40 protein-coding genes and 1 rRNA gene (1 of these 41 only partly in view) are annotated in these 42,444 nt (G+C 31.4%); 24 read left to right on the top strand and 17 right to left on the bottom strand.

The window, feature by feature from the left end:
* The first annotated feature begins 188 nt into the window (after positions 1–188).
* The 4 genes from rrf to BUC03_RS02705 all read left to right on the top strand — a co-directional run bounded on the left by rrf (position 189) and on the right by BUC03_RS02705 (position 2,884).
* A 5S ribosomal RNA gene (rrf, locus tag BUC03_RS02725) occupies positions 189–297 on the top strand.
* Between the two features lie 308 nt (positions 298–605).
* Entirely contained in the window at positions 606–1,175 is a 570-nt protein-coding gene (locus tag BUC03_RS02715) for a sugar transferase (RefSeq protein WP_073147963.1), read from the top strand.
* Between the two features lie 5 nt (positions 1,176–1,180).
* Positions 1,181–2,326, top strand: coding sequence for a DegT/DnrJ/EryC1/StrS family aminotransferase (locus tag BUC03_RS02710; protein WP_073147961.1), 1,146 nt, complete (start codon positions 1,181–1,183; stop codon positions 2,324–2,326).
* Between the two features lie 6 nt (positions 2,327–2,332).
* Complete coding sequence (locus BUC03_RS02705) at positions 2,333–2,884, top strand: nitroreductase family protein (protein ID WP_073147959.1); 552 nt, start codon at positions 2,333–2,335, stop codon at positions 2,882–2,884.
* On the opposite strand, the gene BUC03_RS02700 is transcribed toward BUC03_RS02705, so the two are convergent.
* Positions 2,881–3,381, bottom strand: coding sequence for a DUF456 domain-containing protein (locus BUC03_RS02700; protein WP_073148022.1), 501 nt, complete (start codon positions 3,379–3,381; stop codon positions 2,881–2,883). The genes BUC03_RS02705 and BUC03_RS02700 overlap by 4 nt on opposite strands.
* A gap of 111 nt (positions 3,382–3,492) precedes the next feature.
* Here BUC03_RS02700 and BUC03_RS02695 point away from each other — a divergent pair, with 111 nt between their 5' ends.
* From BUC03_RS02695 to BUC03_RS02680, 4 genes are all read left to right on the top strand, one after another.
* Positions 3,493–3,855, top strand: a complete 363-nt coding sequence (locus BUC03_RS02695) for a BlaI/MecI/CopY family transcriptional regulator (RefSeq protein ID WP_073147957.1) — start codon at positions 3,493–3,495, stop codon at positions 3,853–3,855.
* Positions 3,855–5,477 (top strand): M56 family metallopeptidase, encoded by a 1,623-nt coding sequence (locus tag BUC03_RS02690; protein WP_073147955.1) that lies wholly within the window; start codon positions 3,855–3,857, stop codon positions 5,475–5,477. Before BUC03_RS02695 ends, BUC03_RS02690 begins: the two co-directional genes overlap by 1 nt.
* Positions 5,458–6,606 (top strand): tetratricopeptide repeat protein, encoded by a 1,149-nt coding sequence (locus BUC03_RS02685; protein ID WP_073147953.1) that lies wholly within the window; start codon positions 5,458–5,460, stop codon positions 6,604–6,606. Before BUC03_RS02690 ends, BUC03_RS02685 begins: the two co-directional genes overlap by 20 nt.
* A 75-nt stretch (positions 6,607–6,681) precedes the next feature.
* Complete coding sequence (locus BUC03_RS02680) at positions 6,682–7,158, top strand: hypothetical protein (RefSeq protein ID WP_073147951.1); 477 nt, start codon at positions 6,682–6,684, stop codon at positions 7,156–7,158.
* On the opposite strand, the gene BUC03_RS02675 is transcribed toward BUC03_RS02680, so the two are convergent.
* From BUC03_RS02675 to BUC03_RS02665, 3 genes are all read right to left on the bottom strand, one after another.
* Positions 7,155–8,042, bottom strand: a complete 888-nt coding sequence (locus tag BUC03_RS02675) for a hypothetical protein (protein ID WP_073147949.1) — start codon at positions 8,040–8,042, stop codon at positions 7,155–7,157. The two genes, BUC03_RS02680 and BUC03_RS02675, sit on opposite strands and share 4 nt — an antisense overlap.
* Before the next feature lie 77 nt (positions 8,043–8,119).
* Positions 8,120–9,250: a glycosyltransferase gene (locus tag BUC03_RS02670; RefSeq protein WP_073147947.1), complete on the bottom strand. Its 1,131-nt coding sequence runs from the start codon at positions 9,248–9,250 to the stop codon at positions 8,120–8,122.
* A complete protein-coding gene (locus BUC03_RS02665) occupies positions 9,238–10,179 on the bottom strand; it encodes a lysylphosphatidylglycerol synthase transmembrane domain-containing protein (protein WP_159432691.1) in 942 nt (313 codons plus the stop codon). Before BUC03_RS02665 ends, BUC03_RS02670 begins: the two co-directional genes overlap by 13 nt.
* A 47-nt stretch (positions 10,180–10,226) precedes the next feature.
* Here BUC03_RS02665 and ruvC point away from each other — a divergent pair, with 47 nt between their 5' ends.
* Positions 10,227–10,778, top strand: coding sequence for a crossover junction endodeoxyribonuclease RuvC (gene ruvC / locus BUC03_RS02660; protein ID WP_073147943.1), 552 nt, complete (start codon positions 10,227–10,229; stop codon positions 10,776–10,778).
* Between the two features lie 48 nt (positions 10,779–10,826).
* Here ruvC and BUC03_RS02655 read toward each other — a convergent pair whose 3' ends face one another.
* The 5 genes from BUC03_RS02655 to BUC03_RS02635 all read right to left on the bottom strand — a co-directional run bounded on the left by BUC03_RS02655 (position 10,827) and on the right by BUC03_RS02635 (position 18,032).
* The gene (locus BUC03_RS02655; protein ID WP_073147941.1) at positions 10,827–12,851 is read right to left on the bottom strand and encodes a M3 family metallopeptidase; all 2,025 of its coding nucleotides are present in this window, start codon (positions 12,849–12,851) and stop codon (positions 10,827–10,829) included.
* A 288-nt stretch (positions 12,852–13,139) separates the two neighbouring features.
* The gene (locus BUC03_RS02650; protein ID WP_073147939.1) at positions 13,140–14,399 is read right to left on the bottom strand and encodes a hypothetical protein; all 1,260 of its coding nucleotides are present in this window, start codon (positions 14,397–14,399) and stop codon (positions 13,140–13,142) included.
* A 75-nt stretch (positions 14,400–14,474) separates the two neighbouring features.
* On the bottom strand, positions 14,475–15,962 hold the full coding sequence (locus BUC03_RS02645) for a carboxypeptidase-like regulatory domain-containing protein (RefSeq protein WP_073147937.1): 1,488 nt from the start codon (positions 15,960–15,962) through the stop codon (positions 14,475–14,477).
* Positions 15,963–16,189: 227 nt separating this feature from the next.
* Positions 16,190–16,678: a 5-(carboxyamino)imidazole ribonucleotide mutase gene (purE, locus tag BUC03_RS02640; protein WP_073147935.1), complete on the bottom strand. Its 489-nt coding sequence runs from the start codon at positions 16,676–16,678 to the stop codon at positions 16,190–16,192.
* Between the two features lie 193 nt (positions 16,679–16,871).
* The gene (locus tag BUC03_RS02635) at positions 16,872–18,032 is read right to left on the bottom strand and encodes a 5-(carboxyamino)imidazole ribonucleotide synthase (protein ID WP_073147933.1); all 1,161 of its coding nucleotides are present in this window, start codon (positions 18,030–18,032) and stop codon (positions 16,872–16,874) included.
* A gap of 245 nt (positions 18,033–18,277) precedes the next feature.
* Between BUC03_RS02635 and hpt the strand changes: the two genes are divergently transcribed.
* The 11 genes from hpt (at position 18,278) to BUC03_RS02580 (ending at position 27,584) form a co-directional block, all read left to right on the top strand.
* On the top strand, positions 18,278–18,802 hold the full coding sequence (gene hpt, locus BUC03_RS02630; RefSeq protein ID WP_073147931.1) for a hypoxanthine phosphoribosyltransferase: 525 nt from the start codon (positions 18,278–18,280) through the stop codon (positions 18,800–18,802).
* 7 nt (positions 18,803–18,809) lie between these two features.
* Complete coding sequence (locus BUC03_RS02625) at positions 18,810–19,382, top strand: adenylate kinase (RefSeq protein ID WP_073147929.1); 573 nt, start codon at positions 18,810–18,812, stop codon at positions 19,380–19,382.
* A gap of 101 nt (positions 19,383–19,483) precedes the next feature.
* Positions 19,484–20,497, top strand: a complete 1,014-nt coding sequence (gene obgE / locus BUC03_RS02620; protein WP_073147927.1) for a GTPase ObgE — start codon at positions 19,484–19,486, stop codon at positions 20,495–20,497.
* 158 nt (positions 20,498–20,655) lie between these two features.
* Entirely contained in the window at positions 20,656–21,186 is a 531-nt protein-coding gene (locus BUC03_RS02615; protein WP_073147925.1) for a DUF4136 domain-containing protein, read from the top strand.
* A gap of 108 nt (positions 21,187–21,294) precedes the next feature.
* Positions 21,295–22,014, top strand: coding sequence for a tetratricopeptide repeat protein (locus BUC03_RS02610; protein ID WP_073147923.1), 720 nt, complete (start codon positions 21,295–21,297; stop codon positions 22,012–22,014).
* A 64-nt stretch (positions 22,015–22,078) separates the two neighbouring features.
* Complete coding sequence (locus tag BUC03_RS02605) at positions 22,079–23,431, top strand: UDP-N-acetylmuramate--L-alanine ligase (RefSeq protein WP_073147921.1); 1,353 nt, start codon at positions 22,079–22,081, stop codon at positions 23,429–23,431.
* Positions 23,432–23,489: 58 nt separating this feature from the next.
* On the top strand, positions 23,490–23,957 hold the full coding sequence (locus tag BUC03_RS02600; protein ID WP_084112751.1) for a hypothetical protein: 468 nt from the start codon (positions 23,490–23,492) through the stop codon (positions 23,955–23,957).
* A 155-nt stretch (positions 23,958–24,112) separates the two neighbouring features.
* Complete coding sequence (gene radC / locus BUC03_RS02595) at positions 24,113–24,808, top strand: RadC family protein (RefSeq protein WP_073147917.1); 696 nt, start codon at positions 24,113–24,115, stop codon at positions 24,806–24,808.
* Positions 24,805–26,106: a DUF7033 domain-containing protein gene (locus BUC03_RS02590; RefSeq protein ID WP_073147915.1), complete on the top strand. Its 1,302-nt coding sequence runs from the start codon at positions 24,805–24,807 to the stop codon at positions 26,104–26,106. The genes radC and BUC03_RS02590 overlap by 4 nt, the downstream gene beginning before the upstream one ends.
* Entirely contained in the window at positions 26,099–26,782 is a 684-nt protein-coding gene (locus BUC03_RS02585; RefSeq protein ID WP_073147913.1) for a YjjG family noncanonical pyrimidine nucleotidase, read from the top strand. The genes BUC03_RS02590 and BUC03_RS02585 overlap by 8 nt, the downstream gene beginning before the upstream one ends.
* A 1-nt stretch (position 26,783) precedes the next feature.
* Positions 26,784–27,584 carry a hypothetical protein gene (locus BUC03_RS02580; protein WP_073147911.1) on the top strand — a complete coding sequence of 267 codons (801 nt, stop codon included), beginning with the start codon at positions 26,784–26,786 and terminating at the stop codon, positions 27,582–27,584.
* Here the strand turns inward: BUC03_RS02580 and BUC03_RS02575 are convergent, their stop codons facing one another.
* Complete coding sequence (locus BUC03_RS02575; protein WP_073147909.1) at positions 27,585–28,862, bottom strand: replication-associated recombination protein A; 1,278 nt, start codon at positions 28,860–28,862, stop codon at positions 27,585–27,587.
* 75 nt (positions 28,863–28,937) lie between these two features.
* Between BUC03_RS02575 and BUC03_RS02570 the strand changes: the two genes are divergently transcribed.
* Positions 28,938–29,708 carry a rhomboid family intramembrane serine protease gene (locus BUC03_RS02570; RefSeq protein ID WP_073147907.1) on the top strand — a complete coding sequence of 257 codons (771 nt, stop codon included), beginning with the start codon at positions 28,938–28,940 and terminating at the stop codon, positions 29,706–29,708.
* On the opposite strand, the gene rlmB is transcribed toward BUC03_RS02570, so the two are convergent.
* The 7 genes from rlmB to BUC03_RS15055 all read right to left on the bottom strand — a co-directional run bounded on the left by rlmB (position 29,705) and on the right by BUC03_RS15055 (position 39,675).
* The gene (rlmB, locus tag BUC03_RS02565; RefSeq protein ID WP_073147905.1) at positions 29,705–30,442 is read right to left on the bottom strand and encodes a 23S rRNA (guanosine(2251)-2'-O)-methyltransferase RlmB; all 738 of its coding nucleotides are present in this window, start codon (positions 30,440–30,442) and stop codon (positions 29,705–29,707) included. The two genes, BUC03_RS02570 and rlmB, sit on opposite strands and share 4 nt — an antisense overlap.
* A 66-nt stretch (positions 30,443–30,508) precedes the next feature.
* Positions 30,509–32,251, bottom strand: a complete 1,743-nt coding sequence (locus tag BUC03_RS02560) for a S8 family serine peptidase (protein ID WP_159432690.1) — start codon at positions 32,249–32,251, stop codon at positions 30,509–30,511.
* 247 nt (positions 32,252–32,498) lie between these two features.
* Positions 32,499–33,320: a hypothetical protein gene (locus BUC03_RS02555; RefSeq protein ID WP_073147901.1), complete on the bottom strand. Its 822-nt coding sequence runs from the start codon at positions 33,318–33,320 to the stop codon at positions 32,499–32,501.
* Between the two features lie 10 nt (positions 33,321–33,330).
* Entirely contained in the window at positions 33,331–34,197 is an 867-nt protein-coding gene (locus BUC03_RS02550) for a DUF4843 domain-containing protein (protein WP_143159123.1), read from the bottom strand.
* A gap of 19 nt (positions 34,198–34,216) precedes the next feature.
* Entirely contained in the window at positions 34,217–35,647 is a 1,431-nt protein-coding gene (locus tag BUC03_RS02545) for a RagB/SusD family nutrient uptake outer membrane protein (RefSeq protein WP_159432689.1), read from the bottom strand.
* 10 nt (positions 35,648–35,657) lie between these two features.
* Positions 35,658–38,729 (bottom strand): SusC/RagA family TonB-linked outer membrane protein, encoded by a 3,072-nt coding sequence (locus tag BUC03_RS02540; protein ID WP_073147895.1) that lies wholly within the window; start codon positions 38,727–38,729, stop codon positions 35,658–35,660.
* A 118-nt stretch (positions 38,730–38,847) separates the two neighbouring features.
* Positions 38,848–39,675, bottom strand: coding sequence for a BamA/TamA family outer membrane protein (locus BUC03_RS15055; RefSeq protein ID WP_084112749.1), 828 nt, complete (start codon positions 39,673–39,675; stop codon positions 38,848–38,850).
* A 1,026-nt stretch (positions 39,676–40,701) separates the two neighbouring features.
* Between BUC03_RS15055 and rpsL the strand changes: the two genes are divergently transcribed.
* The 3 genes in view from rpsL to fusA are tightly spaced (at most 25 nt apart) and all read left to right on the top strand, a layout consistent with a single transcriptional unit that may run on beyond the window.
* Positions 40,702–41,076, top strand: a complete 375-nt coding sequence (gene rpsL / locus BUC03_RS02530; RefSeq protein WP_010230128.1) for a 30S ribosomal protein S12 — start codon at positions 40,702–40,704, stop codon at positions 41,074–41,076.
* Positions 41,077–41,101: 25 nt separating this feature from the next.
* Positions 41,102–41,578: a 30S ribosomal protein S7 gene (gene rpsG, locus BUC03_RS02525; protein WP_073147891.1), complete on the top strand. Its 477-nt coding sequence runs from the start codon at positions 41,102–41,104 to the stop codon at positions 41,576–41,578.
* A gap of 5 nt (positions 41,579–41,583) precedes the next feature.
* Positions 41,584–42,444 carry the 5' end (the start) of an elongation factor G gene (fusA, locus tag BUC03_RS02520; protein WP_073147889.1) on the top strand. It continues 1,251 nt past the right edge of the window, so only the first 861 of its 2,112 coding nucleotides appear in the window; its start codon is at positions 41,584–41,586; the stop codon falls past the right edge of the window.

Here is a 42,444-nt window from a genome sequence, read left to right as displayed (position 1 = left end):
TAGGTGTAAAGGCAGTAATGTCATAGCCAAGTAGTACTAATAACCCGTATAGCTTATGCAGCCCCTAGCTTGTCTAGGGGCGCAAGATTGCCTAATTGATTTTCTTCTTATGTTAGAATTTTTGAATACTTTATTATTGTTATAGTATGTTAAGATATTAGTTCTTGTATAATAACAAGACCAAGAGCCAAGGTGGTTATAGCAACGGGGCTCACCTCTTCCCATTCCGAACAGAGAAGTTAAGCCCGTTAGCGCAGATGGTACTGCTTTTTGTGGGAGAGTATGTCGCCGCCTTCTTTTAAGACCCTTCATTTTTAATGAAGGGTCTTTTTTTTGTTTATAGTGTTACTATTGCGTTAGGGATAGCAACGGCATCCTTTTATTTTTTTGTGAAAAAGAATAAAAGATATAGTGGATTAGCCCGACCCAAAGGGAACGCCATTACTATCTTAAAAATTAATTTGTTTGGCACAGGAATTGAACTCTTTGATAGGTGCTAAATAATATAAGTATTTATACTAATCATTTAAAAAAAGCCTTCAGAATATTTTATATATTCTTAATTTTCTTACTTTCACACTTACACAATAGTAATAATACGAGCCTTGTATTTATCTACCTTTAAACCATTATTTGATTTTTTTTCAGCATTGTTTTTTTTGTTGATTGTAATGCCTATAGTTCTATTTATTACTATTTATCTTTCTATTTATTATTTTGGTAATCCTTTTTTTTTACAAAAGCGTATTGGGAAAAATGGAAATATATTTACTATTTATAAGTTTAAAACTATAGATTCTAAAAATGAGATTTCTTCTTTTTCTGCTTTTCTTAGAAAATATAAGTTTGATGAGTTGCCTCAATTATTTAACGTTTTGAAAGGGGAAATGTCTGTGGTAGGTCCAAGGCCAGATTTACCTGGTTATTATGATTTATTAAAGGGTAAAAACAGAAAAATTTTAAAACTTAAGCCTGGTTTAACTGGATATGCTTCGATAGTTTTTTTTAATGAAGAATATCTTTTGAATCAAGTGACTGATCCTGTAAAATATAATGATGAAATTATCTTTCCGAAGAAAATAAAATTGAACTTATGGTATTTTAATCATATTTCATTTATGCTTGATTTAAAAATTATTTTTAAAACATTAATTTTACCTTTCAAGAAGAACTAATAACTATGTCTAAAAATAAAATTTGGTTGTCTTCTCCACATATGGGAGGGAACGAATTGAAATATATTGAATCTGCTTTTGAAAATAATTGGATAGCTCCTTTAGGTCCGAATGTAGAAGGTTTTGAAGAAGATTTAAGAAAATATTTGGGTCACGACACAAAACAAGTAGCTTCTTTAAGTAGTGGTACAGCAGCCCTTCATTTAAGTTTAATTCTTTTGGGAATTAAACCTAACGATACTGTTATTTGTCAAAGTATGACTTTTTCTGCTTCAGCCAATCCTATTAAATATTTAGGTGCTAAACCTATTTTTATTGATAGTGAAATGGAAACATGGAATATGTGTCCAGATGCATTGCGTACTTGTATAGAATCTGAAATATGCGCAGATAATAAACCAAAAGCTGTTATATGTGTTCATTTATATGGTATGCCTGCTAAAATTTCAGAAATTAAAACTATTTGTGAAGAGTTTGATATTCCATTAATAGAAGACGCAGCAGAAGCATTAGGCTCTACTTATAAAAATGAAATGTGTGGTACTTTTGGCGAATTTGGAATACTATCTTTTAATGGTAATAAAATTATTACTACAAGTGGTGGTGGTGCATTAATTTGTGACTCTAAAGCAAGTAAAGAAAAAGCAGTTTTTCTTGCAACTCAAGCAAGAGATAAAGCTCCCCATTACCAACATTCTGAAGTAGGTTACAATTATAGGTTAAGTAATGTATGTGCTGGGATAGGTAGAGGGCAAATGGAGGTTTTAAATTCTCATATCTCTTTAAGAAGAAAGATGAATGATTTTTACCAAGATCTTTTTAAAGAAATTGAAGGAATTACAGTTTTTAAAGAACCAAATTCAGATTATTTCTCTAACCATTGGTTAAGTGCCATTATAGTAGATGCTACAAAAACCAAAAATAATTTTACTAGAGAAGATATAAGATTGGCTTTTGAAAAAGAAAATATAGAATCTAGACCATTATGGAAACCTATGCATTTACAACCAGTATTTAAAGATGCTTTGTATTTTGGAGGAACTGTTGCAGAAGATTTATTTAGAGACGGACTATGTTTACCTTCAGGTTCTAATCTAACCAATGATGATAGAGATAGAATTACAAAAGCGATTAAAAAATTATTTAAATAGAATTGTATGATTGAAGATATTATAAGAAATAGAAGATCTATTTTTCCTGCTCAGTATAATTCAATAGAAATTGAAAAAGAAACTATTGCAAAAATTTTAGAAGCTGCAAATTGGGCTCCTAGTCATAAAAAGACAGAACCTTGGAGGTTTAAAGTAATGCTAGGTGATAAACTTGTGCAGTTAGGCCAATTTTTAGCAGATAAATACAAAGAAACTACAGAAGATTTTTCAGAATTTAAATATAAAAAACTACAGAAAAACCCAACCAAGGCAAGTTGTGTAATTGCAATTTGTATGCAACGTGATCCAAAAGAAAGCGTACCAGAATGGGAAGAGGTTGCAGCTGTGGCAATGGCTGTACAAAATATGTGGTTAACAGCTGCTCATTATAACATTGGCGCATATTGGTCTTCACCTGGATTAATTAAAAATATGGATGAATTTTTCAGTTTCAAAGAAGGTGAAAAATGCTTAGGCTTTTTTTATATGGGTAACCATGATGAAACCAACTTTAAAAGTGAGCGTAAAGCATTAGAGAGTAAAGTAGAGTGGCTTTAAAACAAAATTTCTTGGTGCTCAATACATAAATAGATAAAAAGTCCAAGGTAAATAATAGCCACAAAGAGTTTCATAAAAGTTGAAGCTAAAAAGCCCATAAAAGAACCAAAAGCAGCTCTTAAAGCAATTTTAGAGCTGCTTTTGTTAAATATAAACTCTCCGATAAAAGCACCTACAAACGGACCAATTAAAAAGCCTAGCGGAATTGGAATAAAAATACCTACAATTAAGCCTACTGTGGTACCAATGGCTCCGGCTTTACTACCCCCATATTTTTTGGTTCCGGCCGCCGGAATAATATAATCTAAAATAAAAATGAGTATAGCTATAAAAAACGTAGCGCCCAGTAACCAGTAATTCCACTTCATTCCATCCACAAAATAGAGTAGTAATAACCCTAACCAACTAATTGGCGGTCCTGGTAAAATGGGCAATACACTTCCAACTATTCCTACAATACATAGTATAAACCCTAAAACTATTAATATAATATCCATCTGAAATTTTCTTCTAAAATAAGCATTTTTAAATTTTAACAACTAAAATCTTAGTTTAAACTAAAGTTTTAGTTATATTAGTTTTATTAAACTAAATAATTAGTTGAAAAAATGAAAGAACTTACCAAAGCAGAAGAAGAAATTATGCAACTCTTATGGCGATTAGAAGAGGCCAATGTTGCAACTTTAATAGAAGAAATGCCAGAACCTAAACCTGCTTATAATACAGTTTCTACCATTGTTAGAATATTAGAAAGTAAGAATTTTGTAGGATTTCGAAAAAAGGGGAGAGGTCATATTTATTATCCGTTAATAGAAAAAGACAGTTACAGTAAATTCTCGATGACGAAACTGCTGAATAATTATTTCGATGGTTCTGTAAAAAGTATGCTTTCTTTTTTTGTGAAGAAAAACGATTTAAGTATTCGAGAGTTAGAAGAAGTTCTTTCAGAAATTAATAAAAACAAAAAGTAATGGTTACCTATATCGTTCAGTTAAGTGTTTTTTTACTTCTATTTTGGGGAGTTTACGAGCTGTTTTTAAAAAAAGAAACTTTTTTTACTTACAATCGTTGGTATTTGTTGCTTACGCCTATCATTTCAGCATTATTACCATTTTTAAGTTTTAATATATTAGAGAGTTATGCAGTAGAAGCACAACAAATGGTTCAGTTGCCTGCAGTGTTTATTGGTGATCCTGTGGTTCAAGAAACCCCAAATGAGACAGTCAGTAACGTAACTACTTCTATAAGTTTTTTAGAGAAATATGCTTGGTGGTTAGCTTACGGTTTAGGAGTATTGTTTAGTCTTTTGGTATTTATTAAAAAGGTTATTCAGTTTCAACAATTCAGAAAGCAAGGTAAAGTCTCTTATTTAAACGATTTAAAACTTATTGAAGTTGAAAATAGCTCGAAGGCTTGCACCTTTTTCAAAACTATTTATTTAGGAAGTGATCTAGCGGAAACCGAAAAGGTCCAAATTTTAAAACACGAGCAAGTTCATGCGCAACAATACCATAGTTTAGACTTGTTGTTTTTCGAAATTTTAAAAATCGCTATTTGGTTTAATCCGGTGGTGTATTTATACCAAAGGCAAATCACCAATTTACATGAATACATTGCCGATGCAGAAGCTACTAAAAATTCAGATAAAAAATCGTATTACGAAAGTTTACTTAAGGTAGCTTTTGGGAGCGAACAAATATCATTCATTCATCAATTTTTTAATCATTCATTAATCAAAAAACGAATACTTATGTTACAAAAATCAAAATCGGCAAGAGCCGCCAAATTTAAATTTTTAATTCTGATTCCATTAATCTTTGCGATGCTTACGTATGTGTCTTGTTCAGATAGTAATAGTCTAACTCAAGATAGTGGAATAGAAACATCAACAATTTCAGATTTATCTGAAAAAGACGCCTTGTTAGTACATCAGTTAGTAGACGAATTAGAAATAATGGTAGAAAATGGAAGTTCTCTTATTGATATTGCTAAAACTTTTGTGATAGTAAAAGAGGGGAATATAAAATCTGAAGAGGAATACTATAGGTTTCTTATTTTTATGAATTTGACAAAAAACAATAGAGATATAGAAAATAGAGGTTTTGATAAAGAGGAATTCATAGAAGATTTTGATGCAAAATGGAAAGAGAGATATATATCTTATCAAGATTATGTAGCTTACCGAAAAACCCAAGAAAAAGAAGAACCAAAAACTTCTTTAGAAACTGTACCATTCACAGCTATTGAAACTGTACCTGTTTTTCCTGGTTGCGAAGGTCTAGATAAAGATGCTGCCAAAAAATGCTTGAGTACTAATATAAGTCTTGTTTTAAACGAAAATTTTAATAGCAATAATTTAAAACCTTATGCTCAAAAAGGAGTAAATAGAATTTATGTAAGGTTTGCCATTAGTAAAGAAGGTACAATTGAAGATATTGAAGCAAGAGCATCTTCGCCAGAATTAGCAGACGAGGCAAAAAGAGTCGTTGCTTTACTACCTAAAATGGAACCTGGGAAACAAGATGGAGAAGCTGTAAATGTTCTGTATTATTTACCTATATCTTTTCAAGTAGATGAAGATACTTCTAATTAATATTATTTGTTTTTTATGCCTAAAAGCCGAAGCACAAACTTCGGCTTTAAAACTTGCCGATAGTTTATATCAACTAGGTAACTATCAAAAAGCGATAGAGCTTTATCAAAATTCTTCATCAACTTCTGCGGTAACCTATCAAAAAATTGCCCAAGCTTACCAAGCCACAGGAAATATTGGTTTAGCGATTAAAAATTATGAAAAGGCAATTCAGCTAGATCAAAAATTAATCATTGCGAAAAGCAATTTGGGAAAGTTATATTACCAAACAAGTAAATTTCAACTTGCCGATAGTTTGTTTAAAGAACTTACCTATCAATTTCCAGAAAATCCAGATTTTTATTACAGATTAGCTTTAGCAAAAGATCAATTAAATGATAGTACTGCTGTTTTAAATTTTCAAAAAGTCTTACAGATAGATAAAAACCATCAGCAAGCTTTATATGCCATAGCTAAACATAAATATTCGGATAAAGAGTATGAAGAAGTAGAAAAAATAGGAGAGCAGGCTCTATCTTCTTACCCAGAAAATACTAAAATGATTAGCTTATTAGGGAAAAATGCAATAGCTCAAAAAAATATTTTGTTAGCTAAAAGTAGGTTTGAACAATTATTAAAGCTGAATAAAAAAACTGTTTTTACTCATTTTAATTTAGGGACTTGTTATTTTATTTTAAAAGAGTACAAAAAAGCTTATCAGCAATTTGTAGAAGTAATTCAGTTAGAAAAAAATAATCAGCAAGCATTATTATATGCAGGAAAAAGTTTAAATGAATTAAAACGTTACTCAGAGGCAGAAGAGTTTTTAAAATTGGCAGTTTTATTAGCAGATCAGCCAGTAGATGATTATTACACCAATTACGCAATAAGCTTACAAAACCAAAAGAAATTTAAATTAGCCATAGATAATTTTAAAATAGCTTTAGAAGAATACTCTCAAAATTACCGAGCACAATATGAATTGGCAATTTGTGTAGATAATTATTATAAAGATTTACAAACTAAAATAAATTATTATGAGCTTTTTCTTCGGAAATTTGAAAATGAGAAGAAAGCAAAGTATTATGTATATCTAGCAAAAAATAGATTAAGTGATTTGCACGTTAGTAATCATCTTACAAAAAACTAAATGTTTATAAAGTTGTTATTAAAATAAAAGTAAAATAGTAAGTATGCTTTGTAAAGAATACTTAATTTTACTTCTATGAAGTATAGTTACCTTTTGCTGTTACTTTTTTGTTTAGGTTGCCAAAACTTTGAAACCAAGAAAATTTCTTCTGATGAAATTGTAGAAGAAGAGTTAAAAGAATTTAATTGGACAGAGGTAGAGGTATATCCTTCTTTTAAAATATGTGAGCCTATAGATAATAAACAAGAGAAAAAATCTTGTTTTGAAAAATTATTTACGCAAAAAATTTATACTTCTCTTTCACAAAAAAAGGTAATTCTTTCAGATTCTATAGAAGAAAAAATGATGTTGTTTATTTCTATTTCTTCTAACGGAAAACCTAATTTAGATTCTGTAGAGGTTTCTACATTTATACAAGAAAAAATACCAGAACTTCATAAGTGGTTAGAGGTTTCTGTAAATGAACTTCCAAAAATATACCCCGCTAGAAAGCGAGGTATACCTGTAAAAACATCATTTAAATTACCATTGGTAATCTCTTCTCAAGATTAAAGATCAAATTTTAGTCCTGCTGTAAAATCTATAGGAAACTCTCCATTATCATCTATACCAAGTGCAACAAAATCATTATAGCTTAAGGTTAAATAACTACCTTCTGCAATTTTTATAGCCATACCTACTCCAAAACTAATAGGTAAATCCATACCAAAGTCATTTATACTTTCTTCTTCTGTAGCAACTCCAGTTTCTAAATTATTAATATATCTAGGCTCTTCGTAATAATAAACCTCTACTAATTCTGCTTCTGCATAAAAATGAAACCATTCTGAATTTATAATTTTAAAACGGTAATTTATACTTAAACCTGTATGAGTAAATTGATATGAATCTTTTTCAAAAACATGTCTTAATTGCGTAAATATAGAATGACGGTTAAGTTTTTTACTACTGAAAAATTCTAATTCTAATCCAGCAACAGAAGTTGTTTCATTATCTGGATTTGGAGAATATATAGCATTAGTAACTCCACCAAAAAGGCCTAATCTTACTTGTGCATTTACAGTATCTACTTTAGGCTCATAAGTTCTATCTAAACTTGCATTGTGGCTGTTTACATATTTTTTTAAGCTACCAAGAGTAAGTTTTACATTATCGGTAGGAAAACCAGTTTCTGGGGTTATATTATTTAAAATTTCTTTGTATTCAGATTGAAATTTGTTTTTTTCTCCTCCTCTTGTGTTGGTAAGCTCGTAAGTTTTATCTTTTTTTACCACAAAATACCTGTATTTCCCATCAATAGTATTCCATAATAAAGTGATATCTCCTTCAACAGCAGTAAATAGCTCTAAATTTTCATTATCAATAGTAAATTGTTTTTGAGCGTACATACTAACGCTTACTACGGCAAAGCAAATAATTGCTATAAATTTTTTCATGAAAGGAGTTTTTATTTAGAGGTAAAAATAATCAATTTTTAATGAGAGAGTGTATTTAAAGCTTCAAATTCAAGTAGTTATTGCTTAAAAGATCTTCCCTTCCATTCATAGCTTTTAAAAAATGATAAAATACAACACATTAGTATAAATAAAGGATGAAAAAAAGCTACGGTTACATAACTTTTCATAAGTTCTTCTTGGTGATAAAACCTAGCAGTTTGGTGTAAAACAAAGAAATCTATATTTAATTTAATAGCAAATAGTACCAAAAATGCTTGCCAAGAAGTAATATTAGCCAAAGCAAGTACCAACATAAGTAATATTAATAAATTCATTAAAAACACTAAAATAGCAGTTAACCTGCTGTGTTTATTTTGGTAAGCAGAGGTTTTTGAAGCCCAACGTATTCTTTGTTGGATTAATGCTCTCCAAGATTGGGGAGGTAATGTTTTTACACTCGCTTTATAATTTGCTACGTATTGCATTTTAGCTTTTACTTTCACCATTTTTTCTAATAGAAAAATATCATCTCCGCTGGCTATTTGTGTATTCTCTTGGTAACCGTTTACGTTTAAAAATGCTTTTTTCTGAAAACATAAATTAGCACCGTTACACAAAAAGGGATGGTTATTTCCAAATCCTGCTAAAGTAGCAGCTTGTAAACTTAAAAAATCTAAAGACTGAAATCTATTTAAAAAAGTAGAAGAAGCTTTGTAAATTACAGGTCCCGCAATAAATTCAGATTTTTCTTTTACTATACAAGTATTAAAATATTGTAACCAGTTTTTAGGCAATTTACAATCTGCATCTGTAGTAATTAAATAAGCGTAGTTTGCATGCAAAATAGCTTTAAGTAATGCTTCTTTCTTGGGAGAAGTTGCTTTTTCATTATTTTGAAGCAAACTTATAGATAATGAGTTATTCTCTCTAATAAAATCATGAACAATTTGTTCAGAATGATCTGTAGAACAATCATTAATTAGTAAAACTTCATAGAAATTACAAGGGTAGTTTAGTAAGCGTATACTTTCTAAAAGACTTGGTAAATTTTCAGCTTCATTTCTAAACGGAATACAAATAGAAAATTTTACTTCCTCTTTTTCAAAAGTGTCTTTTATGGTTTTTAATTGTTTAATTCCTATTAAAAACCAAATCATTAATCCGCAATATAATAGTGTGACAAGACCGGCAATAATTACAATTTCCATAAAAATGAATTCAGATTAAATTTTAGGTTAGATTTAAAATGGAATATATAAAAACTACCGATTACAGCAGGCAATGCAAAATTGAATATCCACATAAGTAAGCTTGTTATTAAAATAGAAACTTCATCTATATTAAAAAAAGAAAATAAAAATATTGCCACTCCTCCTTTTATTACTGCATCTAAAAAGAAAATACTTGGTACAAGAGAGGCAAATAAATACATAGATGTTATACAAGACATTGCGGTAAAATAGTCTATCTCTACTTGAAAAATAATTAGCAAAAAATAAAATTGATGACTAAATATTAAGTAGCGTAAAAACGATAGTAAGGTTACTTTTACTTTAATAGATGTGTTTAATTGTTTTAATACACGTTTGGTTGTATCTATTTGTCTAGAAAATATAGAGAATTTTTTTATAAAATAAAGCAAAGCACAAAAGCTTAAAATAAAAACAATAAACTTTACTAAAGAAAAATAATGCAATAAATCTGGAGATTTTCTAACCAAATAAAAAATACCTAAACCTCCTAAAGTTATAGTGGTTAATAACTGTGCTAAATTGCCAAAAGCATTTAAAAAAACAATTTTTTTCCAATCTTTATTTTTATAAAACAAAGATTTAACTCCATACTCACCAATTCTATTTGGGGTTAAAATACTAATAGAATGAGACATTAAAACTTGCCGTAAACTTTCTTTCAAAGAGATATTTTTAAAAAAAGCAATTAAATTTTTCCATTTTATAACTTCTAAAAACCAATTAACTCCAGTAAAAATTAATAACAAAACTATCCACTTAAAGTGTAATAGAGGAAATATTATAGAGAAAGAAGCTTTATTAACCGCTTGGTGCGTATAAATTTTATAATAAATAAAAAAACAAATGGCAGAAACTAAAGCTACTTTAAAAAGTAGTAAAAACAATTGCTTAGTTTTGTGAGAGCGCATATGCAAAGAAACAAATATTTAGTTTGAAAACAGAAAAAATCATCTTAGGGATTGATCCCGGTACTACCATTATGGGGTTTGGATTAATTAAAGTAGTAGGTAAGCAAATGCAGTTTATGCAATTAAACGAGTTGATGCTGAAAAAGTATGACGATCACTATGTAAAATTAAAGCTGATTTTTGAACGTACTATAGATTTAATTGAAACCTATCACCCAGATGAAATTGCTATTGAAGCGCCATTTTTTGGTAAAAATGTGCAGTCTATGCTAAAGTTGGGTAGAGCGCAAGGCGTGGCAATGGCAGCTGGTTTAAGTAGAGATATACCTGTTACAGAATATTCGCCTAAAAAAATTAAAATGGCGATCACGGGTAATGGTAATGCAAGTAAAGAGCAAGTAGCAAAGATGCTGCAAAGTACTTTGAAGCTAAAAAGTTTACCTAAAAATCTAGACTCTACAGACGGATTGGCTGCTGCAGTTTGTCATTTTTATAATTCAAGTCGTGTAGAAACTGGAAAAAGTTATTCTGGTTGGGCTTCTTTTGTAAGTAAAAATCCAGATAAAGTAAAATAAAAAATCCCGAACAAGTCTGTTCGGGATTTTTTATACTAAGATTTATAATTAAATCAGCCCTGCTCGTTTTAATAAAGCTTCCGGATTTGGTTCTTTTCCGCGGAAACGTTTATATAAAACCATTGGGTCTTCTGTGCCACCTTTGCTTAAAATATTATCTTTAAATTTATCGGCTACTTTTTTGTTAAAAATTCCTTCTTCCTGAAAATACGCAAATGCATCGGCATCTAACACTTCTGCCCATTTGTAAGAATAATAACCTGCAGAATAACCACCTTGAAAAATATGAGAGAACGAAGTACTCATACAGTTTTCGGCAACGTCAGGATATAATTTTGTCGCTTCAAAAGCTTTTAATTCATTTTCTTTTACAGAATTGATTGCTGAAGGATCGACAGCGTGCCAAGCCATATCTAACATTCCGAAACTTAGCTGGCGAACGGTTTGCATCCCTTCGTGAAAGTTAGCCGATTTTTTAATCTTCTCGATCATTTCCATCGGGATCACTTCATTGGTTTCATAATGGCGCGCAAATAGTTCTAATGCTTCTGGCTCGTAGCACCAGTTTTCTAAAACTTGGCTCGGTAATTCTACAAAATCCCAATAGACTGAAGCTCCAGATAAACTTGGGTAGGTGGAGTTAGCCAACATCCCGTGTAAGCCGTGACCAAACTCGTGAAATAAAGTAGTAACTTCATTAAACGTTAATAGAGATGGTTTTTTAGAAGTTGGTCGCGTAAAATTACAAACGTTAGAAACATGCGGACGCTCATTTTTACCGTCTTTCACTTTTTGGTCTTTATAAATGGTCATCCAAGCGCCATTTCTTTTGCCTTCTCTTGGGTGAAAATCGGCATAAAATAGAGCCATAAAGTTATGATCACCATCGTAAACCTCGTAAGTTTTTACTTCTTCGTGGTATTTATCTATGTCGAAAACTTCATTAAAATGAAGATCATATAATTTTTTGGCTACCGTAAAAACTCCGTGGATTACATTGTCAAGTTTAAAATAAGGTTTCAATTGTTCATCATCTAGCTGAAAACGCTTTTGCTTCAACTTTTCAGCATAATAAGCGCTGTCCCATTTTTCTAAATGATCAATGCCGTCTAATTCTTTAGCAAATTGCTCTAATTCTTGAAATTCTTGTTCTGCAGCAGGTTTTGCTTTTTCAAGCATTTCATTTAAAAAGTCATTTACTTTTTCAGGGCTTTTTGCCATTCGCTCTTCTAAGACAAAATGCGCGTGGGTTTTATAACCTAACAAATTAGCACGCTGGTGACGCAGTTTTGCAATCTTTAATACATTTTCTTGATTGTCGTATTCGTCATTCTGAAAACCTTTCGCTCCAAAAGCAATTGCTAACTTTTTACGCAGTTCTCGGTTTTCTGCATACTTCATAAACGGAATATAACTCGGGTATTGAAGCGTAAAAATATAGCCGGTTTTTCCTTTGGTTTTGGCTAATAAATTAGCATTTTCTAATTCGCTTTCCGGTAAACCTTTTAAGTCTTTTTCGTCTTCAACGTGCAGTTCATAACGATTGGTTTCTGCTAAAACATTTTCACCAAAAGAAAGTGAAAGTTTAGAAAGCTCTTTGTCAATTTCTCGAAGTTGCTCTTTTTTATCTTCTGGTAAATTAGCTCCGTTTCTGGTGAAACTCTTGTAGTGTTTATCGAGCAGTGTTTTTTGTTCTACACTCAGTTCTAAGCTGTCTTTTTGCTCGTAAACAGCTTTAACGCGCTTAAAAAGCTCTTCATTTAAGGTGAGATCATTACTAAATTCACTTAACCAAGGAGAAACTTCTTGCGCTATTTTCTGAATTTCTTCATTCGTTTCAGCCGAATTTAAGTTGAAAAATATGCTCGAAACTCGACTTAAGGTTTCACCTGCAAATTCTAAAGCTTCTAAGGTATTCTTAAAAGTTGGTGCTTCTTCGTTAGAAGTAATGTTATTGATTTCGGCTTTTGCTTTGGCAATAGCTTCTTGAAAAGCCGGTTTAAAATGTTCGTTTTTTATCTTAGAAAATGGAGCAGCATCAAAAGGCTCCAATAAAGGGTTTTCCTGACTCATAATTTATTTTTCTGTACAAACGTAAAGATACAAAGAGTAGGAGAGTTGCGGTCTTAAATTTTAGTCAAAAAAAGGTTAGAATTTTATATATAAAATATATTTGTAAACGCTATAAAACTGTTTAGTTGATGAAGTTTTTATAATCCTAAATTAATAGATTATGACTTTTTTAGAAATTTTTCTCTATTGTATTATACCAGGTATAATTGGTGGACAACTTGCAAGGTGGTTGTATTTTAAATTTATGATTAAAAATAAGAGATAACGATTTTTTTATTTGCTGAATTTTTAATGGTTTTCTTCAAAAGTAATTTCGGTTAACTCTAAACCTTGTCCTTCCAAGAGTAGAGTAGTAGTAACTTTATCATTTGCTTTAAGCCATTTATCATTAACAAACTTCATTCGGTAATCTCGATGTAAGTAATTGTATTCTCCATTTTTAATAGAAAAATATTTAGGAATGTATTTTCCATTTGTTTTATGGATATATCCAAAAGTTACCTCGTGCTTATTCTTTTTTATTGCTGCACCTAATACTAATTTAAGATTTATATTTTCAAGACTTTTACCATCAACAAGTTGAAAGTTCCCTTTTAATAGTCCAAAATCTTCAACAGAAACAAAAAGTTGACCTTCCACTTTTTTATGATTTCTTTCCGGAGAAAAACTTAAGTGATAGTATAGGTTATCATCAAGTTGTACTGTTTTTTCAATAAAGAAATCATAATCGTCACTGTTCTTTAAAAAATCATATTCAAGAGGATTTAAAATATTTTTTTGATACCAGTCTTTTTTGAAATAATTTTTCTCGTTGTTATCATTAGTTTCGTCGCTTACTTTATAAGAACGTTCAAAAGGAATTGCACCAGATTTTACTTTATAGTTAAGGTCGGTATTTAAAAATGGAATAAGAGCTTTCTCTAAGGTGTAACTCCAAGTAATAACACTTAAAGGATCGTGAGATGTCCTGAAAAACTTTGTATCTCCAATTTTTTTAATTTTAGGACGGTCGTATGGTAACTGTTTAAATAAAAATGTGTAAGATTTTCTACTTAAATGTGTAGTATTATTCATACTGTCTATATACTTCTCTAAACGTTCTTCAAATTGTTTTCTATTGTCTTTTTCTAATATTAGCGTAAGTTTTTTAGCCTTTATGTCAAATTGTTCAAACTCGTAAGTTCTTGTTTCTGTTTTGTGTATTTTAAAATTTAGAGAATCTAACTTATAGTTTTTAAGAATATTTTTTTTGGCTTTTTCAATAATTTCACGAGCTGTTAGGGCTTTATCTACAATGAAAACGCTTTCTAAGGTTTGAATCTCTTCATCTAAAAAAATAGAATCTTTATGAGAGAGTTTTTCTATAGAGAGGTAGTTTGTTCTGTAACCAATAGCAGTAAGTTTAATGCTATCCGACTTTTTTAAATCTTTAGTATTTAAATCAAGTATTCCTTTACTATTGGAAAAGCCAATAATCTTGTGGTTTAAAAATATTTGAGCATACGCAATGGGAGCTTTAGATTGTTTATGTCCTATGAAAACTTCCATTTCTTGTGCTATGATCGAAGTTGATATCAAACAAAAGAAAGAGATGAACAAAGAAAATTTAATCTTCATACATAATTAAAATTCAAATTCTTCTAACTCTTGATTAGGAGAAATAATATTGTAACCTTCCCAAACTGTAGCATCGTATTTTTTAATGTAGTCTAGTTTTTGGCCTTTGTTTTCTTCGGTGCTATTAAATTGTTCTGAAGTTATCGGTGAAGAGTTCACAAACAAAATCTCGTGGTTCGTATTAGATTGATTTTCGACAAGCATTTCAAACTTAAATTTGATTCGCTTAGAACGGTCATCCGTATTTTCTTTAAATTTAAAACTACGATTTAAGTAAACATATTGGTTGGTTTCACTTTTAACATAAACAGGATCGTAGGTGTTATTTTCATTCTTTTTGAAAATGATTAAGCCGGTGTCTTTCGTTTGCTCAGCTTTGATCCCTAATAAAAATTTAAGATTGATACCAGAAGCTTTTTCGCCTTCTTCTAAATGATATTCTGCTTTAATGATCGCAAAACTTTCAGCAGAAACGTAAAGTTTACCTAAATAATCGGCACGACCACGATCAGGTTCAAACGATAAAATATACACCATTTCTCCGTTAAAACTGGTGATATCTTCAATAGTATACACATAATCTTCGTACTCGCTTACAAAATCAAAATCATCCAAATTTAATTTGTCATTATATTTAAAATAATCTACATAACTTTCTTTGAGATTTTTGGTGTAAATAGAATCACTTTTTTTGGTTTTTACTTTAAAGTTTTTTCCAACTTTTAAAGAATCGTCTATCGGTATAATTCCGCTTTTTACTTTAAAAGTATTTTCGCTGTTAAGATTCTGACCTATTTTTTTCATTACTTCCGAAGAAAAACCTTCTACATCACTCGATTGTGTGGTATCTTTTAAAACGGTAGCTTTTTGAATATCGATTTTTAGACTGTCTATTTTTTTACCCAACGAAACACGAATAAATTTTTCTGAATACGATTTTGAAGTAACATTCTTGCTCTTTTTCAATAATTCTTCTAATTCACTGTTGAATTTTTTAGTGACTTTTTTATCTAAAAAAGTAGCCTTGTTAATTTCAAAATCGGCATCGAGAATTTCATTGTCGCTTTCATTTCTAATAAATAGGTCGTACTGTCTTAAGCTATAGTTGTAGTTTTTAGGTAAATTCTCATTCACCTTTGCCAAAATTTCTTGCGGAGAAAGTTTTTTGTTGATCAAATAAACATCTTCTAATTCACTTACATCTTCTTTTAAATAAATAATCGTGTCTTGTACAAAATCTTTCAACGCAATTCGCATCGATTGATAACCTAAAGATGAAAAACGAAGCGAGTCTCTCTCAGTAAAACGATCGACGTTAATTTGAAATTCACCTTCGTTATTAGTGATGACACCGTAGTTTTTCCCAATTTCTACAGAAGTGTAAGGAATACTTTCATTGGTTTCTTTACTAAAAAGCGAACCCGATAGATTTTGAGCAGCTAAGGGTAGAAAAAATAAAAAAGTTAGTACAAGCGGTAAGTAAGTTTTAAGCATAATTGAAGTTGAATATATAACTTCTATAAATATGCAAAAAATCTTTGAATGTTGGGGCTGTTAAAACAAAAACCTTCTCTAACTGAGAAGGTTTTTGTTTTTTAAATAAGTACGTCAACCTGAACTTGATTCAGGTTCTCAACTCAAAGCATGGTGAGATTCCGGATCAAGTCCGGAATGACGTTCATTTCAATTATTACGAATTAGTAGAATAAAAAAAATCCTACTTACTTCTTTTTCATTTCTTCAGCACCTTGAATCACTTTTTGTTTAAGGCCTTCTTTGTAAACTAAAATTTTATCTAGTACACATTTATCTGCAGCACCAATAATTTGCGCAGCAAGAATCCCAGCATTTTTAGCTCCGTCTAAAGCAACCGTTGCTACCGGAACGCCACCTGGCATTTGTAAAATAGAAAGTACAGAATCCCAACCATCAATAGAGTTTCTAGACTTTACAGGAACACCAATCACTGGTAACGGAGAAAGAGAGGCAATCATCCCAGGTAGGTGAGCTGCACCGCCAGCACCGGCGATAATAACTTTAAAACCACGTTCGTGTGCATTTTTACCGTAGTCGAATAATTTTTCTGGAGTTCTGTGAGCCGAGACAATATCTACTTCTACCTCAATATCAAAACCTTTTAAAATATCTACTGCTTCTTGCATTACAGGAAGATCACTTGTGCTTCCCATAATAATACCTACTTTACTCATATTTTTATTTTTTTGCTTTTGGCTCTTTAAAATTAGCCTTAAGCTTTTATTAATTTTATAATTTTCTCGTCATTCCGGACTTGATCCGGAATCTCATAGAGGGTATTTAAAAAATAACTTAAAATGATGTGATCCTGAATAAAGTTCAGGATGACGTTACATTTATCAACCTCTAACCTCTAACCTCTAACCTCTAACTCTTACTAATTACTTTAATTTCTTTCTTTACTTCTTCTGCAATTTTTCTAGCCTCGCTTAAATCTTTATTTACAATGGTTACGTGTCCCATTTTTCTAAACGGTCTCGTTTGTTTTTTACCGTAAATGTGTGGAGTAACTCCAGGCATTTGCATAATTTTCTCAATGTTTTGGTAATGTACTTGGCCTTCGTGATTTTCATCTCCCACTAAATTTACCATCACACCACCAACTTTACTTTCCGTTTCACCCAACGGCAAATCTAAAATCGCACGAAGGTGTTGCTCAAACTGATTGGTAAAACTCGCTTCAATACTATAATGACCGCTATTGTGGGGTCTTGGTGCAACTTCATTCACTAAAATTTCATCCTCTTCTGTTTGGAACATTTCTACAGCCAATAAACCTACGTGCTCAAAACTTTCAGAAACTTTTGTAGCAATAGCTCTTGCTTTTTCTGCCACGTGATTTTCAATTCTTGCAGGACAAATTACATATTCTACTTGGTTGGCTTCTGGGTGAAATTCCATTTCTACTACCGGATATGTTTTTACTTCTCCAGATACATTTCTAGAAACAATTACAGCCAATTCATTTTTAAACGGAATCATTTTTTCTGCAATACAAGAAGCCTCTGGTAAGCCAGTTAAATCTTCTTCTTTTCTAATTACAGAAACCCCTTTACCATCATAACCACCCGTACAACTTTTCCAAACAAATGGGTATTGCCATTCGTTTTTAGCAATAGCTTTAGTTAAATCGGTTTTGCTAGTAAATACATTAAAATCTGCCGTTGGTATTTCTTTTTCGGCATAAAATTGTTTTTGTACACCTTTATCTTGAATTTTACGTAAGGTAGCAGCAGAAGGGTAAACCTTTTTGCCTTCACTCTCTAACTTCTCTAAAGCATCTACGTTAACCAGTTCAATCTCAAATGTTAACACATCTACTTTTCTACCAAAATTCACCACGGTATCAAAGTCCATCAAATCTCCTTGCTCAAAAACATCACAAGCAATTTTACAAGGCGCTTCTGTACTTGGGTCTAGTACATAGGTTTTTATATCGTATTTGCGCGTGTCATACAACATCATTTTACCTAATTGCCCACCGCCTAAAATACCTAGTTTAAAATCTGAAGAAAAATAATTATGCATACGTTTTTTATATTCAATGATTATGGGCGTTTCCCTGTGGGTCGGGCTATTCGCTATATCTTTTTTGTTCGTCTATACTTCTTAGCTCCGCTCGTATAGACAAACAAAAAAGGATGCCGCTACTATCCCTAACGCTATTAATTTCAGCAAAAATAAATCTTTTTAAGAGATTTAACGAAAAAATAGGCTTTCTCTCTGTAATCCTTATCTTTGCAAAATAATTGAGGAGAAAAACTCACCCTAACATGCTTCAAATACACGACTTAAGCTTTGTTCCTTTTATTACTTCAACAGAAATTGAAGAAGCAATTGCTAAAGTAGCTCAGCAAATAAATAAAGACTATACCCATAAAACGCCACTTTTCTTAGGAGTTTTAAACGGAGCTTATGCATTTACTGCAGCTTTAACCAAAAAAATAACAGGAAACTGTGAAGTAGAGTTTACCAAATTAAAATCTTATGCTGGTACTACTTCTACAGGAAATATTCAAAATTTAATAGGCGTAGGCAATTTAAAAGGGAAAGATGTAATTGTTGTAGAAGATATTGTAGATACTGGTAACACCATTTCAGAAATTGTAAAAATTTTAGAAGCAGAAGAAGTGGCAAGTTATCGTATAGCTACGCTTTGTTACAAGCCAGAAGCATATAAAAAGTCTTATAAAATAGATTATATTGGGCTAGAAATACCAAACAAGTTTATTGTAGGGTATGGTTTAGATTATGACGGATTAGGAAGAAATTTACCAGAAATATATCAACTAAAATAAAACTACGATGACAAACATTGTATTGTTTGGCCCTCCAGGAGCCGGAAAAGGAACACAAGCAGATATTTTAAAAAAGAAATACGAATTAGTGCATATATCTACCGGAGATGTTTTTCGTTACAATATTAAAAACGAAACAGAGCTGGGTAAGACTGCAAAATCTTTTATAGATAAAGGTCAGTTAGTGCCAGATGAGGTAACTATTAATATGCTTAATGCAGAAGTAGAAAAGCATCCAGAAGCAAAAGGAATTATTTTTGATGGTTTTCCACGTACAGAGGCTCAAGCCGGTGCTTTAGATAAATTGTTAGAAAGCAAAAACGATTCTGTTAACGCCATGATTGCGTTAGAAGTAGAAGATGAGGTGCTAGTTCAACGTTTATTAGAGCGTGGTAAAACTTCTGGTCGTGCAGATGATGCAGACGAGAGTGTGATAAGAAATAGAATTAAAGTGTATTATGATGAAACTGCAATTCTAAAAAACTACTACAAAAAACAAGACAAGTATTTTGGAGTAGACGGTGTAGGTAGTATAGATGAAATTACACAAAGATTAAGTAAAGTAGTAGATCAATTATAATTTGATACTACTAGTTTTATAATTAATCAAAAAGATTATAAATATTAAGAAGGTTATACATATAATGCTTATCTAGTATTGTATGAAATTAAAGATTCTGTATGAGAGAAGGAAATTTTATAGATTATGTTAAACTGCACGTATCTTCAGGAAAAGGAGGTAGCGGTTCTACTCACTTACATCGTGAGAAATACATAGAAAAAGGAGGCCCAGATGGTGGTGATGGAGGTCGTGGTGGTCACGTAATCTTAAGAGGAAATGAGAATTTGTGGACGCTAATTGAGTTTAGTTTTAAGCGCCATATAAAAGCAGGTCACGGTGGTAACGGTAGTAAGCAACGTAGTACAGGAGCAGATGGAGATGATGTTTACATAGATGTGCCTTTAGGGACTGTTATTAGAGATACAGATACAGAAGAGATTATAGATGAGGTGACTTACCATAACCAAGAGGTAATTGTAGCCGAAGGTGGTATGGGCGGTCGCGGTAACTGGCATTTTAAATCTTCTACTAACCAAACACCACGTTACTCTCAACCAGGTATAGATGGACAAGAAAAGAACATTACGCTAGAATTAAAAGTACTAGCAGATGTTGGCTTAGTAGGTTTCCCTAATGCTGGTAAATCTACCTTATTGTCTGTAATAACATCAGCTAAGCCAAAAATTGCCAATTATGAGTTTACTACCTTAAAGCCAAACTTAGGAATTGTAAAGTACCGCGATTACCAAAGTTTTGTTATGGCAGATATTCCTGGAATTATAGAAGGAGCTGCAGAAGGTAAAGGTTTAGGATATCGATTTTTAAGACATATTGAACGTAATTCAACTTTATTATTTTTAATACCTTGTGATGCGCCAGATGTGTATAAGCAATATGAAATTTTGCTAGATGAATTACGACGTTATAATCCAGAGCTTTTAGATAAAGACAGAGTCATAGCAATATCTAAAACAGATATGCTTGATGAGGAGTTGAAAAACGAGTTAGACGATCAGTTACAAAAAGATTTTAAAGAAATTCCGTACGTATTTATTTCATCTGTAGCGCAATTAGGCTTAATGGAGTTAAAAGATAAGTTATGGGAGATTTTAAATAAAGATCCTGAAGGGTAGCAATTCAGAATTAAATTAAGCTTGATGCTTAAACATTAAAAAAAGCTTAGATAACAAAAAAGCGGAAACTGTTAAGGTTTTCGCTTTTTTTATTAAGTCTAATATATACGTAGTAAAACAATTGTTTTTCTTATTTTTAATAGACTAAATAAAATACTATGAAACGATTATTTGCCTTTGCCTCTTTTATATTCTTAATGCTTCTCACTTCTTGTGGCGGACCCAAAGCATATTTTGATTATGACCAGAATATTAGTTTTAATCAATTTCAATCTTTTAATTTTTATCCAGAAATGGATTCTGGTTTAAATCAATTAGATGAAGAAAGATTAAAAAAAGCTCTGACAGTAAAACTTCAAGAAGAAGGATATACGTTAACAGAAATACCAGATTTTAAAATTAATTTTTACACAGAAATTTTTAAGAAACAAAATAACAATACCATAGGTATTGGAGTAGGAGGTGGCGCAGGTGCTGTTGGTGGCGGTGTTTCTAGCGGTGTGCCTTTAGGTACTAGTAAAGTGTATATGAGTGTAACTCTAGAATTTGCTAATGCAATAGATAATGAGTTATATTGGCAAGCAGTGGTAGAACATAAAATTAAAGAAAATGCAACTCCAGAAGAGAGAATGCTTTTCTTTACAGAGATAGTAAATGAGGCTTTAGAAAACTATCCGCCAGAAGAATAATTTTCTAAAACATATTTTTATTTTTATAAAGTAATTCTTAATTTAATTCTATTGTGTTTATTAAAATAGATTAAGTTACTTTGGCAGCACTTTTGTTACTTTTGAAATGTGAAAAAACATCTTCTATACTTATTTATTCTGTTTAGTATTGCTCTAAATGCTCAAACCTCTTTTAAAAAAGGGGTAGAATTTTTTGATGCTGAAAACTGGGAAAGTGCAAAAACGCATTTTAATCAAGTAGAATCTTCTAATAGTTATTACTTAAAAGCGCAAGAATATTTGGGAGATATTGCTGCGCACCAAAAAGAGTGGGACGAGGCATTAAATTTTTACGAGACTTTGGTAGAAGCCCATCCAGATAATGCTAATTATAATTTTAAGTATGGTGGAGCTTTAGGTTTAAAAGCACTTACACTTTCTAAAATGCAAGCAGCTTTTTATATTTCAGATATTAAGTATTATTTAAAGAAAGCGGCTCAATTAGATGCCACACATATAGAATCTCGTTGGGCATTAGTAGAGCTGTATATGCAGTTGCCTGGTATTTTGGGAGGGAGTGCAGAAACCTCTTACCAATATGCAAACCAATTGCAAAATATAAGTGAAGTAGATGGTTGGCTGGCTAAAGGATATATAGCTGTGGAAGAAAAAGATTATAACCAAGCAGAAGCTTACTACAAAAACGCTTTAAAAGTAGGAAAATCTATTACTTGTTACGAGAAGCTTATACAGCTGTATAAAAACAAAACCAACGAAAAACAAAAGGCAGCTTTTTTATTAAAAGAAGCCAAAGAAAACCATCCGCAAAAAGATTGGTCTTATTTATAAAGAAAGCATTCTGCCAAGCTTTCTAATTTTAATATCTTTACTTTTTTATTTTTAAAGAATACTTATGCGTGTACATTTTATAGCAATAGGCGGTAGCGCCATGCACAATTTAGCCTTGGCATTACATGAAAAAGGAGATCAAGTAACAGGTAGTGATGATGCTATTTTTGAGCCTTCAAAATCTAGATTAGAAAATAAAGGTTTATTACCAGAAGAAATGGGTTGGTTTTCTAACAAAATTAATTCAGATATTGATGCTGTTATTTTAGGAATGCACGCAAAAGAAGACAATCCAGAGCTTCAAAGAGCCCAAGAGTTAGGCTTAAAAATTTACTCTTACCCAGAGTTTTTATATGAGCAGAGTAAAGATAAAACCAGAGTGGTAATTGGTGGTTCTCACGGAAAAACAACCATTACTTCTATGATTTTGCATGTATTGCATTACCACGATAAAGAAGTAGATTTTATGGTAGGTGCACAATTAGAAGGTTTTGATACTATGGTGCATCTTACAGAGGATAATGATTTTATGTTGTTAGAAGGAGACGAGTATTTATCTTCACCAATAGATAGACGACCAAAATTTCATTTATATCAACCTAATATTGCTTTGTTAAGTGGTATTGCTTGGGATCATATCAATGTTTTTCCAACTTTTGAAAACTACATAGAACAGTTTCAATTGTTTACAGAGTCTATGGTAAACGGAAGTATTTTGGTTTATAATGAAGAAGATCCTGTGGTAAAACAAATTGCAGAAGGAGCAACAAAACCTACTAGAAAACATCCATATTTTACACCAGAGTATTTTGTAGAGAATGGCGAAACATTTTTAGTAACTCCAGAAGGAGATATGCCAATAGAAGTTTTTGGGAAGCATAACCTAAGTAATCTTGCTGGTGCCAAATGGATTTGCCAGCATATGGGTATAGATGAAGAAGATTTTTATGAAGCAATTTCTACTTTTAAAGGCGCATCTAAGCGTTTAGAGAAAATAGGCGAAGTAAGAGGCACTTTAGCTTACAAAGACTTTGCACATAGTCCCTCTAAAGTAAAAGCAACCACAACAGCTGTAAAAGAGCAGTTTCCAGAAAAACAATTAGTAGCATGTTTAGAGTTGCATACCTATAGTAGTTTAGATGAAGAATTTCTTCAGCAATATAAAAATGCTTTAGATGCGGCAGATAAAGCCATTGTATTTTACTCTCCAGAAGCAGTGCAGTTAAAGCGGTTAAACGAAATTAATAGCGATCAGATAGCAGAAGCATTTCAGCATAAAAATTTAAAGGTTTATACCAATCCGCAGTTATTTCAAGAATATTTAAAAACAGAAGCATTTGTAAACTCTGTAGTTTTATTTATGAGTAGTGGTAATTATGGAGGTTTAGATTTTGACCAGGTTAAAGAATGGCTTTAATTTATATGAAATAACATAAAACAAAGAAGGAGTTTAATATAAAATCTAATAGATGCTTATGTTGAAAAATAAAACAATTTTAATATTAAACTCCCTATTTTGTTTATTATCACTAGTAATTTTAATAGATTTTGTTTGGCCAGGAAAAGTGATTCACGATGAGGTGTTAGATGTGATAACCGAAAAGCAAAAATCTTATAACGCCGCACAAAATCATCATTATTCTTATAGAGCAGTTACCAACAAGCACGAATTTTGGGTATCAAAAGAATTTTCTAGATCTAATTGGGAATCAGAAAAAATTGAATATTCAGTTTCTACATTATTTAAAGAAGTAAATTGGTATCAATTACGTACGTCAGAAAGCAAATCATTTTATTCTTTAAGAATTGTATCAGGAGCGGTTATTCCTTTATTAGCTCTTCTTGTAATTTTTATATCATTTCAATTTAAAAAAAAATTAGAAGTGCTAATTTTTGTATTTTATGTTCTTCTAATTTTAGATTTGGTTTTTTTAATACTGTAATTAATAATCTTCTTAAAGCTTATTTAAATACGGAGAGCTATACAAATAAACATTCTTCTAAACCTTACTAACTTTTTAAGCCTATACATTACTTAGATTTTCTGCGTATTTACTTCTTCTTGATAAATTAATTATCTTTAAAGAAAGATTATTATATGCAAGACCAAAAACCATTTTCTATAAAAAACTGGGCAGAAGGAGATCGGCCTCGTGAAAAATTACTTCAGAAAGGGAAAATGAGTTTGAGTGATGCAGAGCTGATAGCTATTTTAATAGGTTCTGGTAGTAGAGAAGAAAGCGCAGTACAATTATCTAAACGTATTTTGGACTCTTGTGAAAATAAGTTGAATGATCTTGGTAAATTATCTGTAAAACAACTTACAAAGTTTAAAGGTATAGGGGAGGCAAAAGCAATTACGATAGTTGCAGCAATGGAGCTGGGTAGAAGACGAAGAGGTGAGGAGGCTATAGAACGAAAGCAAGTTACCTCTGCAGATACAGTTTTTGAGGTAATGCAACCCATAATAGGAGATTTGGGTCACGAAGAATTTTGGATTATTTATTTAAATAATTCTAACCGAATATTGCAAAAACTACAACTTAGTAAAGGTGGAATGACGGGTACTTTGGTAGATGTTCGGTTAGCATTTAAGTACGCGTTAGAAGTAGGTGCTACATCATTAATATTAGCACACAACCATCCCTCTGGTACATTACAACCAAGTGCAGCAGACAAACAACTTACTCAAAAAATTAAAACAGCAGGAGAAAGTTTAGATATTAAAGTACTAGACCATTTAATTGTAACGCAAAAGGCTTATTTTAGCTTTGCAAACGAAGGTATTTTATGAGTGATACACCCAAATTATTAATTTATGTAAGTGCAGTAACCCCTAGAATTAATTATACATTTAGGCATATTTGTACACATATTTTGGGTTTAAAAATTAAATTCACTTCTAAAATAGAAGAGTTTATTGCTTATGAAGGAATGAAGCTTTCTTACGGAAAGCAAAAATTAGGAAATGAGCTTTTTATACAACAGTCTGGTTTATTATCAGAACAAGGTTTTAGTGATACAGAGGTTAGAGTTTCTAAATGGGACAACACCGTGTGTTTTTTTAGAGCATCTAAAGACAGTGACTTACCATTTGATATTTTTGCAGCATCATTTTATATGTTGAGTAGATATGAAGAATATTTACCACACGTAAAAGATGAGTACGGAAGATTTCCTGCTAAAGAAAGCTTAGCCTATAAAAAGAATTTTATAGAACAACCAGTAGTAGATATTTGGGCATATAAATTTAAATTAAAACTAGAAGAACGTTTTGATCATTTAGACTTACCTAGTAGAAATTACTCTACAAAAAATATTTTATCTGTAGCAGAAGCATATAAATACAAGAAAAAAGGAATTGTAAGAAGCATCGGTGCAAGCTTAAGAAACCTGATTAATTTCAATATTAGTACGTTTATAGAAAGAATAGAGGTGTTGTTATATTTAAAAAATGACCCTTATGATGTTTACGACTCCTTAATTCATTTCTCTAAAAAAGAAAATTTAAACTGGCATTTTATGTTTCAGTTAAGTAATTATAGTATTTACAGTAAAAATATAAGCTATAATAAAACTAAATACCAAGCACTTATCAAATCTATGGGAGATTATGGTAAAATTGGTTTACTACCAGGTTTTGAGGCTCTTTATAAGTTTAAAACACTAAAATTAGAAAAAAACAGATGGGAGGCAATTGTAAATAGACCCTTAGAAATATGTTTAAGTGATTTTTTTGATATAAACCTGCCAGATCTATATAATAATTTTGATAAACTAGAAATAAAAGAAGATTTCTCTATGGCTTTTGTAGATTTGCCAGGCTTTAGAGCAGGAACTTGTAGTTCTTTTTTATTTTATGATATTAATTTTGAAAGAATATCTCCCTTAATTTTACATCCTCCTGCTTTAAATAGTTGTGCTTTTGAAAACTTCTCTTTCTTTGAAATAAAAAAGAAGTTAGAAAATATACAAAAACACGTAAGAGAAGTAGAAGGGACGTTAGCTGTAATTTTCAAAAATTCAGATTTTAAAAAAACAGGCAAAGACGAAAAAATATTTGATTTGGTAAAAATGATTAATAATGGTTAAAGAATTAAAACACGTTTTTTTTGACTTAGATCATACCCTATGGGATTTTGAAAGAAATTCTACAATTGCTTTTTCAGAAATATTTAAAAAAAATAAAATAGAATTAGAAGTAGAAGTTTTTCTGAAAAACTATACCCTTATTAATAATTTTTATTGGGCTAAGTATAGAAATAACCAAGTAAGTAAAGAGGCTTTAAGGTTTGGGCGCTTGCATGACACTTTTCAAGAATTAAATTACTCGGTATCTAAAAATATTATAGATACCCTGTCTGATGATTATATTACCTATTTACCTAAAAATAATTTTTTGTTTGCAGATGCTCATTCTACCCTAAATTATTTGCAACAAAAGTATTACTTGCACGTTATTACTAATGGTTTTTCTGAAGTACAAAACCTAAAAATTATTAATAGTAAAATAAATCATTATTTTAAAACAATTACCACATCAGAAGAAGCTGGGGTAAAAAAACCGCATCCAGAAATATTTGAATATGCTTTAAAAAAAGCTAAGGCAAGTTCTCAACAAAGTTTAATGATTGGAGATAATTTAGAAGCAGATATTTTGGGAGCAGAAAATTATGGGATAAAAGCCATTTTATATGACGATCAGGGTGTAATTAATTACTCTGGCACAAAAATTAAAAATTTAAAACAACTTTTAGAGATAATTTAAAATGAAAAAAATTAGTTGGTTATTAGCCTTGATTGCTTGTGTATTATTTTCAAGACAAGCTAATGCACAAAAAGAAATAGAAAATGTTAATTACTATAAATATATAGTAATCCCTGTTCAATATAAATTTCAAGATGAAGAAAATAAGTATTTGCTTAACTCTTTAACGAAGCACTTATTTAAAGAAGAAGGCTATATTACTTATATGGATGTCGAAAAAAAAGCAAAAGATTTGGCTTTTAATAAATGTTTAGCATTATATGCAGAGGTAGAAAGCGAGTCAGAAAGTTTTTTTTCATTACATACCAAATTGAAACTAGTTTTAAAAGACTGTGATAATAAAGTGATATATGAAACTGAAGGGAGAAGTAAAATAAAAACCTATAAAGATGCTTATCAAGAAGCTTTAAAAGAAGCTTTTGTTCCTTTTACATCTTTCAATTATCAGTATAATGGTAAAAATTCTTACGATAATACAAGTCTTTATGAAGAAGAAACAACAGAAACTGTAGAAGTTGAAGAGCAAGTTAAACCAAGTTTAGATGAAAAATTATTAGGTAACTATTCTCTTTTTAATGAAGAGTATATAATAACAAAAATAGAAGCAGGTTACGTTTTAACCCACAGTGTAACGGGAAATAAAAAAGCATTTATAAATGTAACTAGTAATAATTCTATTTTATTTAATTCAGATACAATTAATGGTTCTGTAACTATTAATGAAAAAGAAGATTTAGAGATAGAATATTTTAATAAAAACTCAGGAGAATTAGAAAAGGTTACTCTTTATAAACTGAAGTAATTAATAATCGTATTTTCCATTCCACAAAGCTTTAAGATACTCTCTTAAAGCTTTTTCTCTTTTATTATTTCCTGGTTGGTACAATGTAGTGTTTTTCACTTCTTCTGGTAAAAAATCTGCTTGGGTAAAGTTATTTTCATAATTATGAGCATATTTATATCCATCTCCATAGCCCAAATCTTTCATCAATTTGGTTGGCGCATTTCTTATAGGTAATGGTACTGGTAAATCACCTGTTTGTTTTACTAATTGCTGCGCTTTATTAATAGCCATATAACTTGCATTACTTTTTGCTGAAGTAGCTAAGTAAATAGTACATTGGCTTAATATTATTCTAGCTTCAGGGTAGCCTATAGTTGTCACCGCTTGAAAGGTGTTATTTGCAATTTGCAAAGCGGTAGGGTTAGCATTACCAATATCTTCACTAGCTAAAATTAACAACCTACGCGCAATAAATTTCACGTCTTCTCCGCCTTCAATCATTCTGGCTAACCAATAAACAGCTGCATTAGGATCACTCCCTCTAATAGATTTTATAAAAGCAGAAATAATATCATAATGTTGCTCTCCAGTTTTGTCATACCTAACCGTGTTTTTTTGAATTTTCTGTTCTACCATATCATTGGTAATTGTCACTTCTTTACTATCTTCAGAAGTCACAATTAATTCAAATATGTTTAGAAGTTTTCTGGCATCACCACCACTTAATTTTAACAAAGATTCGCTTTCTTTTAAATCTATTTGATAGGTTGCTAAAACCTTATCTTCTGTCATCGCTCTATTTAGTAATTGAAGTAAATCATCTTTACTAAACTCTTTTAATACATAAACCTGACATCTGGACAGCAATGCGGGTATTACTTCAAAACTCGGATTTTCTGTAGTTGCACCTATTAAAGTTACCCAACCTTTTTCTACTGCACCTAATAAAGAATCTTGTTGAGATTTACTAAATCTATGTATTTCATCTATAAATAAAATAGGGTTTTTAGTGGTAAATAATCCATCTTGTTTTTTTGCTTTTTCTATAACTTCTCTTACATCTTTTACACCGCTACTTATAGCACTTAAAGTAAAAAAAGGCCTGTCAGTCTCATTAGCAATTATGTTTGCTAGAGTAGTTTTACCAACACCGGGAGGTCCCCATAAAATTAAAGAAGGAATAATCCCCTTTTGTATTTGATTTTTTAAAGATCCATTTTTGCCAATAAGGTGAGTTTGACTTAAATATTCTTCTAACTTTTGTGGTCGTAGTCTTTCTGCAAGTGGTTTATTCATACTGCAAAAATATAATTTGTAAGTGACAATTTTACCTAATTTTAAAAATGGTTAGGCTTTTGTTTAGATTGTTTTATGAATACAGAAGCACACTTATTAAAACCTAAACTAAATGTTCTTGTAATGCCTCTAGTCATGGTATTAAGTATTTGGTTAGTTTACTGGTTTGAATTTAAATTTAATTTCTTTTTTAATAGTTTTGGAGTAGAACCACATTCATTTATAGGATTACGTGGTGTTTTGTTTTCTCCGTTTATTCACGGTAATATAGAGCATTTATATAGTAATACTTTTCCGCTTTTTCTTCTAAGCTTAGCATTATTTTATTTTTATAACCAATTATCTTACAAAATAATTGCTTTTGGTATTTTGGGTTCTGGCTTGCTAACTTGGTTAATAGGGCAGGAGGGTACTTACCATATTGGTGCCAGTGGTTTAATTTATGTACTCGCTAGTTTTTTATTTTTTAAGGGAATTTGGTCTAGGTATTATAGGCTAATGGCACTTTCTTTAATTATAGTTTTTATCTACGGTAGTTTAGTTTGGGGAGTATTACCAGGAGTACCAGGAATTTCTTGGGAGGGTCACCTCTCAGGTTTTCTAGTAGGATTAATACTAGCTTTTGTTTATAAAGATGAAGTTGTGTATGAATCTAAAAAATATGAATGGGAAAAAGAAAGCTACACTGAAGAAAATGATGCTTTTATGAAACACTTTGATGAGAATGGAAACTTTGTACCTAGCTCAGAAATGGATATAACAGAAGGTAATACAGTAGATAATACTAGTAACGATGGTATTACATTTCATTACGTATTCAAAAAAGAAACTAAGACAGAAAATTAATTAATTCTCTGTCTAACCATTTCATACAATATTGCACCGCAAGCCACAGAAACATTTAAAGAAGAAGTGGAGCCCAACATTGGCAATTTTGCTTTTACCTTAGCCATTTTTAGAGCACTTTTAGAAACCCCTTTTCCTTCACTTCCCATAATTAATGCAGATGCTTTTTTTAAATTTACATCATAAATCTTCTGGTCTGTTTTTTCTGAAGCAGCTATGGTTTGTATATTATAACTATCCATATAAAATAATGCATCTTTAATATGATCTACCTTACAAATAGGAATATTAAAGATAGCACCAGTAGAAGTTTTTACAGTTTGCTCGTTTATAGCAGCGCCACCTTGTTTAAGAGTAATAATTCCATCTACACCAGTACATTCTGCTGTTCTAATAATAGCACCTACATTTCTTACATCTGTTAGCTCATCTAAAATAATAAAAAAAGGATTTTCTTTTTTAGCTAAAGTAGACTCCAAAAGTTCTTCTATACCTACATAGGCAATAGGAGATATTTTAGCAAAAACTCCTTGGTGGTTCTCGTTTTTGCTAAGCTTATTTAATTTTTCAATTGGTACATAAGATAATTGTATGTTATTATCTTTAGCTATAGATTGTATTTCTTTAAGCCCATCATTTTGAATATTCTTCTGAACAAAAATTTTCTCAATTGTTTGTTTAGATTTTAGAGCTTCTAGTGTGGGTTGTATCCCGTAAATTTCTGATGTTTCCATTTGGCAAAAATATAAAAAAAAAGGGTAGCAATTTGCTACCCTTTTTTCAATTGTAATATTTATCAATTATTCTTTAATAATTTTCTTTTGAATTGAATTTTGACCATTGCTAAAGTTTATAATATACAAACCAGCATTAAGATTAGAAATATCTACAGTTTCTGTAGTTATGTTCTTTACAACTATTCTTCCTTGAAGATCATAAATGTTAATGTTATAATCTTCAAAATTAATATTACTTGTTGTAGAAATATTCAATAAGTCGTTTGTTGGATTAGGCCATATATTTATAGCGCTATCAGCAACTTCATTATTGTTTATACTTAAACTTGAAGAAGTACCTGTAATAATTAATGAATAATCTTGAGAAGATGATTGTAAAGTATTTTTGTGAGTTATAGTAATAGTATATGATGCACTAGCAACTGGAGACTCTATATCAACTCTTTCTACATTATCTACCGTGTTATCTCCTTTAACAGCATCTGAATCTGGGCTAAAAAAGTCTAACTTCCAAGGGAAATAAGTTTCATTATTTCTTGTAATTCTAATATCTAAATCGTTTATTAAAACTGCAGTAGATGAGTTTTCTACATTATCGGCAGTATTACCAGGGTAATCTGTCCAGGTAATAGATGCTTTTAAGGCCTCCAATCCTGTAGCAGTAACAGTTTTTGTGTAAGTCTGGCCCTGGGTTAACGTTAATTCTTCAATTATAGCATCTTGTCCAGATATAGTTTCGGCTGCTTTTTTAGCATTTAATAAACCCCAACCAAAAACTTCGTCAGGCCCTGTTCTACCAGCATCATCAGCTGTATGTAAAGCAACACCTTTTAGAGTTGCAGACCTCATATAGCTATTATTTAAATTGTGGTAATGTTGTTGAAGCAGTATTAATGATCCTGCTACATTAGGAGATGACATTGATGTTCCTGTAGACTGACCATAATTTTGTATTCCGGTATTAGATGTAGAATATACTCCTGTTCCATTACCAGCTATATCTGGTTTTATTCTTCTGTCATCTGTTGGACCTTGGCTACTACTTGCATTAATAGCAACATTTAGAAGATTACCATTTGTATCTATTTGAGCATCTTGAGCATTTGCAATTACAAGGTTATTTTTACTATTTTTTTCATTAACAAGTTTGTCTTTACCTGATATTAATGCACCACTATAGCTTGTTGCACCTTCATTTCCTGCAGATACAACTTGTAAATAATATGGAGCATTGTAATGAATTATATCCCATGATCTAGCATCAGATCTATATTTACCAGGCCAAGAGCTAGGAATTTGCTGAGTACCATCGTCATCAAAAATTGGAACACCATATGAATGATTAGATATTAATAATCCATTAGTTGTTATTTCAGAAGTTACTTCACTTTCATCGCTATTCCAATCATAAGCATTTAATAAAGCACTAGGTGCCATTCCTTTAGCATCATTGTCGGCACCTCTAGCAACTAGAGTTCCTGCTACGTGTGTTGCGTGGTATTCTATTGTTGCATTATCTTTATTAGTAACTCTAGAGTCATTACTAAAAGGACCATCTGTAAATTCGACATGATCTTCAAGTACAACACCTCCATCCCAAACACCGAGTAACATGTTTTGACCATCAAGGTTAAGCCCTAAACCTCCATTTGAGTGTAAGTAATTAGTTCTAGTAGATTCTGCTGCATTTTCATTATAAGTTGCTCTATAAACAGGAGTGTTGTTTTCAGTTACATCATATAATTGCCTTAATGTCCCTGTTTCATAGTTTTTTATTGTGATAGGCCAATTATTTTTTTCAGCCAATTTTAACAATTTATTCCTTTTCTCTGTAGATTTTTCAATAAATTGAGTTTCCAATCGGTTTAATTCCGATATGTTAGTTTTCCTTAGAACAACTTCCTTGTCATTAATTTGACCAAATGTAATAGAACTTAGAAGTGCACAACCTATAAATGTGAGGGTTTTGGGATATTTTTTTTTCATTTTAAATTTTATATAAAAAACAATAGCTGTAAGAAGTACAGCTATTGTTTAGGTTATACGACTTTAATTATATTCCTGTAAGAATTACATCAAAGGTAATCGTATTGTCAGTTAAATAAGACTGAGTTAACGTATAGGTTATCGTTTGGTCACAAGCATTATAGTAACCTTCTCCACCAGTTGCATAATCTGCAGAACCTTCAATTAATACAGAACCGTCATTGTTAATTGTCAAAGTTGCAGGGTAAGGTAAAGCATCTAAACTAGAGCTTAACGTAGGTAGAAAATCTACTCCCCAAGCAGTGTCAATTTCATAAACATTATCTTCTCCTTCAACCGGAGTTAAAGTTGGTTGAAAAGAATATATTGGATCTTCATTATAATAAGAAACACCATTAAATTCATCTGGGAAAACACCAGTACTTAGATAATGCTCTGTTAGATATACCGTAGCTCCTTCTTCTTCGTTTTGGTCTAAACCTACGTCTACACTACCATTATTTGTATCTAATATTGTTACTTTAATTTCGTAACATACACCTTCTTCTATGTCTGAAAGATTAATATCTAATGAGCCTTCTAACTCTCCTTCAATAATAGCGTCTTCTTGTGTAAATGTTCCTACAACAGAAGCAGGTACAACAGAAGAATTATCTACAGCTTCTACCATATATGTTACATCTAACCCATTTAAGTTTACTGGTGCAGTTAAAGTTAAAGGTATAGTAGCCGTTTCTGAATAAGGAACAGAAGTAGTTCCTCTCTCAAAATATATCCATCCGCTTTCAGGATCGTCTTCAAATTTATCTTCATTCGGATTGTTAATATCACATGATACTAACGTTATAAATGAAAATACAAATAGTGTATATAAATATAATTTATTCATCGTTTTAGTTTTAAATTTTAGTAAGAATAAATGAACTTGAGAATGGGCCTCCACAAGAGCCATTAAGATCTTCTGTATAGTTTACTTCTATTGTATCATCTCCATTGTTTTCTATATCGTAAGTGCTATTAATAAAGCCTCCAGATGTAGCATTAGAAAATATAATATTTGTGCCTTCTGTACAGTAAACATTTGTGTCTACTTCACTAGAGAATACTATTGAGTTACAAACTAAAGAAAGTACGATCTCATTAGAAGTACCAATTCCAGGAAATACATCTGTACTAAAAACTCTAGATGTATTGGTTGTTCCTTGAGAAATAGTTACTGTAGCTGGTCCAAAATTAGTAAAATCATTATTAGGTCCGATTGTAGCTGAATTATCAGAAATTGAATACTCTCCAATTAAGAAATCTGATGGAACAGGACAAACCTGATATACACTAATTTCTGCAACTGTAAATCCGGTAGCTTCTGTTTCATTTATACCAGTTAGTTCAATAGTTAAAAATTCAGTATCAGTTTCAACATCGTTATCAAAACCTGTAATTTCTAGATAACCAATATATTCATTAGCAGGAATAGTTACAGTAGAAGGTAAATCGTAAGTGTTATCTGCTGCAGTAGTAGATTCGGTAATTACATTAACATTAAAAGTTCTGTCTGTAGATCTTACAGCGCTACTTTCTATAGGAATAATTAAAGTCCCTTCTGCGTCAATTTCAATTTCTAAATTATAAGTTTCTTCACTAAAACCTATAAAAGCTTGATCGTTAGTGTTTCCTTCATAAATAGTTTCTTCGGCATCTTCACAAGATAGAATAGAAAAAACAGAGAAAAAAAGCACGGCTGTTTTTAAAAGATTATATTTTTTCATAATTATAAAATAAAATATATTAATAACCTGTATTTTGAGTAATATTAGAGTTAGCATTTAACTCTAATTGAGGTATAGGTAAGGTAAATTTATAGCTAGAACGTGGTAAACCACACGCTGCACTAAAACTTGCACAATCTGTAGCATTTCTTACAACACCTCTGTTAATGTCTGCACCAATTCTTTTAAGATCTAAATATCTTTTTCCTTCGAATGCAAATTCTATTCTTCTTTCCGCTAAGATATCAGTAAGAGCTTCTTCTAATGTACTGTAAGAAGGTAGGGCTTGAGCACTTCCAAATCTTGCATCTCTAAGATCTTTTACATACTGAGCAGCACCAGCTAAATCATTAGATCTTGCCTTTGCTTCTGCATTTAATAAAAGCATTTCACTAGATCTGATAAGTTTAATGTCATTTACTAATGGTTCTTCATCACCAGGATATTTGTTAATTAGCAATATGTTGTCGGGAGAGTCCTGCGCTACATATTGAGATTCTGGATGTACAAGTACGTCATATCTAACATCATTTGTACTTAACTCGTTATATAAACCATTAGAAATTTCTAGGTAAGGATTACCTGCTAATTCCACAGTGTTAAAGTAAAATAAAGCTGCAACTTGAGAGTCATCTATATTTCTAGCAAGAGTAAAGATAGATTCACCTTCTGCAAGATCTGTGAACATTTCTTCATACTCGGTTTGATCAGATAAAGGGTAATCTGCAAGTAAGTCATCAGTTAAACTTATTACAGTATCATAATCTCCTTCTATCATTGCTACTTTTGCTTGTACTGCAGCAATAGTATTACTATTAATATAGAAGTTACTACCAATAGAATTACTAATTAATTCTGAAGCTTCTTGAAGATCATTTTTAATAAAAGCTAAAACTTCTTGAACAGTATTTCTTTCTGGTTGAGCATCAATAGTAGGTACATAATCTACAATTGGTATAGCAAGACTTGTTAGGTCTGAGTAGTCTTCTGTGTAATAAAGAAATAAGTCGAAATGATACATTGCTCTAAGCGTTAGCACTTGAGCTTTAATATTATTTTCTTGTGCTATATCAGTTGCTTCTGTAAATTCTAATTCTTCAATACCGTTTAAAACTCTATTTGCAGTATTTATTCCATAGTATCTACCTGAGTAAATACTTGAAGCTTCTGATGTTCCTGGAATTAATACAAAGTTATATAGGCTTTGTCCTTGGCCGTTATTATCTACACCTCTTTTAATGTTATCTGTGAAGGTAGCATTAAAATCAATATCGGCTTCAAAATTATATGCGGCATAAACACCGTTAAGCCCTAATTCTAAGTCGTCTAATGTTTCCCAAACATTGTTTTGAGAGATTATCCCATCTTGTACAATATCTGAGGCATCACTACAAGAATATAGTGAGAAAATAGACATTGCTGCAATTGCTAAATATTTTGTTCTTTTCATTTTCATTTTTTTAGAATTTAACATTTAATCCAAAAGTGTATATTTTAGGAGTTGGGTAGGCAGAAGATGCTGTTTGAGCAAAACCTCCATCTGGATCCCATCCTTGCCACTTACTGAATGTTAATAAGTTCTCTCCTTGTACATAAATATTCACATTTGAAAAAGGTGTGTTTTTAAGTATTTCTGGAGTGAATGTATATCCTAACTGAATATTTCTTAGTCTTAAATAAGATACATCTTCTACATATCTATCAGATGTGTTAAGATAATCTACACCTGAGTATTGACCGTTCATTCTAGGAATACTGGTAATGTCACCAGGTTGTGTCCAAGCGTTTAATAAAGATGCGGCACTATTTCTATCTGTAATGTTTGAGTTACTTTCTAAATCTGCTAAATCTAAGTTGTTTCTATAAATATCTGCAAACCATACCCATTGATTACTTAAATAGAAAGATTTATAAGAAACTTGTGCGCCAAAACCACCAGACCAAACAGGATAGATAGATTTATCACTAAATTTTCTGTCTGCATCTTGTAAAGTTTCTGTAAGATCTCCATTGGCATCTACAAATAATGGATTACCATTAGCAGGGTTAACACCAGCATATTCTACTGTGTAAAAAGAGCCAAAAGCTTCTCCTTCTCCTAAAGCAGTAGCCCCACCTTCAAAAATGACACCATTTTCATCAGCTCCAGCTAATTCTAAAATTTCGTTTTTGTTATAAGAAGCATTTGCGCTTACAGAAAAACTCCAATCTTCGTTTTGGAATATATTATATTTAACAAAAGCTTCGACTCCACGGTTTCTCATAGAACCAATATTAGAATCTATGTCTCCAGTACCATTAATTAAAGAAATTGGTGAACTCTGGAATAAATCTGTAGTTTTCTTTTCGTATACATCTAAGTTACCAGAAAGCTTGTTATTCCACAAAGCATAATCTATCCCAACATTAAATTGAGCTGTAGTTTCCCATTGTAAAGTTGTGTTTGCAATTACACTAGGAACATAGGCACTTGAACTATTATAACTATCTGTGAAAGTATACAAGTTTTGAGTTAAATTAAGACCTGAGTAATACCCACCTAAAATTCTATCGTTACCAGCTGTTCCGTAAGAGGCTCTAAGTTTTAATAAGTTAAATGCAGTGTTTTCCATAAAAGATTCTTGATCTATATTCCATCTACCACTTACAGAATAAAAAGTACCCCATTTATTTTCATCAATAAATCTAGACGAAGCATCCCGTCTGATAGAAGCATCAAAACCATATTTGTCGTCGTAGTCATACGTTACAGTTGCAAAATACGAAAATAATCCAGTTTCTAAGTTAGTTTTAGAAAGGGTAGGAACATAAGGTGTTATCTCTGTTCCGTCATCTAAAACTTCGGAAATGTTACCATCTACAAAAGCAGCTCCAGTTCCAACAGATTTAGGGTCTAAACCTCTCTGCTCATAACCGATAGACCAATAATGAGATTTAATATATTCAGTATATGCATTTACACCAATGCTATGTTTATCTATTGTTGTATTGTAGCCTACGTTAAAAGTGTTTGTAAATCTAGCATCTCTATATATAGAGTTTCTTTCTAGGCCTCCGAAATCTGCACTAGCGTTTGCCTGGAAAGGCCCTAGGATACTGTTAGGATGTAGAATTTCGTTATTAGAAACACTTGTGTAATCTACACCAAAAGTATTTTTAACCATCCAACCTTTAGCGAAACTATAATCTGCACTTAAACTACCGATAACTTTAATTTCTTCATCTCTGTTAGTATTTAAAGCTGCAGAGTTTAATAATACATAAGGAGCTAAATCTGCAGTAATACCAGTAATATCACCATAAGCAATTCCTCCAGTTGTAGTTGTATTTCCGTCTGAATCGTATGGACTTAAGAAAGGTAAACTTTGTAATGCTGCCATGTAAGGATTGAAGTAGATAGATCTACTACCTTCACCATCATCGAAGTTAGATTGAGAAAAGTTAGCATTAATATTTGCTGTATAATGAAATTTATTGTCAGATGATTTTCCTGTAAATTTATTTCTAAAGCTAAATCTTTGTAGGTCAGAGGCAATATAAGTACCCTCTTGTTTAAAATAACCTAAAGAGGTTAGGTTTGTTGTGTTTTCAGATCCAGAACTAATACTTAAGTTTTGGCTATTAGTTGTCCCAGTTCTAAAGAAAACATCTTGCCAATATGTGTTGGTTGATGAAGCTAATGCATCAATTTCAGCGTCAGATAAACCTGCGCCCGTACCTTGACCTAATGATTTTTGAAAATATAATTTTTCTCTACTATTCATTAGATCAATATTTAAATCTTGTAGTTCAGATACACCGTATTGAGCAGAATATCTAATAGTCATTTTGTCGTTAAATTTACCAGATTTAGTAGTGATAATAATAACTCCATTAGCACCTCTGTTACCATAAATAGATGTAGCAGATGCATCTTTTAATACGGAGACACTTGCAATATCATTAGGGTTAATACTTCTAAAATTGTCTTCGTCTACTGGTACTCCATCAAGAATAAATAATGGCTCTACGTTACCATTTATAGATCCAACACCTCTTAAAATTACAACACTGTTAGCTCCAGGTTGTCCGCTACTTGTAGAAATATTAAGACCTGCTACTTGTCCTTGTATACTTTGTACTAAAGATGCGTTAGGTCTGTCTTCAAGAGATTCTGCAGAAATAGTTGTTACTGCTGCAGAACTTTTTCTTTTAGTTGTTGTTTTGTAGGCAGTTACTATTACTTCATCAAGTTCTGAAGCTTGTTTAAATGTAATGTTGTAAGTGTTTGAACTACCAACGGTGATGCTTTGTGGTTCAAAACCAACATAGCTAAAAGTAATTTTTTGTCCTACTTCAGTAGAAATAGAATAGTTACCATCAAAATCTGATTGTGTGCCTGATGACGATCCTTCAATAATAACATTTACTCCAGGGAGCGGTAGACCTTCATCGTCGGTAACCGTACCGGATACTGTTTTTTCTTGTGCAAACGTAACTTGCACGACAAACGCCAGTAATAGCGTTAGTATTCCACTAAACTTTGTTCTCATTTTATAATTTATTTGAATTAGCCAGTGCCAAAAATCCTAATTAAAAGTTAATTACACAACTATTTTGCGCTAAATTTTGTGTTTTAATTAAGTTAAAGTTAAGAATTTCGAGCTTTTGTTAAAAGATTGTTGTTAAGCTTAAGTGAGCTTTTGTGTTATTAAAATCGAAGTTTTGATTGTTGGTTTTTCCGTTGGCAAAAATCAATTTTAGTAGTCCGTTTTTTGTTTTTAAACCTAATCCGAATCCAATTGCATATACGTTGTTTTTTTGGTTTTGGTTTTCATTTTCTATTCTTCCAAAGTCAAAAACCGTGTTGGTGTAGAGGTTGTTATCTAAAATGTACCTGTATTCTGTGTTAAAAATTGCATACTTATTAGACGTTAGGCTGTTTTCTTCAAAGCCTCTTATAGAATTTATTCCTCCAATCCAGTATAATTCATTGTCTAAATAATTCTTAGAGAGAAGTATTTTAGATTGGTTAGCTATGTAAATATGACTTCTGTTATTTAGTTTAAAGTTTTTTTCAAATTCTAAACTTATTTCTTGTTGTTTGGTGGTTTTGTTTTCTATTTCTCTTTCAGAAACCGATATAGCTGCTTTTATTGAAGTCTGATTTTTGAATAAAGTAATTGAGCTTTTTTTTGTGTAAAGTATTTCTGTGTTAATGGATTTTTTCTCATAATCTTGGTAGTTGGTGATGTCGGTTGTGTTTTGGGTTAAAAGATAGTTGGATGTTTCTGTTTGATAATTGATGCTTGCTTTGGTTTTTGTGGTGGCCCAAAAACTTAAGCCTGCTGTTTGTTTATTTTTTATAAATGTACTATCTTGTTTTGTTAGGCTTATGCTGGTTTCAATATTCAGTGGAGTATTAAATATAAAAGGTAGTGTTGCTTGTGCTTTAAATAGGGAGTAATCTTCACCACTATTTTTATATTCAATTTCCAATGATTCTCCGTAATTCAGATTATTTTTTAAGGTTAGGTTTAAATACCCGTTTATACTTACTTTGTTTGATTCTTCGCTGTTAGAAAATCCTAGAAATCCGTCAAAGCTATTACTGTTTTGTTTTTCTAGGTATAAATATAGTATAGTGGAGTCTTTAGTGAATAGAACTTCAGGTTCTCTAATTTGGTTCGTGAAATCTATATCTGTGATGTTGGTTATTTTCTTGTCAATTTCTTCTTTACTGAATAATTTATTAGTTTTTAATCTTAAGAAGTTTTTTAAGTAACTTCTTGGGAAATCTTCATAACCTTTTGTTATTATTTTATCTAAATATCTTTCTTTAGTGGTGTTTGTTTTTAACTCTGCGAAAAGTTTGTTTCCTTTTCTTTTAATATTGTAGAGATGTATTGAGTTAAACGGATTTCCGTTGTTTGCTAGCTCTTCATTTGTTTTGTTTAAAAAACTTTCTATTTCTGTGTACGGAATTGTAATTGAATTTTTGTTAGAGTTCTTTATTCTTTTTCTAATAAAGTCTTTAATTTTAATTTCTATAAATTCTATTTTTTCGTTTAGTTGAATTACATATATATATAATGAGTCTTTTTTATTTGTTTTGCTGGATATTTTTACGTCTATAAATCCTTTCTTTTTAAACTTGTCTAGTGTTAATTCAACTTGTTTTTCTAGGGATAAGAGGTTAGTGTGAATTTTTTCGTATTTGGTGGAGTCAATTTGGGGTTGGTTGGTTTCTTTGCTTGTTTTTATTTTTAAATAAAGATTTTGTCCAGTTGTAGGGTAGTAAAACCCACAGAGGAGAAGGAAGATTAGTATTTGCTTATGGTTTTTGATGTGTGCTTTTATTTATGAGAACGTAAAAGTATTTTTTTCTTGCATTTAATCAATTGTATTTTTAATGTTATTGAAAATTAATGAATTATAATTTGAATAGTTGAAATAATTTTCTAAATTTGCAAACCCTAAAAATAGGGTATATTAAATTTTAATTAATTAGTTGTAATAAGTTTTATGCCAACAATTTCACAATTAGTACGAAAAGGAAGAGCCAAAATAACCAAGAAGAGTAAATCGGCTGCTTTAGATTCGTGTCCTCAAAGAAGAGGGGTTTGTACGCGTGTTTATACTACTACGCCTAAGAAACCTAACTCTGCTATGCGTAAAGTAGCAAGGGTAAGGTTAACAAATGGTAAAGAGGTAAATGCATATATCCCTGGTGAAGGTCACAATTTACAAGAGCACTCGATAGTATTGGTTAGAGGTGGAAGGGTAAAAGATTTGCCAGGTGTTAGATATCACATCGTAAGAGGGGCTTTAGACACCGCTGGTGTAGAAGGCAGAACTCAACGTAGATCTAAGTATGGAGCAAAGCGCCCTAAAAAGTAAATTAAAGAACTTTTAAAAAGAAGAAATGAGAAAAAGACAGGCTAAAAAAAGACCTCTTTTACCGGATCCAAAATTTAACGATCAGTTAGTGACTAGATTTGTTAATATGATGATGTGGGATGGTAAAAAATCTATCGCGTTTAAGATATTTTATGACGCAATGGATATTGTAGAGGAAAAAAAGCAAGACGAAGAGAAAACTGCATTAGAAGTATGGAAAGATGCTTTGTCTAATGTGATGCCTCACGTTGAAGTAAGAAGTAGAAGAGTTGGGGGTGCTACATTTCAGATCCCAATGCAAATTAGGCCAGATAGAAAGGTTTCAACGGCTATGAAGTGGTTGATTTCTTTTTCTAGAAAAAGAAATGAAAAATCTATGGCTAGTAAGTTAGCTGCAGAAATTTTATCTGCTGCTAAAGAAGAAGGTGCTGCTGTTAAGAAAAGAGTTGATACTCATAGAATGGCAGAAGCGAATAAAGCATTCTCACATTTTAGATTCTAAATATAATGGCACAAAGAGATTTAAAATTCACAAGAAATATAGGTATTGCTGCTCATATTGATGCTGGTAAAACAACAACGACAGAGCGTATACTTTATTATACAGGTATCAGTCATAAAATAGGAGAGGTGCATGATGGTGCTGCTACTATGGACTGGATGGAGCAAGAGCAAGAAAGAGGTATTACAATTACTTCAGCGGCAACGCATTGTACTTGGCTTTATAGAGATCAAGAATATATCGTTAACATTATCGATACTCCTGGTCACGTTGATTTTACAGTAGAGGTAGAGCGTTCTTTGCGTGTTCTTGATGGTGTTGTTGCTTTGTTTAGTGCTGTAGATGGTGTTGAGCCGCAATCAGAAACTGTTTGGAGACAAGCAGATAAATATAGAGTTCCTCGTTTAGGTTTTGTAAATAAAATGGATCGTCAAGGTTCAGATTTCTTTAATGTGTGTAAGCAGGTGAAAGAAATGTTGGGTGGTAATCCAGTTCCTTTACAGGTTCCTATTGGAGAAGAGATGGACTTTAAAGGTGTGGTTGATTTGATTTCTAAAAAAGCAATTATTTGGAATGAAGATGATCACGGGATGACTTATGAGGAAATTGCTATTCCTGAGGATTTAAAAGAAGATGTAGATATGTATAGAGCTCAGCTTGTAGAGGCTGTTGCTGAGTACGATGAAGCTTTAATGGAGAAGTTTTTTGAAGATGAAAATTCTATTTCAGAAGATGAGATTATTGCTGCTTTAAGAGCTGCTACTATAGATATGTCTATTATACCTATGATGTGTGGTTCCGCTTTTAAAAACAAAGGTGTTCAAGCAATGTTAGATGCTGTAATGCGTTATTTACCTTCTCCTGTA

It is taken from the genome of Mesonia phycicola (assembly GCF_900141885.1).
Taxonomy (GTDB): Bacteria; Bacteroidota; Bacteroidia; order Flavobacteriales; family Flavobacteriaceae; genus Mesonia; species Mesonia phycicola.
Note: the sequence above shows the minus strand (reverse complement) of the source record. Positions and strands in the feature narration are given on the sequence as shown.

Bases quoted from the DNA above. Each gene is read 5' to 3' on its own strand.
- BUC03_RS02710 (WP_073147961.1), top strand. From the start codon at position 1,181: ATGTCTAAAAATAAAATTTGGTTGTCTTCTCCACATATGGGAGGGAAC.
- BUC03_RS02705 (WP_073147959.1), top strand. From the start codon at position 2,333: ATGATTGAAGATATTATAAGAAATAGAAGATCTATTTTTCCTGCTCAG.
- BUC03_RS02700 (WP_073148022.1), bottom strand. From the start codon at position 3,381: ATGGATATTATATTAATAGTTTTAGGGTTTATACTATGTATTGTAGGA.
- BUC03_RS02695 (WP_073147957.1), top strand. From the start codon at position 3,493: ATGAAAGAACTTACCAAAGCAGAAGAAGAAATTATGCAACTCTTATGG.
- BUC03_RS02690 (WP_073147955.1), top strand. From the start codon at position 3,855: ATGGTTACCTATATCGTTCAGTTAAGTGTTTTTTTACTTCTATTTTGG.
- BUC03_RS02685 (WP_073147953.1), top strand. From the start codon at position 5,458: ATGAAGATACTTCTAATTAATATTATTTGTTTTTTATGCCTAAAAGCC.
- BUC03_RS02680 (WP_073147951.1), top strand. From the start codon at position 6,682: ATGAAGTATAGTTACCTTTTGCTGTTACTTTTTTGTTTAGGTTGCCAA.
- BUC03_RS02675 (WP_073147949.1), bottom strand. From the start codon at position 8,042: ATGAAAAAATTTATAGCAATTATTTGCTTTGCCGTAGTAAGCGTTAGT.
- BUC03_RS02670 (WP_073147947.1), bottom strand. From the start codon at position 9,250: ATGGAAATTGTAATTATTGCCGGTCTTGTCACACTATTATATTGCGGA.
- BUC03_RS02655 (WP_073147941.1), bottom strand. From the start codon at position 12,851: ATGAGTCAGGAAAACCCTTTATTGGAGCCTTTTGATGCTGCTCCATTT.
- BUC03_RS02650 (WP_073147939.1), bottom strand. From the start codon at position 14,399: ATGGAAGTTTTCATAGGACATAAACAATCTAAAGCTCCCATTGCGTAT.
- BUC03_RS02645 (WP_073147937.1), bottom strand. From the start codon at position 15,962: ATGCTTAAAACTTACTTACCGCTTGTACTAACTTTTTTATTTTTTCTA.
- purE (WP_073147935.1), bottom strand. From the start codon at position 16,678: ATGAGTAAAGTAGGTATTATTATGGGAAGCACAAGTGATCTTCCTGTA.
- BUC03_RS02635 (WP_073147933.1), bottom strand. From the start codon at position 18,032: ATGCATAATTATTTTTCTTCAGATTTTAAACTAGGTATTTTAGGCGGT.
- hpt (WP_073147931.1), top strand. From the start codon at position 18,278: ATGCTTCAAATACACGACTTAAGCTTTGTTCCTTTTATTACTTCAACA.
- BUC03_RS02625 (WP_073147929.1), top strand. From the start codon at position 18,810: ATGACAAACATTGTATTGTTTGGCCCTCCAGGAGCCGGAAAAGGAACA.
- obgE (WP_073147927.1), top strand. From the start codon at position 19,484: ATGAGAGAAGGAAATTTTATAGATTATGTTAAACTGCACGTATCTTCA.
- BUC03_RS02615 (WP_073147925.1), top strand. From the start codon at position 20,656: ATGAAACGATTATTTGCCTTTGCCTCTTTTATATTCTTAATGCTTCTC.
- BUC03_RS02605 (WP_073147921.1), top strand. From the start codon at position 22,079: ATGCGTGTACATTTTATAGCAATAGGCGGTAGCGCCATGCACAATTTA.
- BUC03_RS02600 (WP_084112751.1), top strand. From the start codon at position 23,490: ATGTTGAAAAATAAAACAATTTTAATATTAAACTCCCTATTTTGTTTA.
- radC (WP_073147917.1), top strand. From the start codon at position 24,113: ATGCAAGACCAAAAACCATTTTCTATAAAAAACTGGGCAGAAGGAGAT.
- BUC03_RS02590 (WP_073147915.1), top strand. From the start codon at position 24,805: ATGAGTGATACACCCAAATTATTAATTTATGTAAGTGCAGTAACCCCT.
- BUC03_RS02585 (WP_073147913.1), top strand. From the start codon at position 26,099: ATGGTTAAAGAATTAAAACACGTTTTTTTTGACTTAGATCATACCCTA.
- BUC03_RS02580 (WP_073147911.1), top strand. From the start codon at position 26,784: ATGAAAAAAATTAGTTGGTTATTAGCCTTGATTGCTTGTGTATTATTT.
- BUC03_RS02575 (WP_073147909.1), bottom strand. From the start codon at position 28,862: ATGAATAAACCACTTGCAGAAAGACTACGACCACAAAAGTTAGAAGAA.
- BUC03_RS02570 (WP_073147907.1), top strand. From the start codon at position 28,938: ATGAATACAGAAGCACACTTATTAAAACCTAAACTAAATGTTCTTGTA.
- rlmB (WP_073147905.1), bottom strand. From the start codon at position 30,442: ATGGAAACATCAGAAATTTACGGGATACAACCCACACTAGAAGCTCTA.
- BUC03_RS02555 (WP_073147901.1), bottom strand. From the start codon at position 33,320: ATGAATAAATTATATTTATATACACTATTTGTATTTTCATTTATAACG.
- BUC03_RS02550 (WP_143159123.1), bottom strand. From the start codon at position 34,197: ATGAAAAAATATAATCTTTTAAAAACAGCCGTGCTTTTTTTCTCTGTT.
- BUC03_RS02545 (WP_159432689.1), bottom strand. From the start codon at position 35,647: ATGAAAAGAACAAAATATTTAGCAATTGCAGCAATGTCTATTTTCTCA.
- BUC03_RS02540 (WP_073147895.1), bottom strand. From the start codon at position 38,729: ATGAGAACAAAGTTTAGTGGAATACTAACGCTATTACTGGCGTTTGTC.
- rpsL (WP_010230128.1), top strand. From the start codon at position 40,702: ATGCCAACAATTTCACAATTAGTACGAAAAGGAAGAGCCAAAATAACC.
- rpsG (WP_073147891.1), top strand. From the start codon at position 41,102: ATGAGAAAAAGACAGGCTAAAAAAAGACCTCTTTTACCGGATCCAAAA.